The following is a 56984-nucleotide window of genomic DNA, read 5'->3' on the forward strand; positions in this document are numbered from 1 at the left end:
TGGCAGTTGTCGGCTTACTGGCAGCGCTAGTGCCACTAGGATTGGAAGTGAGTTGGAGCTACTGGTTAGCTAGCACTGTTGGCGGTCTACTAGGCGGCTTGATTGCGGGAAGATTGCGATCGCGGGAAGAACTCGCCCTCTTAGGTGGTGTGGTCGGTCTGACCCAAGGTGTCGCCTACCTGATTCTGACTTTAATTCTGAATGCAGCTTCTGGTCCTGTCTGGTACCTCGTACTTAGTGGAGCCATGCTGCATGGCTTAGCTGGGGTGGCTTGGAGTGTAGTGGCGCTAGGACTTAGCCCCTACTTGGAACACTTGTTTGATCTCGTTACTCCCATTCGTCTAGCTGAACTCTCTAACCCAAATCGTCCTTTGTTGAAACGGTTAGCTTCTGATGCGCCCGGAACCTTTCAGCACACCTTGTTTGTATCCACCTTAGCCGAAGCTGCGGCCAGAGCCTTGAGCTGCAATGTGGAACTGGTGCGGGCTGGAACCTTGTATCACGATATTGGCAAGATGCACGATCCCTTGGGTTTCATTGAAAACCAAATGGGTGGTCCGAATAAGCACGACACCATCAACGACCCTTGGAAAAGTGCTCAACTGATTAAGAAGCATGTGAGTGCGGGGTTGGTCATGGCGCGCAAATGCCGTCTTCCCAAAGCTATCCAAGCTTTTATTCCAGAACATCAAGGCACGATGTTAATCGCCTATTTCTATCACCAAGCGCAGCAGCAAGCCAAACAAGAATCTACTTGCACCGTCGATGAGTGCGACTTCCGCTACGACGGCCCTGTGCCCCAATCCCGCGAGACTGGGATTGTCATGCTAGCCGACTCTTGCGAAGCCGCCTTGCGATCGCTCAAAGATGCTAGCTCGGAAGAAGCCCTCTCCATGATCAACAAAATTCTGCGAGCCCGCTGGCAAGACAATCAGCTAGTGCACTCGGGTCTGAGCCGGGAAGAAATGAACCAAATCGCCGAAGTCTTTGTCCAGGTTTGGCAACAATTCAATCACCAACGCATCGCCTACCCCAAAGCCATTTTATCAGCAAAGTAGTATTGCGTCGGCACCCTACCCTTAGTCCTCTCTTCATCCCTCTTTGGTAGTTGCCCCAGTGGAGTCGATTTTCAGCGCTTTAACTAAAGGGGTGATGCCTTGCTCGATCCAGGTGTTGGCGATCGCGGCTTCTACATTGGCAGCTTCTTGGCTACTCGTGAGGGCCAGTAGGGTGGGACCTGCCCCGCTGATCACAAGGCCGTAAGCTCCCGCCGCGATCGCAGTGTCTTGAACAGCGGTGTATCCAGGAATGAGGGTTTGGCGATAGGGTTGGTGGATGCGGTCTTGCAAGGCGGCTCGCAACCATTTACCGTTGCCAGTTTCTAGGGCACGGACGAGTAAGCCGAGATGAGCGGTATTGAAGATGGCGTCGGCGCGGCTATAGTCGCTGGGCAAGACCCGGCGAGCTTCGGCAGTGGAAAGTTCAAAATTAGGAATGGCAACGACAGGCACGATATCGCTGTGCCAAGGAATTTCACAGATTTCCCATTTCCCTTCCGAGGTAGTAGCGGCAAGACGACAGCCACCGATCAGGGCAGGCACCACATTATCTGGGTGGCCTTCCATTGCGATCGCTAGTTGCATGACTTCGGCTGCGGAAAGAGGCGAACCTGCGAAAGCATTTGCTCCAACCAATCCACCTACAATCGCCGTTGCCGAACTGCCCAAACCACGAGCCAACGGTACTCCCAGTTGAATATTGATTTCCACAGGTGGTGGCGTTTGACCCAAGTGTTCGTAGAGTTTTACAAAAGCTTGGTAAGCCAAATTGCTTTCGTCTCGACTCACGCGATCGGCTTCTAAACCTTCCACCGTAATATCGACCTGCTGCTCTGTATTGGTTCGCAGTTGAGCAAATTGGAATTGGTTGTAAACCGTTAAAGCGGCACCCAAACAATCAAACCCTGGCCCAATGTTGGCAGTAGTAGCTGGAACCGTAACAGTAACCGTAGAACTCAACGACATTACAAATACCTATTAGCAGCGATCGCGAAACATTATTTCTCGCAAACCTGATCATAAAGCCGTTGAGGCACCTTAATTTCCAGGCAAAGGACTACACAAGCAATAAAACCCTTTTTGGAGGGGGTCTGGGGGACGCAACCGTCCCTCAGCGGGGGTTTGGGGGCAAGCGCCCCCAAGGGTTCGGTTTTAGAAGTTATCGTGATTCGCCAAAGCAACCTTCAACTTATCCAACACTTCAACCACCGGAATGGAACCCAACTCCCCATTGGTCCTTGTCCGAATACTGAGACTATTCGCCTCCACCTCCTTCGCTCCAATCACCGCCATCACCGGGATTTTCTCCTTCTCAGCATTGCGAATCAGCTTGCCCAGTCGCTCACCGCTCAGGTCCACCTCTGCCCGAATGCCGAGCGATCGCATCTGGTTGACTACATTCTGAGAAAACTCCACCTGATCTTGGCTCACAGGCAACAAGCGAACTTGCTCCGGTGCTAGCCACAGCGGGAAGTCCCCAGCATATTCCTCAATCAGAATCCCGATCAAACGCTCCAACGAACCAAATGGAGCCCGGTGGATCATCACTGGACGCTGACGAGTGCCGTCTTCTGCCACATATTCCAGGTCAAAGCGCTCAGGCAGGTTGTAGTCTACTTGGACCGTTCCGAGTTGCCATTCGCGATCGAGCGCATCTTGGAAGATGAAGTCGAGCTTCGGTCCATAGAACGCGGCTTCTCCGATTCCCTCGAAGTAGTTCATGCCCAAGGTTTCGACGGCTCTCCGAATTGCTCCTTCTGCCTTGTTCCAGACCTCATCCGAACCCATGTACTTGTCAGATGAGGGGTCACGGAAACTGAGGCGCGCTTTAAAGTTTTGTAGCTTCAAACTCTTGAACACAGACAAAATCAAATCCACCACGCTCAAGAATTCTGCATCCAATTGTTCGGGGGTGACGAATAGGTGCGAATCATCTACTGTAAAGCCGCGCACACGAGTCAATCCGCCTAACTCACCCGATTGCTCATAGCGGTAGACCGTGCCAAACTCGGCCAAGCGCATCGGTAAGGTGCGGTAGGAGCGCAATTCGCTTTTATAGAGTTGGATGTGGAAAGGACAGTTCATTGGCTTGAGCACGAAGCCTTGCTCTTCAGCTTCCGCTTGCTCATCGTCAGCCATCATCGGGAACATGTCTTCCTTGTATTTCTGCCAGTGCCCCGAAGTTTTGAACAAATCCACTCTAGCGATGTGCGGAGTAACAACGGGCAAATAGCCCCGTTTCAGTTGTTCCTGCTTCAGAAAATCTTCTAGGGTATAGCGCAAAAGCGTGCCCTTGGGAGTCCATAAAGGCAAACCAGGACCGACAATATCGGAGAAGATAAACAGACCGAGTTCTTTACCCAGCTTGCGGTGGTCGCGTCTGAGGGCTTCTTCTTTGCGGCGTTTGTACTCAGTTAACTGCTCTGGAGATTCCCAAGCAGTGCCATAAATGCGTTGCAATTGGGCCTTGGTTTCGTCACCGCGCCAATAAGCCCCCGCTACGCTTTCTAGTTCGATCGCGTCGGGCTTCAGTTCGCCAGTGTTTTCGAGGTGGGGACCCGCGCACAAATCCCACCAATGCTCACCCAAGTGGTAGATCGTGATTGGGGCTTCTAGACCTTCCAGAATTTCTAATTTGTAGGGTTCGTTAATTGCTTTGATGCGCTGCTCTGCTTCTTCGCGGCTGACTTCTTCGCGCACCACAGGCAATTTGCGATTAATGATTTTCACCATCTCTTTTTTGATGGCTTTGAGGTCTTTCTCAGTAAAAGGTTCGGGACTATCAAAGTCGTAATAGAACCCGTTGTCAATCCAAGGACCAATCGTGACTTGCGCTTTGGGAAACAGCTTCTGCACCGCCATTGCCATCACATGGGACGTGGTATGACGAATCTTCTTCAAGGCTTCAGATTCGCTGGTGCGAGGTAAATGTATTTTTTCGGCTAGTCCTGAAGAAGGAGCTTCTGAAGAAGGCATCTGCTGCTGAATCATTCGAGAAATATCTTGACTTGCAAGGGTTCGATTGGGATCAGAGGGAAATCATCCCCTATAGCCTCTATCTTACCGATCGCCCTTACCTCCTCGTCACCCCAAGCAAGCGAAAGAAATTCCGAAACTATTACAAAACGTAAATGAAATTAAGATTATTATGGTTAATAAGATAGAAATCTCTTTTCATACATGTTTAGTTCCAACTTGCCTGAACCGAATTTATTAAAAACTGTTCTACAACCGCTATTGGAAGACTTTCAATACTGGTTTGAGCGATCGCAAGTGCTGCTCGAAACAGAAGAAATTCGATTTTTAGGCGCAGAGAAGCAAGCTGATTTGCTAGCACGAGTCAAGCAGGCGCAACAGGAAGTTCGCACGACTCAAATGTTGCTTCAGGTGACAGGTGGTCAGGTGGGCGTAGAAACAACAGTCTTGATGCCCTGGCATCAGCTTGTCACCGAATGCTGGCAAACCACCATTCGTTTCCGTTTGGAACGCTCTGCTGGCTATGAAGGAGTAGATTAAGCCGCAAAAAATCTGAGAAACTATTGGCAATGAAGCTCAACATTGCCTGGGACCAACTGTTGTCTGCTCCACTTTTCAGCTTGGTTCCATTTCGAGCAAAATTTGTGAACTTGCTGGTGAGCTATTCGGCTGGGAGGACCAAAATTATGTTGCACCTGCTTTACGTTATTGCTTTTACCATTCTGGCGTTTTTGGCGATCGCGAATCTAATTCGCAACATGCTGACCTTAGGAATGGAATCTCAACGGAGTTATGCTCCTGCTGGATGGTCTGCTAGCAATGGTGCGGCGACTTCACGGCCGCGACCTGTACCACACCCAGAGTTTTTAGATGATGCGGGCAACGTGATCAACGAGCCGCTGCTGGTCATGCGTTCTATGTCTGTAGAAGATGCCCGTGAGCATTTAGATGCACTTTATGATTCTTCCCCCGGCAACAGCAATAGTGGCGACACTCGGGAAGAGAGTTAGAAACCAAGAACCACCCTACCTCAGCTTTTTTAGGCAACCCTAAAGCGGGGATGGGTTTTCAAAACGCTTGGTTCAAATCGTTGTACCCACTGCACAAAGGACTCTGTCATAGTGCTGGTGGGTTCTGCTTGCTGAATTAACAAAGCCATGTAGCGAGCTGGCTGCTTCACCACAACGGCACAACAGTCAGGCCCTTGAATAACTGCATGATGGAATCCTTCTAGCTGGAGCGAAGACATCAGCAGCGATCGCAAACCAAGGGCTTGAAAAATAGTCTGCACCCAACTCATATTGCTGCTCTCTCCAGCCGTAAAATATTCCTTGGGTAGACCGTTCAAGTCAAAAATTGCCGCCCCAACAATACTGTTACTGTAAGCAGCATATTCATCTTGATCCGGGGGGGTAGGCTTGGCTCCAGATGCAGGATTGGAAGACATAGTGAGCTCACTTGGGCGATCGGTGACTGAAACTGAAAGATAAAATTAACAGCAACAATTTCAGGATGCCCCTTAATTGAGTTGTAACGGTGGGCTTGGAAGCGCGGCGAACTACCTCTGCACTTCGCGCCTAAGCTTAGGTTACAAAATTTGGCTCTGTTGAGACGACCGTAAAATTGCTCACTTCCAATTCTGACACTGTAGCAGTTCGGTGAGCCTGCCTAAATTTTTAATCAATCAGTTGCCCTGCGTGGTTCAGTTACACTAAGAGCATCTAGCAATCCTTACATATCCTGCAATGGCGGCGAATTTACCTGATCCTACTGGTACTTCCCCAGCAAAGCCGAACTCCACAGTCGGTACCCGCATTCGAAATTTACTCATTGTTCTAGTCGCGATCGCCTTGAGCGTTGCTGTTTTCTTTGGGTTGCAAACTCAAACCACTTCAGTTTCGCTCAATAACTTGGCTGAGGAAGCAACTCCCCTAGAGGTAGCCCTCAAAAATGGCAAGCCAACCTTAATGGAGTTTTACGCCAACTGGTGCACGAGTTGCCAGGCGATGGCTCCAGAAATTAATGCTCTAGAGCAGCAGTATCAAGGCCAAATTAACTTTGTCATGCTCAATGTAGACAACACGAAGTGGCTACCAGAAGTCTTGCACTATCGGGTAGATGGCATTCCCCATTTCGTGTTCCTCAACCAGGATGGTCAAGCCATTGCCAACGCCATTGGAGAGCAACCTCGTACGATCATGGCCGCTAACTTAGAAGCCCTAGTTGCAGGATCTTCACTGCCTTATGCTCAAGCTAGCGGTCAAGTTTCAGCTTTTAGCACAGCAGTCAAACCAACTAAACCTGCTGGTGATGACCCTCGCAGTCATAGCAGTCAAGTTGTAAACTAGCTGATTTGGCTTATATTTCTCACATCTCGCGTGACAGTCTCTAATTGCAGTCGCTGAGCTTTTGCTTTTGGCTAAGTAACTGTTCTAGTAGACTGGCAGGCTGGGGTGGGTTTTGTATAGGCTCTGTAACAACCTCTGTTGGTTCATAGTCAGACCAATGGGATTGCAGAAAGCGGGAGGTTTCGTGTACTTCGGGTGGCAAAGGCTTTTCCCAGTTTTCTGAGTGAATCTTTGCTTCTGGTTCGGTCTTTGTAATCTTAGCTTCACCATCGTGAGTACAACGTGTCGCTAGCTGCTCTAGAACCTGCGGTGGCACAGGGCCTAAGGTCTGAGACGAATGACAGATAAAGAATGTAAACGTCAAACTGCCCAGACGGACACGATCGCCTTCTTTGAGCAAGGCACAGTGCCAGATGCGTTCACCATTGATGAAAGAACCGTTAGTACTATCAAGATCAATTAAATAAAATCCTTGGCCTGTCACGTATTGAATGACAGCATGACGCCGAGATAAGCGCTCATCCCGAATTGGTATTGCGGCATGGCGATCGCGTCCAATAATCCAAAGCTGTTGCGGCTGAAGTAAGGCTTGGGTATTTCCTTGAATTAAGTTTGTTACTAAATGAACCTGATCATCACTCACCACCCCCTGAACATATTGGAGCGTGACTTGATAGGGATGGCTCTTGCCAGAGTTCTCCAGTTCTAAAATCTCATTGAGCAAATCACGATGATGCTCATAAAGCTTGAGAAAAACCCGATATAAGCCTAAACGTTGTTCTAACTCTGCCTCGGTGAAATGGGACATCATTCCCAAGGATTGTGCAGCCCAAGAGCGTGGATCAATCATAGTTGGCTGTAGAAATTTAGACAGCGCACAACGTAACCTGTCGCCTTATAGAGTTACAAGGTGACGTTCGAAATATAACCAGCCGAAATGTAGGCAGGCTGCAAAATTCATGTCAGATTGGGTCTAACTATTTAGTGCTGATTCTCACAGCAGTAGAATTTTGCATCAAAGACGCGCTTAGTAAAATTGTCCTCGTGGCTGAATCAGCTCTTAGTAAAAATTACACCTTAGTCTCTAGATTAGAACGCCTAACAGCCCGAGATAACCGCAGTATTACTTAGTTCTCATTAGTCATGGCTTTAGAGAAAACTCTGGAAGACTTAGTTTTACGGAGACATCCTGCTTAAAAAGCTTAAGACTGTTGCAGAAAGCTTAAAAGCTCCCGGTTCACAGTTTGGGGTGCTTCTTGTTGAATCCAATGTCCACAGTGAGGAACGAACTTCAGCTTGAAGGCTCCTGCCATAAACGCCTCTAGCCCTTCAGTCAGCTTTGGACTCAATAATGCATCTTCTTCGCCCCACAAAACCAAAGTAGGCACCGTGATTAGCTCAGGTGATTGCCAACTACGCAACAAACTTTGCCAGGAAAAGAGCTGACGATGATAGTTCAGGGCCACTGCCAGCACGCCAGGTTTGCTTAAAGCTGCTTCATACATTTGGGTGTCTTCTGCTGTGAAAGCTCCCTTGCGGATGGCCTGCCCTCGGAAGAAATCCTGCACAAAATTTTTCAGATTTTGCTGAATTACCCACTCTGGTAAACCAGGCACTTGAAAGGCGAAAAAATACCAGCTCCGCCGCATTTGATCCAAGTTACTCGCTAACTCTTGGATAAAGCGTTGCGGATGAGGCGCATTCAAAATTGCTAGGCGATCGAGATAGTGAGGAAAACGTTGCGCCAAATGCCAAGCAATTACTCCACCCCAATCATGGCCCACAATATGAGCCCGGGTATAGCCTAAATTCTCTATCAACCCCCGGATGTCAGCGCTCAGGGTATCGAGGTCATAGCCATGCTCTGGCTTATCAGAATCGTTATAGCCTCTGAGATCAGGTACGACAACTTTAAAGTGACGGGCTAACACAGGAATTTGGTACCGCCAAGAGTACCAAAACTCTGGAAAGCCATGCAGCAAAACTACAAGGTCCCCTTCTCCTTGCGTCACACAATGGAGTCGAATGTGGTTTGTCTCTACAAATTGATGATGCCAACCAGAGTCTTCAACTGTCATGTCAAATCAGCACCTTTTCTGCATACCAGCATGGCTAACCTTGGGGTAGGAAGCCACTCTGAATTATGCCTCTAATTTGGCTTGGCAGTTGATTGATGGCTGCAAGGTTAAGGCTAGTGATTCCTGTGCTCAAGTCTCAAGCGATCGCTGAGTCCTATACTTCTTGAGCCACAGTCGGACGGTACTCTGCTGGCTTGATTTGATATTTCACTAGATTAGCCAACTCTTGCAACTGACTAATGGCTTCAGCACCCTCTAGCTTCATCAATTCCCGGTCGTCCCGCATTTCGGTCCAGGTAATCCCGTAGTCAGAAACCAAAAATCGGATTAAATGATTATCTCTCAAGCTCACCATGAAGGAGGCACTATTCATTTGCCCGCCGCAGGTGTAGCAAGAAGCTAGGTAGCCTCGATTTTCGAGTACAGTAGCCAGGGCTTGTAAGCTCATAACCAAGTCCTGGACAAATTGACGGTGTTGTTCTGCAAGTCTTAGAAACACGTTCGTCCTCCAATCACCACACCTCATTCTAGACCTTTTTATACTTTCTTAAGAATTTTGATTTTCCTAAGAAGTCAATCTTCAGGTGTTGGGATCTCTACTGTTCAGAATGCCCAGTTCTTTTAGTAAAGTTTGCGCTCCCAACATCACCTGCTCAGGTTAACGGACGGCTTCATTTGAGGAAGTATCCAGTACAACAGTTAGATGAACTCTTTCATAGTGAATCAAGCTCAAACAATAAGATTCCGCCTTTGGACTGACTTAAATTACAAGTAGCTTTAAGGCGGAATGTATACAAAGCTTGCAATTTGAACACAATCTCAATCATTGATTTGAGATTCATATAGTCCTGATTTGCAATCTGTATCAATGGACAAAGATTGTGCTTGAAAACACATTAATTAAGTGGTTTGAACTAACTAAGATTGCTTAGTTAACTTGCCACCACCCCAAGCTAGGCCCAATAAAACGAACCGTTATCCAGTAGGCAACTAGCAGTCCAATCCCTACCCAAGCGCCTTGAGAACTCCATTTGACGAATTGTTCGGATTGCTTTTTTGTGAATGAGAATTTAGAGAGGATACTCGGTTCTTGACCGTATTTTTCTCCCAATGCTTCTTTGCGACGCTTTGAATCACCCATGACTCTAGAGGTAAATATTGACGAATAATTCGATCGTAGTCTTTACACTCAGGATACGACCCAGTTGGCATTTCAAAGCTGAGGCATCTACAAATCTTCTTACCCCAAATGGGTAAAGAATTAGTCCAAAACCGAATAGTCAGATTGGTTAAACAAGCCTGGGTCGAGATAGTTAATCCGGGCTAAAGGGCTGAGGGCAGCAAGTACTTGATGACCATAGCTGCGATGTAAAACTCGGTTATCTAGCAGCGCAACTACCCCCTGACACTCCCTGACGGGCGCGATCGCTCGCTGCAACTCACTCAGCGCTGTAGGCAAGAGGTAGAGCCGAAACCAATCTTGCCGCAAGCGTTTGTAGTAAGCCACTCGGCCTGCCACCAGCGGGTGCTCTAGAGAGGGAATCGGTAGGGTTGCGATCGCCAAAAGATGCGGTGCAGGCAAAACATGCTGGTACTGCCGCCAAAATTCCCAGCCTGTGACTAAGATGCCGTTGTCATCCAGACAAGTCTTCTCCACCTGAACTCTGGAGCCAAACTCTCCTGCTAACACCGAGCCGATTTGGGCCTTTAAAGGTACATCCCCCACTAGCAGCACTGTTAAGCCTGGAGCAGTGAGGCTAATATTCAACAAAGCTCGCACTTCCTGGAGCAAAGCTGTCTGAAATTGAGGTGTGTTGGGCATCGGGAGCCCATCTGGTAAATAAAGCTGGACTAACTCACTCTGGCGATCGGGAGCAAATTTCAGACAGGTTAAATCTTTCAGACCCAGCCGTTGGCGGTAAATTGTTGCCTCTGCCTCTAAATCGAGCGCACCGCCAATTAAGACTACAGGCTGTTGAGGCCAAATTTTCTCTAAGACGGGGGCAACATCAACTGGGCCACAGTGCAAGGAAAATTGCCCATGCTGCCGTGCGATCGTCGCCCAAACGAGCTGATCAGGGCTCTGCAATCGCTGCCAAAAATAGCTCCAAGCGTCAGGCAGAGTCGGTGAAGGTAGAGAAGGATTCAGTTCGGTAACGAGACTAGACGGCTCACCAGATGCCTCTGTCTCCTGAACTGGAGCTTGCCCTGCATTGAGTTGCCTGAAGAGATCGTGCAATATTTCTCGTTCTTCTGACTCAACCAAGTAGCATTCGTAGGGATTGGCGGGATGCTGGAAGATCGCTCTCGTTAGTTGAACTCGCACATCTCGGATGGCTTCTGCTCGTTCAGGGCGGGCCAGCATTAGGTCGTTCCAGTGACTCGGCTCTAGGCGGGCTGTCAATTGGCTCTGCGCCCAAGCTTCCAAATCATCTACACCGTCCACGATGGTAGGAATGCCTTGAGGAAAGCGGCTTTGATCGGTTAAGCGATCGCTGAGCCACTCTTCGGGTGTCGTTAAGAGCAATCCTTGAAACTCTGGCCCAGGCCAGCGATCGCCCGTCAAAATTGGCTTATGGGTTTGAATCCACTGCCGAAGTCGCGGAATCTCGACCATGAGTAGGCGTTGCTGTACTTCTTCTGGCACCGCCAATACGGCTGAACCTGGCCAAATGAGTAAGGGCACCAAATAACTTAGGCGGTAGCGTCCGTGGCTACCGGAAGGAGCGCCTGCTTGAATCAAGGCGCTACGACCAAGTCTTAACGCTCGCGCCACCAAACGTCCCATCGTCAAGTGATGGGGCCAGTAGGGCTCACCTTGTTCTCGGAGGAAAGCACGGAGTTGCTGGTGGACTTCTACTTCAATCACAAGTCAGGAGCGTTTGATTACCGCGTGACCTTTATTCTGACATAGGCGCTAAAAATCCCTGCTGGTTCTAAAGTCACCGCAGGGATTTTTGCAACATGATGCTTGATCAATTATGACAACTGTTAGCCAAGACAGGGGCTTTTAGCCAGGCTTGTTTGAACCTGGATTAGCGCCGTCGGCCACTTGAGCGCGATCGCCGTACTCCAGTAGAGCGACTGCTGCCAAAACCACCAGAACCCCGGTTGACTCTAGGCTGCGATCGCCCAGATTGGCGGAGCGTACTGGAACCATATCCAGAACCAGTAGAACGATTGCCAGAGGTGGAAGGTCGCCGTACCGTACTGGGTTGACCAGAAGTAGGAGTTCTCAAACGGCCCGTAGTCCGCAAAGTTTGACGGTTGCGCACAGCGGGAGGTGGAGTTTGATAACGCGATTGGTAGCTGTTCACAGCTTGGCCGTAAGTATCGCCATATCCACCGAATCCCCTTAAACCGCCTGGTTGGTAGACAGGTGGCACGTAGTAACGTGGGGTGAACAAGAGATTACCAACGACCTGTCCTGCCAAAGCTCCCGCAAAAGGCGTCCAGAAACTCGATTGTTGACGCACAACCACTGTTTCTTGTCTGCCAGTCTGAGGATCGGTTTGATTCTCGACCACGTTGTGAACGTACTCAATTTTGAAATCTTCTGCCACATGGAGGGACGCTTTGCCCCCATCAACTTTTAGATAGTTTTGCTGTTTAGAGGAAACTTCAGCCTCGGTGAGGCGAGCCATCTGCAAATCGGGGGTCCGAAAAACGGCAGGCACTCCGGGCTGTGTATTGAGCAAGACCAAGCTATATTCGCCGTTAGCGTCATTATAGGTTGCCTGCTGTACAGGATACTGACCACTGGGTATGCGAGTGGGTGCGGTCGAAGCACTCACGCTAGGAGCTGGAGACTGAACTGATGGAGTTTCACCACAAGCTAGCGTGGTCCAACACAACGCCACAGCCGTAACTAAAATTACAAATCGACGAAACATAGGTGGGTGAATTACTGTATTCATTTCAAGATTGATTTTATGAACCATCCAGCATCGTGGCTAAATGGCATGGGATGGATTTAGCGGGTGAGGCTATCTCCTGCAACTGGCAGCTATTACTCATGGTCCCTAGAGGGGGACTAACTCTGCGAAGTTGAGTAATAGTTGATCTGAGGTCAGTTCATCACCAAGTTGAGCGGGTGAGAAGTGCACCTGGATGGCTCGCAGATTGCCCTGGTAATGTAGATTAATCAGCGCTTTTAAGGCTGCTGTCATTGCTTCCATACTAGCGAGATCGGTTTCCAATTCAGGGACTTCCCCGGTAAAAGCGACCGTGATCATCACCACCAAGTTGCGCGTGACAGGTAAGGTTAATGGCTCCACTTCTGGAGATTGGCTTAGATCTGGCTCGCTGAGGTACCGCTGGGCTGAATCTGTGAACAAGTCGGTGACAAAGTCTCCCGCTTCTCCTTCATTCCAAAACACATCCCCCTCATTAGCGGCAGTTTGCCAGTAGAGATCGTTTTGCAACAAAGTTTGGCAAACTTCAACCAACCCCTCTCCCAAGACTTGCAAATCACCATCCGATTCCATTGCCTGCCGAGCGGCACGATTGAGCACACCTAGGACCGGGGCAACTTCTTGCCCTGCTAAATGCAGCATGAGCCGACAAACAACAAACCGAGTGCGCCCACTCATTTGGCTAAAGCGATCGCGCCAAGAACTCATGGTTGACCTCGCTGCTAAAGACAACTAGTACAGGTTACCGCCTGCCTATCGCTTACTTTAGTAGTCATCGGTTTTCAGACTCTCTACCTTAGGGTAAACGTGGGCAGCATTCCTATTTTCTAGCAAGGTTTGGCCCCAAAGCTCTACCCCAGAAATCCGCCCCTACAGATGCACGCTCAGAGCTCCACCTCTAGCAGGTAGCTAGCGATCTAGGTAATAGAATCCCCGCAGGAAATCGATCACAACACTTACGGGCAGTAGAGTTGGCTTGTTGGCACTGGCACTCTGCAACCCAGCTTTAGCGAAGCTAGAAGGACTCATGAAGCGTTTGCCAAACATGGGGTGGTAGTAGGCGGTAAGGGTGCGATCGCTGGAATTAGTCAGAATGGTTTGAGTAGGCGCAGCAAAAAAGTTGGTTTCTCTCTCTAAGGCTGGCTTTTCGGCAGGCGTTGGTTCTTGGCTAGGTAAAGGTGGCGAAATCCGAATCTTTTCGGTTTGCTGGCTGATTTGGGTCAAGGCGGCGCTGAGCTGCTCTAGCCGCTCTAGTTCCTTGACGCTCAACTCTTGCGTGCCTTGCGATCGCACCATATTTAGCAGCCCTAGGATTTGCTGTCGCACTGTCTTGGCATCTTGAAACGGCAAAATTGCCACATAGGCGATCGCAAACAGTTGTTCATCACCGTTGAGGCCAAAGGTCAGCGTAGTGCGCCGTCGACCGACATCAATGCTGGGAGGAGAGCCTAACGTTTTGCAGTGTTGGGCAATTTGGTGATAGGCAGCGGCCAAGGCCAAGTGCCCTGCTGAGCTGAGCGGCGCGTCAATGACCACCTGCACCGTAGGCGGGGTCGATTTGAAAAATTTCTTGTGTTCTTCAGCGGCAAAGCGATGAATTTGGCTTTGGTCACCTGTTGGGCTCAGGTCAATCCACTCACAGGTAATTCCTTCGGTTTTAATGCCAAAACGGGATACTGCATGCACTCTGGCTCCGGTTAGAGTGGCACCTGTTAAGTCCGCGCCAATCCAATCAGCTCGAATTAAGTTCACTTGGCTCAGGTCTGCGTAGACCAAGCTGGTGTTCATCAAATTGGTGTTGCTCAGATCCGCCCGACTCAGATCAGCGCCACTGAGCTTGGCCCCGCTCAAGTCGGCTCCATGCAATTTAGCGCCACTGAGGTCAGCCCAGCGTAGATTTGCACCGCTGAGGTCAGCACCGCTGAGATTGGCCTGATTCAGGTTAGCCTGCCGCAGCTCCGCGCCGCTCAGATTGGCACCGCTGAGGTCTGCCTTGCTCAGATCTGCACCTTGTAAATTTGCTTGCTCTAAAGTAGCCCCTGTGAGAGAAGCACTTCTCAAATCAGCTGAGCTGAGGTTGGCCCGGAGCAATGTGGCCTGACGCAATTTAGCTTCGCGTAGATTCGCCTCACTCAGGTTTGCTCGACTTAAGTTCACACCACTTAGGTCTGCTAACACCAACTCCGCCCGCACCAGCGCTGCTTGTGTTAAGTTGGCCCCGCTTAAGTCAGCCCGAATTAAATTGGCCACATTGAGGTTAGCGCCGCTCAAGTCAGCCTTGGTCAAATTCGCGCCACTGAGCCTAGCCACATTCAGTTTGGTTCGACTCAGGTTAGCTTCACTCAAATTCGCGCCACTGAGATTTGATACACTCAAGTTCGCTTGACTCAAGTTCGCTTTGCTCAGGTTGACGCCACTGAGATTAGCCTCACGTAAGTCAGCCGCTATAAATTCTCTAGTTCCCGCTCCGTATTTTTTTAGGAGTTCCTCTGCGTTCATCAAGATTTCCTTTTAGAGATCCAAAAATGATGGAGATAGGCGGCATCTAGTCATGGTTGAGCTACGTGAGCCTAAGTAGCTGGTTGAGTCAGTAAGCACTGAATATTGGCAGGATAGCAGATGAATATTGGGATTGTTGGACTGGGCTTAATCGGGGGCTCGTTGGGGCTAGACTTGCGATCGCGCGGGTACCAGGTTTTGGGTGTAAGTCGTCAAGAGCACACTTGCCAGCGAGCCATCGCCAGGGGAGCCGTCGATGATGCCAGTGTCAACTTAACGCTCTTAGCTGCCGCTGACGTGGTCTTTATTTGTACTCCTCTCTCCGCGATCGAAGCAACCGTCATCCAGCTGATCCCACACCTGGCTGCGACCACGATTCTAACGGATGTTGGCTCGGTCAAAACCTCCGTGGTGGACAGTATTACTCCACGCTGGCCCAACTTTGTTGGTGGGCATCCAATGGCAGGGACCGCAGAGAATGGCATTGAGGCAGCCCAATCTGACTTGTTTGCTGGAAAACCCTACGTCCTGACACCGACAGCCAGCACCCCACCCGTGGCGATTGAAACACTGGAACTGCTAGTGCGATCGCTGGGTGCTCACCTCTACCACTGTCGGCCTGAGGATCATGATCGGGCTGTGGCTTGGATCTCTCATTTACCTGTGATGGTCAGCTCCAGCTTGATCGCAGCTTGCATGAGTGAGACAGACCCTACCACCCTAGAACTTGCCGAAGCTTTAGCCAGCTCTGGCTTCAAGGATACAAGCCGCGTTGGGGGAGGAAATCCAGAGCTGGGATTGATGATGGCCCGCTATAATCGCTCTGCTCTGTTGCGATCGCTAGCTGCCTACCGGAACCAACTCGATCAAATCATGGCGGCTGTGGAGCAAGAAAACTGGGACGGTTTGGTAGACCAACTAAAGCAAACTCAGCAAGGGCGATCGCGCTTTGTGAAGTGAGAAGTTAAGGCTTCGCTCGCATCACCTCTCGGCCCAGCATAAATAGCCCTGCCACTCCTAAGCCCACAAACCAGATGTAAGGCTGCCAATAGTAGGTCATTTGTTCAGCAGGGCCAAACTCTGGGCAAACCCACTTAATGTAGAGCCACAGCAATGCCAAGGATGTGGCCCCAGAGCCGACAAAAAATAGTCCTACCCGTAGACGAGCAGGTTGTAGCTCTGTTGCACTTGGTAAGCTCCACGGACGAGCCGTTGGTTCAGCAGTAATGGGGTCTGATGCGATCGCTGCGGGTGAGTCAGCGGCAATCTCTAAGCTGGGTGGGGCAGGAGATAGTTCTAGGGGGGGTAGCAGATCAATAGTTTGCGGTAGCGGTGGCTCAGCAAACTCTGGCGGCTCAGCAAAGTCCCAGGATTTTGGTGAAGAAGCGGAGGCAGGGTGAGATTCCAAGTTCATGGAGCAGCTTCCTGCATGAAACAAGATTGCTTTCTATGGTAGGACACTCCGCTAACCTCCCTGCCTGATTTAGGTTACGGATGAAACGGATGAAACCGTCGTGGCTTGCAGTTCATTCAGGCGAGCGAGCACTTCGCTGCTGTGGACAGCAGGATTCACACCTGTGAAACGCTCCCGCAAAACTCCTTCCGGATCAACGATGAAGGTATGCCGTGCCGAGAGGAAGCCTAACCAAGAACCGTAAGCTTTACTCACACTGCCATCTGCATCCGCCAAGAGCGGAAACTTTAAGCCTTCTGAGTCACAGAACTCTGCGTGAGAATCGACAGAATCAGCGCTCACCCCCAAAATTTCGGTATTTTTGGCTGAGTACTTTGGTAGATCCTGCTGGAAGCGACGAGCTTCCAAGGTGCAACCAGAGGTAAAGTCCTTGGGATAGAAGTAGACAACCACCCACTTACCTCGATAGTCGGCGAGCGAAATTGCTCCATCTCCCGTATTTGTCGGCAAGGTAAATTCTGGCGCGGATCGGTTGAGTTCTGGCAACTTGCCGCCGAGCGCATGGGCTGCTGGTACTAGATTAAAAACCGCCAATATGGCGAGAACGTAAGCGAAGAGAGCACCGAGCAACGTACGACGAGAGATCATGGTCAAGATGTAGGGCTGTACTTAACACAAGTTTACATATTTCTCAGGTATCTTAGCCTCTGTTTAGCGGTAGTCCCAGGATCTTCACAAAAAGTTCGCGATCGCCCGCTTATTACTGGATTGCTCTTTAAGATGCCTACATCCTGATTGATCTAAACGGATAACCCTCTATTCGTCCTGCTCGACACTTAACAGAACTGGCTACGATGAAATTAGGCGTTTATTGTCTTTAGAGAAAGCGCTGATTTCCCTGGAGGTTCACTTTGGATAGTTCTCGGCCTCAATTTGATCCTGATGCCAATTTAGTTGCCGCTGACCAAACCAGTGGGGATTGGCAGCAGACCAACTTGGACGCAGAACTGGAAAATGCCATTTTTAGCTTTGAAGACATTCAGGCAGAACTCAATTACAAGCAAGCCCAAGATGCCCTACGCGAGATTGTGGATCATCTAGATTTAACACCGCAGGAACGTGCTGGACTGGAGCCAGAAATTCAAGGTCTAGAGCGCATGCTGGATAAGCTAGACCGTTCTGTGGTGCATATTGCTGTGTTTGGTATGGTGGGGCGAGGCAAGTCTTCTTTACTCAATGCCTTACTCGGCCAAGACCTCTTTGAGGTTGGCCCTATTCATGGGGTGACCCAGATGATTCAGAGCGCAGATTGGAGCCTGAGAAGAGAGGCTGTGGCGGGAAGCGATCGCGACATTATTCGGGTAGCGTTACCAGGAGTAGGCGATTCTCGGATTGAGCTGATTGATACGCCTGGTATTGATGAAGTGGATGGTGAAAAGCGCGAAGCTTTGGCGCGTCAAGTGGCAAAACAAGCAGATTTAATTCTGTTTTTAGTCGCGGGTGACATGACCAAAGTAGAGTACGAAGCGCTTTCAGAATTGCGGGAAGCCAGCAAGCCAATTCTGTTGGTATTTAACAAGATTGACCAATATCCTGATGCCGATCGCACGGCAATCTATCAAAAAATTCGAGACGAACGAGTTAAAGAATTGCTCTCTCCAGAAGAGATTGTGATGGCAGCGGCTTCTCCCCTAATTGCTAAGGCTGTACGTCACCCAGATGGCAAAATGACCGCTCAACTGAGCCGAGGCATTCCGGAAGTTGGCGAGTTGAAACTCAAAATTTTGGAGATTCTGCACCGAGAAGGCAAATCTCTGGTGGCCCTGAACACCATGCTCTATGCCGATGATGTCAACGAGCAACTGGTGCAGCGGAAGATGGAAATCCGCGATCGCAGTGCCAACCAAATTATTTGGAATGGAGTCATGACCAAAGCGGTGGCGATCGCTCTCAACCCCATCACAGTGATCGATGTGTTGGGGAGTGCGGCCATTGATGTAGCGTTGATTCTGACGCTATCGAAGCTTTACGGCATCTCTATGACTCAAAAAAACGCCATTAATTTGTTGCAAAAAATTGCGCTGACAATGGGTGGCATCAGTGCCAGTGAGCTTCTAGTGACGTTTGGATTGAGCTCTCTGAAAGGGTTGTTGGGTGCTTCGGTTCCAGCCAGCGGAGGACTAGCGATCGCGCCCTATCTCTCTGTTGCCATTACTCAGGCGGGCGTAGCAGGCGTTTCCACCTACGGAATTGGTCACATCACCAAAGCCTACCTCGCCAACGGAGCCACCTGGGGACCAGAAGGCCCCAAAGCAGTCGTGACCCGGATCTTGGCTTCGCTGGACGAAGAATCAATTTTGGGTCGCATTAAAGATGAACTGCGGGCCAAGCTGGATCTATCTACCAAGCGGGCGCAAGCTAAGGCCAATTCTTCAGAAGAGCAAGTTTAAATCGCTAAAACGTCACGACAGTCCGAATTGCCTCACCTTTGTGCATCAGATCGAAGGCTTCGTTGATTTGCTCGACTGGCACCACATTAGTGATCAGATCATCAATGTTGATTTTGCCGTCCATGTACCAATCCACAATTTTGGGTACATCAGTACGGCCTCTCGCTCCCCCAAACGCAGAGCCTTTCCAGACGCGGCCCGTCACTAGTTGAAATGGACGAGTGCTGATTTCTTGGCCTGCTCCCGCCACCCCGATGATGACGCTGACACCCCAACCTTTATGGCAGCACTCTAGAGCTTGGCGCATGACGTTGACGTTGCCGATGCACTCAAAGCTGTAATCTGCTCCGCCTTTGGTCAGCTCTACTAGGTGAGCTACCAGATCGCCCTCCACTTCTTTAGGGTTGACGAAGTGGGTCATGCCTAATTTTTCGGCTAAGGCGCGTTTCTGGGGGTTGAGGTCCACACCCACAATCATGTTGGCTCCTACCATCCGGGCACCCTGGATTACATTGAGGCCAATACCACCCAAGCCAAACACCACGACATTGGCTCCTGGTTCTACCCTAGCGGTGTAGAGCACGGCACCAATTCCAGTCGTGACACCACAGCCGATATAGCAGACTTTGTCGAAGGGGGCATCTTCACGAATTTTGGCGACGGCGATTTCGGGTAGCACCGTGTAGTTGGCAAAGGTAGAGGTACCCATGTAGTGATGGATCATCTTGCCGCCGATCGAGAAGCGGCTGGTGCCATTGGGCATCAAACCTCGGCCTTGCGTGCCTCGAATCGCTTGGCACAGGTTGGTTTTGAAGCTGAGGCAATACTCGCAATTGCGGCATTCAGGAGTGTAGAGCGGAATCACATGATCGCCAGGTTTTACCGAAGTGACTCCTGGGCCAACTTCCACTACCACACCAGCACCTTCATGCCCCAAAATGGCCGGAAACAAGCCTTCTGGGTCAGCACCAGAAAGCGTAAAGGCATCAGTGTGGCAAACTCCTGTCGCTTTGATTTCGACTAGCACTTCCCCTGCTTGGGGGCCTTCTAGCTGCACCGTCTCAATAGTCAACGGCTTCCCAGCTTCAAAGGCAACTGCAGCTTTTACATCCATGACACGGCTCCTAGCATCACTCTCTCAGACATACTCTGGCTTAATAGACGGTTTCGTCTTCTCTGCGCCATGCGGGATCGACAATGCAGATAAACACAAGCGGTTCGCTGCCAGTGTTGCGAATAAACTGCTTAGCGTCGGGTGGAATATAAACGGCATCCCCCGGTTCCACCATTTGGGTTTCGTCTCCAATGTGCATCTGTCCTCGACCGCTGAGAATGTAGTAGACCTCAGAGGTAGTCAGAGAATGAGGCGTGGAGGTTTCCCCGACCGGAACGATCGCGTGGGCTAGACTGTAGCGCAAATCTATCGCTTGCTTGTCGGGATGTAGGAGTTCTCGCAGTAGGGTACTGTCGCCAGCTACAAATTCTTCGCAGTCAAAAAGTTTTCGTACTAACATTCTTAGGCTTCACCCGATCGCTGGCAACGATTGTAGAGTACCAGAGCTATGATCGAACGCTCAGACAATGAGGAGCGATCGCTCTCAGAACCTTTAGAAGCAATCCTTAGTAGTGAGAAACGGGTAGGGGCTGGGAGGTAGGTTCGTAGTCAGGGCAGTAGATCGCATCTTCAGAGAGGGCTGTGGCGGGATGCACAGTGCATTTGAGGTGATAGTCCCCGGTGAAAAACTCACAGTTGGCACAAGGGATTTGGTGCATGCGCTTGGCACTCGTTACACTATCTCGCACGGCTGACCAAGTGTTCCAACTCACTAAAACAACTAGACTCCAAGCCGTAATAAAGCAAACAGGAATCAGAATTGGCTGAATAACCTGAATCAGGAAATACAGCAGTTGCAATAGGCTAATCAAGAGGGTGTCAAACATAAGAAGTACTGATGTCACCGATTAGTTTTAATTACCAATCGATCTCAGGAAATGCAAGTGGTTTGTAAAAGTTTTTGAGACATCTCCCCTTCTGGCCGTGTCGGTTGATGGGGTTGTCTTAATTCCAAAATTAGCAATCGCTAGACTAGAAAGCCTGTGCCGTTGGAGGCATCTGTTTTTATCTGCTTTTTATCTGGGGGTTTATGCCACTGCACCATAGTTCGGGGCGTTGGCGATTGGGCTTAGCGTTGTCCCTGCTGACCGTATTGCTTTGGGGAGTGCTGCCAGTAGCGCTAATGGTGACGTTGCAGGTGTTGGATGTATACACCGTCACTTGGTTTCGTTTCCTGATTTCCTTTGGGCTGCTGGCGCTATATTTGGCAAGCCGCAAACAATTACCCACTCTAGAAAAGCTGCGATCGCCCGGATTATGGAAGCTGTTGGCGATCGCGACTGTATTTCTGGCGATCAACTATTTGCTGTTTCTACAAGGACTGGCTCAAACTTCACCCGCTAATGCTCAAGTGCTGATTCAGTTGGCTCCCGTTTCGATGGGTTTAGGGGCTTTGTGGGTGTTTAAGGAGCGTTACAGCTTGCGCCAGTGGACAGGTTTAGCTCTGCTGACACTGGGATTTTCCTTGTTTTTTCATGAGCAACTGCAAGCACTCGTGACTAGCTCGGCTCAATACTTGGGTGGGAGTGGTTTGTTGGTTTTGGCTGCGATCGCTTGGGCAGTTTATGCCTTAGCTCAGAAGCAACTGCTCCAAACCTTGCCGTCAGCCACAATCATGATGGCGATTTATGGTGGGGCGATGCTTCTGTTTACTCCAACTGCTGCCCCACAGAAACTTCTCAGTTTGGATACATTTCATTGGATTGCCTTGCTCTTTTGCGCTTTAAATACTTTGATTGCTTATGGTGCCTTTGCAGAAGCGCTGGATCATTGGGAGGCCTCTAGAGTTAGTGCGGTTCTCTCGCTCACTCCAGTTGTGACCATTGGCACTATGTTAGGATTGCCTGTCTTCTGGCCGACCCTAATTGCCCCGGAGCAATTGACTATTTTAGGGATTGTGGGGGCGATTTTTGTGGTGTCAGGGTCTTTTGCGATCGCCCTAGGTCAAAGACCAAAGACAGACCCATCCGCAGTAAAATCATAAAAAGATCTAAACTCCGAGCGGAAAACCGGAGTTTTATGTCATGATCACAAGTTAGAATATTTGCTTCTGACTCGCATACTTAGACCACAGGAAATCTCGGTTATGGTTCTCCAACTTGGTGACGTAGTTCCCAACTTTACGCAGCAATCCAGCGAAGGCGAAATCAATTTTTATGACTGGGCTGGCGATAGCTGGGTTGTTTTCTTCTCTCACCCTGCTGACTACACGCCAGTTTGCACCACCGAACTTGGCGAAGTTGCTAAGCTCAAGCCTGAATTCGACAAGCGCAACGCTAAAGTGATCGCGCTAAGTGTTGATGATGCTGAGTCCCACAAAGGCTGGATCGGTGACATCAACGAAATTCAGAACACCACGGTTAACTACCCAATCTTGGCAGATGACGACAAGAAGGTGTCTGATCTGTACGGCATGATTCACCCCAATGCCAATGCCAAGTTGACAGTTCGCACCGTATTCGTGATCGATCCTCAAAGAAAACTGCGTTTGACGATCACCTATCCCCCCAGCACTGGTCGTAACTTCCAAGAAATTTTGCGGGTCATCGACTCTCTGCAACTGACCGACAACTACAGCGTTGCCACTCCTGTGAACTGGAAAGATGGCGATGATGTTGTAGTCGTACCTTCTATCCCCACCGAAGAAGCGAAGCAGAAGTTCCCCAAAGGTGTGACCGAAATCAGACCTTACCTCCGCATGACCCCCCAACCCGACAAATAAGCGGCTCGCGGTCAAATTAATTTCTGTAGGGTGGGCAATGCCCACCTTATTTTTTGGGGAATTTTGGCTGAGGCGATCGCCCCCTAAAACCGCAATCCTGCCACGTCTATGAGTCAAAATTTTTAAAGGGAAGCAATAGGTAAATTGAGCATGGATATTAAAAACGGATTTGTCGGCAGCGTCGGCAACACCCCCTTAATTCGGTTGCACAGCTTCAGCGAAGAAACAGGGTGCGAAATTTTGGGTAAGGCCGAGTTCCTTAACCCAGGTGGCTCTGTGAAAGACCGGGCCGCGCTATACATGATTGAAGATGCCGAACGCAAAGGGTTGCTGAAGCCCGGTGGCACCGTAGTAGAAGGCACCGCAGGTAACACCGGAATTGGTTTGGCGCATATTTGCAATGCCAAGGGCTACAAATGCCTGATCATCATCCCTGACACCCAATCCCAAGAAAAAATTGACACGCTACGAACTTTAGGGGCTGAAGTGCGTCCTGTTCCTGCCGTACCTTACAAAGACCCCAACAACTACGTTAGGCTTTCTGGCCGCATTGCCGAAGAGATGGAGAATGCCATCTGGGCGAACCAGTTCGATAACTTAGCGAATCGGTTGGCTCATTACCACACGACTGGGCCAGAAATCTGGGCGCAAACTGAGGGCAAAGTTGATGCTTGGATTACCTCGACTGGCACAGGTGGAACCTACGCTGGGGTGGCAATGTTTCTCAAGGAAAAGAACCCCAACATCAGAGCAGTATTGGCTGACCCAATGGGTAGCGGTCTCTACAGCTATGTCAAGACAGGCGAAATCAGCTCGGAAGGGAGTTCCATTACTGAAGGTATTGGCAACAGCCGCGTTACAGCCAATATGGAAGGCGCACCCGCCGATGATGCCATTCGCATCCATGACCAAGAGTGTGTAGAGGTTGTATATCGCCTGCTGCGAGAAGAAGGCTTATTTTTGGGCGGCTCCAGTGGGATTAACGTCGCTGCGTCAGTGGCACTGGCAAAACAAATGGGGCCCGGACATACCATTGTGACCATTTTGTGTGATAGCGGCTCCCGGTATCAATCGCGGTTGTTCAATCTGGATTGGTTAGCTGAGAAGGGGCTATCTCCAGAAGCGATCGCCACTGCTTAAACGATCTCCTATCAACCTCCCTCTAAGAGTTCGATGCGCCACCCGCTCTCAAGCTATGGCAACAGCCATATTGGCTAGAGATAATATTCGCTACGGATATTTATGGGTGGTATGTGCCATCAGGTTCCCACCCACGACTGAGTAAGCTTCCGCTTGAACTTGCCACCATAAACATAAGCTGACTGATTGAGTCAGTGGAGCGGGTCAGGATAGGAGGCAAAGACATGGTGGAATCTTGGATGATTATTGGTGGCATCACCTTTTTGGTGGCTTTAGGGGCAGCTTGGATCAGACCCCGCGATACCGTCTGGGCCGTAGAGCTACAGCGTCCTTTGTGGCTCTTCTTTGAGCCTCTAATTCCGGTGATTTGGACTTTTGTGTTTAGTTGTGGGGCTGCTTCTGCCTATTTGGTATGGGAAAAGAATCCAGGTAGCTTGCAAATGTGGCTCCTCATGGCGCTGTACCTACTACTAGAAGTAATTACTGTTGCTTACATTCCGCTTACTCTCAGGCTGCGAAATATTAAAGTCGGGGTGGTGTTAGGCGGTATTGGTGTGGTTTTAGGAGTTTTCCTCGCTAGCTCGATTTTGTCAATTTCTGGTTTGGCAGTGCTTTTGCTCTTGCCGTACTTGATTTGGAGCCCTATTGGTACCTATGCCACATTGGAGATGATGCGACTCAACCCTGAGGCAGCACACTAATCTTTCCGCTGGTCGATTACGGCTGACCTAATGCCCTGACAAAATCGCTTCATAACTTATCTTTGCTCAGAACTGTCAGATCTGATTTGAGCCAAGTGCAGCCTGTGGCCCAGAGGAAGCTAAAAGCATGATCAAGTCTTGGATGGTAATTGCAGCCGTAACCTTTTTAGTGGCGATCGGTGGTAGTGTGATTCGGCCCCGTGATGTGAAATGGTTTCGGCGCTTACGTCGTCCAAGATGGCTCACCTTTGAACCTGCCATTCCAGTGATTTGGGCGGTGGTTTTTGTCTGTGGCGCATGGTCTGCCTACAACATTTGGGAACGAGACCCCGGCAGCTCAAAAACCTGGTTTCTCATGGGTTTCTATCTGCTATTAGAAATTGTGACAATTGTCTATCAACCTCTGACGTTGTGGCTGCGTAACCTCACCATCGGCACATTCATTGGTGGTACTGGAGCGGTTCTAGGTTGGATTCTGGCAGCGGTAGTTGCACCCGTCTCCGCTACTGCCGCCGCCCTCCTCATCCCTTATCTAATCTGGAGCCCGATTGGTACCTATGCGACTTGGGAGTTGGCAAAGCTGAATCCAGAATCTGCTTAAACTTGTGCTTAGATAACCCAGTCAAGGGACAGTTGGGGCCACGGCTGGTGGAGCGAAATGTAGCGATCGCGACTTTTGTTCTAAGCTGGATGAGATGAATTGGCTGGTAGACGCAATCAGCCATCTCGGCTTATTTAAGGAGAGACCATGACTCGCGCCATAATGGAAACTGCCAAAGGCACGATTAACCTGGAGCTATTTGACCAGGATGCGCCTAACACGGTGAAGAACTTTACCGATCTTGCCAATAAAGGGTTTTACGACGGTCTGACCTTCCACCGCGTGATTTCTGACTTCATGATTCAGGGTGGCTGTCCTCAAGGCACAGGCACCGGAGGCCCAGGTTACAAAATCAAATGCGAAACGGCTGGCAACCCCAACAAGCACTTGGCGGGTAGCCTGTCGATGGCTCACGCTGGTAAAGATACAGGCGGTAGCCAGTTCTTTATTTGCCACTCACCGCAGCCCCACCTCGATGGCAAGCATACCGTGTTTGGCAAAACGGAAGATATAGATGTCGTGAACGCAATTCGGAAAGACGACAAAATCCTCTCCGTCAAGATCGAATCCTAGGTAAATCTTAGGTAGAAGTAGTGTCGCGATCGCCTCATGGCTCATCCAAGGAGCGATCGCCCAAGTTCCAAGCAATTCGCGAATACCTAAGCTCCCATCTAATAGCCACTCTAATAGTCAAACCCAACCGTGCCCTAAAACCAACTTCTGGAGGAGGTCTGGAGGACGCAGCCGTCCTTCAGCGGGGGTTTGGGGGCAAGCGCCCCCAAGGGTTCGGTTCTAGTAAATGTACCTGCACGCCAACCAAAAGATCAGAGAGCGATCGCCCTCAACCCCCTCCCCCGCATACAGTCCCAAGAACAGATGGGATAAGATAACGAAGCACACGTGAACAGTAGCCAGATAGGGAAAATCCGGTGCGAGTCCGGTGCTGTGCCGCAGCTGTCAATGGAGCTGAAAATTCGGATTTGGTAGAGTATCAGCTCTCCTCAGCCAGAACGCCTATCTGTTACCACTTCACTCACTTCCTGCGTCGCACGGGAAAGAGGATTTGACTCATGTTAACTACCAATTCAACCCTGTTGAATACAATCGATGCTGCTGCCCCGGTGGCACAACTACCGCCTCTGCCCATGCAGCGACCTTTACTGCTGATTGGGCATGGCAGTCGGGATGAAGATGGACGGCGGAGCTTTCTCGAATTTGCCGCAGCGTACCAAGCTCTAGATACCTCCCGCCCCGCAGTTCCTTGCTTCCTCGAACTCACCGCTCCCTCCATTCAAGAAGGTGTTGATCAGTGCGTCGAGCAAGGCTACACCGAATTTTCCGTTTTGCCAATCTTGCTCTTTGCCGCCCGCCACAACAAATTTGATGTCACCAACGAACTCGATCGCGCTCGACAGCGGCATCCCCAGGTCAAGTTCCACTACGGTCGGCACTTTGGCATTACTCCCGGCATTTTGGAGTTGTGGCGATCGCGCCTAGCCGAACTCGACCAACCCCAATGGAACCCCCAAGGCATTGAGCGCAAAGATACCGTCCTGCTGTTTGTTGGTCGCGGAGCCAGCGACCCAGATGCCAACGGTGATGTTTACAAAATGGCTCGGATTCTCTGGGAAGGCAGCGGCTATAGCACCGTCGAAACCTGCTTTATTGGCATCACCCATCCCCGCTTAGAAGAAGGCTTCCGTCGCGCCCGCCTATACGAACCCAAGCGAATTATCGTCCTGCCTTACTTCTTGTTTACTGGGTTGCTGATGAAGAAGATCTTTGACATCACCACACAGCAACAAGAACTGCATCCCGACATCTCCATGACCTGCTTGCCAGAAATGGGCTTGCATCCGCAACTCTTCTCCATTTTGCGGGAGCGAGAAATTGAAACCCAACTGGGCCAAGTGCAGATGAACTGCGAGATGTGTAAGTTTCGTTTAGCGGCTGTCGCTAATGGTGGCGGTCATGGGCACGGTCATGATCATGGGCATGGTCACGATCACGATCATAATCATGATCAGGCTCACGGGCACGATCACGGCCACGGGCATGGTCACGGGCACGACCATCCTGCTGTTGATCCCTACGCTGAACCTGCTCAATACCACGAGAGAATTTGGCAAGTTCCCTAAAGACCTAGACCCACTAAAGCGATCGCCAGCTAGACTCTAGAAGGTTGGTTAATGCAATAGGATGGGCAAGAAGTTTCAGACTGGGCTAGTCTGCTTACTCTCTTTGATGTTGGTGGTTGTGCTTTTGGTTGTGCCAGCACAGCGACCTAAGCCACCAGCGGCCCCAGCATTAACCGAGTTACGCGGAGTCTGGCTGACCAACGTCGCAAGTGCGGTCCTGTTTCGGCCTGGGGGAGTTAAGCAAGCCTTCAAGCAGCTATCTCAGCTCCACTTCAATACGGTTTACCCCGTCGTCTGGAATCGGGGACATACCCTGTATCCCAGCTTTGTGCTCAAGCGGAGCATTGGGCGATCGCAAGACCCCATGCTAACGAGTTTGCGTTTAGGCAAAGACGTTTTAGCGGAGATGGTTCAGCAGGGCCATCAACAGGGACTCAGGATCATTCCTTGGTTTGAATACGGCTTTATGGCTCCCGCTGGCTCGGCGTTGGTGCAGCAGCATCCCGATTGGCTCACTAGCCGTCAAGATGGCACCACAGCCATTCGCTCAGATTGGGAGCAATTAGCTTTACCCAATGCTACAAAGTCGCGATCGCCCTCCTGGCTAGAATTAGCTCAGCAGAAACTGCGGCAGCCGTTTGGCATCAGTCGAGTTTGGCTGAACCCACTGCACCCAGAGGTGCAAACCCTGATGGTTGATCTGATTGTAGAAGTCGTGACTCGCTACGATGTCGCTGGGATTCAATTAGATGACCACTTTGGGTTGCCAGTAGATTTTGGTTACGACGCTTTTACAGTCAAGCTTTATCAGCAAGAACATGGGGGTAAACCGCCTCCTGATGACCCGCTAGACGCGGAATGGATGCGCTGGCGAGCGAATAAAATTACCGCTTTGATGGAGCAAATTTTTCGCACTGTGAAGGTGGTGCGGCCCTACTGCTTAATCACGCTATCCCCCAACTCTCAAGGATTTTCCTACAGAACCTACCTGCAAGATTGGCAAACCTGGGTGCGGCAGGGCTGGATTGAAGAACTGGTTTTACAGGTCTATCGCCAAAGGTTGTCTACTTTTGTGGCGGAACTAAAGCAACCTGCAGTGCAGTTCGCGCGTCAACGGATTCCAGTCGCGATTGGCATTCACACAGGCTCTTGGGGGCAGCCCGTCAACATGCAGCAGATTCAAGAACAAGTCCAGGCTGCGCGTGAGCAAGGGTTTGATGGTGTCTCCTTTTTTTACTGGGAGAGCTTGTGGAGCTATATTGCGCCTGAATCGCCTCAGATACGGCGGCAAGGATTCAAAACTTTGTTTGTTGCGCCCGCTCAACCCCCCAGGACAAATCGCTAGATGGGTCATTCAACTTCCGCTCTATTTTTAGCCCAGCCTGGACAAAGGTTAGCCTACCGCTTTTGCCTGCAATGGATAGGCGGCAATATTTTAGGATTTTTGATTAGCCTTTATTGGTTAGAAGTGGGCGAAAGAGCCGCTTTGCAAGGCTTGGAAGGCGCGATCGGCGGTACTGTAATTGGTTTAGCGCAGTGGCTAGTGTTGCAACGCTGGTGTCCTCAAGCAGGCTGGTGGATCTTGTCTAGTACCCTCTGCTGGACTGTTTTAGGAGCTAGCAAGTTAGGGGCTTTGGGCTGGGTCGTGCCGCAAACCCACTCAGATTTGTTGCGATTGTTCTACGGGTTGGTGGATGGCATGAAGATGGGAGCCATACTCGGAGTGAGTCAATGGCTGGTGTTGCGGCAATGTTTTGCGGATGCAAAAGCCTGGATATTCGTCAGTGTCTTAGCTTGGGCGATCGCGCTTGGCAGTGGTTGGGTGATCGGTGGCTGGCTGCACACGATCACAGGTTTGTTTCTAGGGGAGGTGATTGGGTTAGCCTTAGTTTGGCTACTGATGGCGCTGATGACTGGAGTGGGCTTGGCTCAGTTGCTCCGAGATGCGGCAATCAAGTAACCTAACCCATTGGGGAATCACCAGGACTAGAAGAAGTTATGTCTAAAGAATTTGCTGTTGGCGATCGCGTCCGGGTAGTGACGATGCCACCCTATGTCAAGACAGCCGACCCCATGCCGATGTTGCGACCCCCCAATGTAATTCAGCTTGGGGAAGAAGGCACGATTTTGGATCGTCGCCCCGGCGGCTACTGGAGCATCCACTTTAGCAGCGGCAAGTTTCTGCTCGATAGCCAGTACCTTGAATCCGCTGATGCAACTGCTAACAACGCTGAAGCACTAGAAGCCGAAGTGATTGAGTCATCGCACACAGAAACCCTGCCTCCCACTATTGAATAAACCAGCAGGAAAGCTTTGAATCTAGCTCCCCTTCCCTCTAGGGAAGGGGATGGGGGTTAGGTTTTAAAGTGTCACCGGAACCGCGATCGCATTGACTGACGCGGCTGGCCCCACTAACGAAACGTAAGGCTGAGTGAAGTGACGGCAGGCGGCTTGTTGCGCAGCTGCTGGTGTGACTGCGACGATCGCTTTCTGGAACTGAGCATCAAACTCTACACCCAGCCCTAAGGTTTCGTACCAACCTAAAACCTGAGCAATTTGGGAATTGGTTTGCTTACCGAGGGCGTATTGCCCCAACAATTTATTTTTAGCAGTTTGCAATTCTGCTTCACTCAGCGGAGCGTCGCAAAGGCGCTGAACTTCGTACTGCAATCCCTCTAGGGCAGTAGCCGTATTGTCGGGAGCGGTGCCCATGTAAGTGACAAACTGGGATTGGCCTAGACGTGTGGGGTAGAAGGCAGACACCTCATAAGCTAAACCGCGTTTTTCCCGTAGCTCCACAAACAGGCGACTGGAGAGACCGTTGCCCAAATAAGTATTGAGCAGCTTCAAGGCAATGTAGTCGAGGGCGGCTTCTTCTGTGCTGGCTTGGCTCTTGGCTGCGGGAGCGAGGTAGCCCAGCATAATAATCGATTGCTGGGTTTCTTGGGCCGTAACCACCTGCTGCGGCTCTACGGGCACCACAGGTAGCGTCAGGGCAGGAATAGAACTGTCTGGCGCTTGCCAATCTCCAAAGACTTCCTGAATCTGAGCGATCGCGGCTTCTGGTGTGATGCGTCCCACCAAGCTAATCACGATATTGTCAGGGCGAAAATAAGTTTGGTGATATTGCTGCAAGTCGCTACGACTAAGTTGCGCGACGCTCGCTGCGGTACCAATGGCGGACAAGGCGTAGGGGTGGTCTTGATACATCGCTTGCCGCAGTTGCTCCATTGCCACAGCAAAAGGCTGTTCTTGCTGAGAGCGAATGCTTTGCAAGGTGAGGCGACGCTCCAGCTCTACTTCAGATTCTGGGAAGGTGGGCGATCGCAACAGTTGCCCTGCCAACTCCAATATTTCCACGAAGTCACTGGAAACGGTCTTCAAGCTCATCAAGAAGTAGTCAGTGGCTGCATCCGTGCTGAGGCCTGCACCCACCGACTCCACGCGCTCGGCAATTTCCAAAGAAGACAGCTGATCAGTGCCTTTCGTCAGGACTGAAGCGACCAAGTGAGATAACCCAGCTTGCTCAGGACGCTCCCAAATACTTCCGGCTCGAATGAAGATCCGAGCAGCAATAATGTCGGCGGCAGGGTTCTCTACAGCGAGGACAACCATGCCATTCTCTAGCACTGTGCGATGAACTTGGCGGTTTTGCAGGAAAGGGGTCACACTTTGATCCACGAGCAAACTGATCCTTACTATGCTGGTTTGACTAAGTTTTGGCTGTTTTGATTCTGGCTAAACCGCGTAAATCGCCCCATCTAGTATCTCAACAAAACGTTACGGATTTGCTTCTGCTAGTCTAGCGGTCGCAGGATAGTGGCTGCATAGTGATAAGGAGAGAGATATTGGCTGGCAAGATGTTGCAACTCTTCTGGCTGAAAGGCTTGAATCCTTTGAGGATAAGTGACCGCAACTTGAGCTTTAGCGATCGTGTTGTAGTAGCCGTAAAGCCCTGCTAATTGCCCTGGCGTTTCGGTAGAGAAGGCATAGTCATTACACAGTAAACGCTTACAGCGAGCCAGTTCCTGATCCCGAACCGGAGTGGTTAATAGTTCAGAGAGGCGATCGCAAATAATCGCTTCCACTCGCTCCAAATTTTCTGTGTCTAACCAGACGTTAATCGTAAATAAGCTGGACTCTCGTTGCAGCGAAAAACCGCTTTGAATGGCTTGCACTAAATTACGTTCTTCGCGTAGCTCCCGCACTAAACGCGAGGATCGACCATCAGCGAGCAAAACCGACAATAAATCCAAGCCGTAGGCATGCTGGAGTTGATCGACACCGGGGCCAATCCAAGCCATCATCAAGCGGCTTTGCTCTAGGCGAGGTAAGCCCAACTCTTGACGACGAATTCCTACAATCGGCGGTTCTGCTTCAATTTCACCAATGGGGCATTCGGTGCGATCGCTAAATTGACCAAAGGCTTGGCCAACCAGTTCCGTGGCGGCAGTTACATCCAAACCCCCAACGATCGCCACCGTCATCTTTTCGGGTTGATAGTGGTTGCGGTGAAAGCGGCGCATCGCTTCGGGCGAGTTTTGCAACAGATGGTCTTCTGTCCCCAAAACCGAGCGGCCATAAGGATGGCGTTGATACACGCTCTCCATCAGGGCTTGGAAACCAATCCAATCAGGGTCGTCGTAGGCTTGGCGAATTTCTTCTAGCACCACATCGCGTTCGCGGTCGAACTCCTCGTCGGGAATGGCGGCATGCAGCACCAATTCAGCTAGGTGGGGCAGTGTATCAGGCAGATGTTCGGCAGCGGTAGTAATGAAATAGTGAGCGTAATCATGGCTGGTCGCGGCATTACTCACCCCACCTCGACTTTCTATTGCGTGGTCAAAGTGACCGGGAGCGAGGCGATCGGTGCCCTTAAAAATCATGTGTTCTAGAAAATGTGCCATCCCAGACCAGGGCTCTGGCTCCGCGATCGCACCTGCTTGGACCCAGACATCTACGACGGCAACAGGCGTGGCAGCAATTTCTTGGTGAATTACCGTCAACCCGTTGTCCAGCTGAAAAACATTGGCGGGAAAGTTTGAACCGACCAAAAGCTGTGACAACCTTGCTTACTTAAATCAAACTCGAAGTGAATTCGAATTAGACCATCGTAGCGCTTCATGCTCCCTAGTTTCGAAAAGCTTGATACAAATTTGATTTGCCCCTATGGTAACGAGGCGCACTAAATAAAAATTCCCCCGCCTATAGAGACAAGGGAATTTTTATTAAATATTTGGTTGGGTTCCCCGCAACGCCGTCTTACCTCAGTTTTTGACCTGGAATAAATCCAGGTGGGTACCTTAGCTCTAGTTTTAAGTTTCCGAGTACATGCTCGGTCTACTGCCACTAGACGCTTAAATCAGTTCCCGTATTAGCGAAGCATAGATCATAAAACATTATTGGCAGTCACCAACGCCGCAGTAGAACCTCTCACCTATTTTAGCTGCCTTGGGCGAGAACGACCAAGTTTTAACAAACGTGTCTGGAAACCTTAACGCTGATACCAAATGGCTTCAACTTCTTGAGCGATCGCCAGAGCCTGCTCTCTAGGTGCCGTCTGAGCGGATAACAACACGGTGACATGACCTAATTTGCGGCCCGGACGAGATTCAGTTTTGCCGTACCAATGTACGTGGGCCTGAGGAATTTTCTCGATTTGCTGACGTTTCTCTAAATAATCGCTATGGGACTGTTCGTATCCCAATAAATTCACCATCACAGCCCCATCACTGCTTAAGCTAGGGTTGCCCAGTGCTAGACCACAAACGGCTCGTAGATGTTGCTCAAACTGGGAAGTAGCGCAGGCATCCAAGCTGAAATGACCAGAGTTATGAGTGCGAGGAGCAATTTCGTTCACCAATACTTTGCCGTCAGCGGTGAGAAACAGCTCGATACCAAAAACTCCAATCGCTTGCAAACTGTTGAGTAAGGTACGGGCGATCGCTTCAGCCTCAACTTGCACACTCTCAGGAATATCGGCAGGAGCCAGGACGCGCCGACAGACTTGGTTTTCTTGCTGAGTTTCCACCACCGGATAAACCGCGACTTCACCGCTGGTGCCACGCGCCGCAATCACTGCTAGTTCTCGCTCAAAGGGTACGAAGGCTTCAAGTAAAACGGGAGAGCGATCGAGTTTTTGCCAGATATCTTCTAACTCAGCTTGATCGTGAATGATAAACGTCCCCTGACCGTCGTACCCGTGGCGACGCGCTTTCAGAACCAGCGGAAAGCCCAACTGTTCTAGAGCAGTGTCATCGATTTGGTGTTCTAAAGCCACAAACTTAGGAGTCGGCAAGCCCAAGTCGCGTAGGTAAGAGCGCTGATGATATTTGTCTAGCAGCGGCACCAAAGTCGTCAACCGAGGCCGAAAGCGGGTTCCTTGGGCTTCCAACTGGGCCAATGCTTCTAAATCGACAAACTCGTTCTCAAAGGTAATTACATCGCAACGAGTTGCTAACTCTCCGGTGGCATTTGCATCGGCCACCGCAGCCAAAACGGTATCAGCCGCGATCGCTACAGCAGGGTCAGTGTCATGAGGGGTTTGGACCACTAACTGCACCCCTAATTTCTTGGCGGCTCCTGCCATCATCCAAGCCAGTTGGCCCCCACCAATCACGCCCACTCGTTGCACTGGCTGAGATCCCGACTGATAAGCAGACATTGTTTCTGAAGCGTTAGAAGATAAGGAGTCAGGGGTGGGCGGTGAAACCATGAGCGTGCCGAGTTTAAGGTAGCAATCCGCTATATTACGCTAAAATCAGCCACTCTTAGCGTCAACTACAGTCACTCAATTCAAGATAGTTAAACCTGGCTTTCTCGGTTCTATAACGCAACGATGTCTCATGTCACAAATTCTGGTTCTTCTCTACAGTCAATCACTCCAAATATTGGTCAAATTATTTGTCAAGTTGACGGGTAGAGGTGGCGGAAAATTCGTTCGATTTCTACCGAAATCTCAGCAGCATTTAGTCAAAAACTACGCGGGAAATTTCCAGTTGCAGGTAGATACGACCTACCCCATTGAGGCATCGGTTTGGTTAGCAAGTACTTATGATCCTACTACCACTCGATTCCTACAACAAGTACTCCGAGCAGATGATGTTTTTCTCGATATTGGCGCGAACTGTGGTGCTATTACGTTAGTCGCCGCTAGCATCATTCAAACAGGGAAAATTTATGCTTTTGAACCAGGTCCAATCATTCGATCGCGCCTCCAATCCAATCTGGATCTGAACTCTAGCCTGAAGGATATCGTGCAGGTTGTCCCGTTAGGTTTAGGCCAGCAGCGATGCCAGCTTTCCTATTTTGAAGACCAAACTTATCGGGGCAATGGTGGGTTATTTCAGAACGACCAAGGAATCACTGTAGAAGTTTTGCCTTTGGATGAATGGGTGACGCAAGAGAAACTAAAAAAAATAGATGTGATCAAGCTAGATGTTGAAGGGATGGAATACGAAGTTCTTTCGGGCAGCAAAACGGTTTTAACGACTTACCACCCAACCATTTACTTTGAAACTCTACCTGGTTTCTTCGTCAACAAGCCCTATAGTATTCACACAATTTATGAGTTTTTAACCAGCTTGGGTTATGTGATTGTTGGCCCTAGAAAGCCTTATGCTTCTATTTCCTTAGATGGGCCTTACCCTGCAAATTCAGTTGCGATTCATCCTACCCAAATGCACCGCCTAGAGCGATCGAATTAGATATCTTGTAGGGCGCTGTGAGCGCTAGTCTCACCTACCGTATTGAGCAAAAATTTGTGCGATTGATGCCTGTGAGTTCATGCGTTACGGCTACGCCTAACACATGCTACCGATTTATTGGCAACCTAAAGAATCGCGAGTGGCTGTGCCTGTGGTTGGGTTCACACCACTAGCTTGTTCACACAATTTTTTGACCTGAGCGCCATCTAGCAAAGCATCACTAAAATCGGCTCCAGTAATGTCGGTGTCCTCAAAAGTAGAGCGGAACAAAATGGCATCTGTCAAAACTGCATCTTTGAGGCTAGCCCGCTTAAAAGTGACTTGATCCATCATGGCGCTGCTCAAGTTAGCATTTTGCAAATTAGTTTCAGTCATCACCGAGGCACTAAATACCGCACCCCGCAAGTTGGCATTCACAAAGTTAGCAGTCGCAAGATTGGTGTTGGAGAATTCGGCCACCTGCAAGTTTTGGCCCGAAAAATCTCGTCCACGCAACTCCGCATTGCTGTAGGACGGAGGTGGGGCATATTGGCTGAGGGCGATCGCGCTTAGCTGCCCGCTCCAAACCAGAAACGCCAATACAAATGCAGCAAGATACCGAAAGATCATAAAAATTTCGATGTCAAATCGATCTCAAACCTATAGTTAGTAGAGTAGTCGCATTCAGGCAAGTTTATGCCCCAATTTCTCTTAACTTGGTTGGTGACAGCCTTAGCGCTGCTAGTGACAGCTTATTTCGTCCCCGGTTTTGTGTTGACAGGGTTTGTGGCAGCGGCGATCGCGGCGGTGGTTTTGGGCTTAGTCAATGCGATCGTGCGACCGATTTTGCTGTTCTTCACATTGCCATTGACGATTTTGACGCTGGGTTTATTTCTGTTTGTGGTCAATGCCCTCTCTATTTGGATTGTGGCTGCTTTGACTCCCGGTTTTGACATCACTGGTTTTATTCCCGCACTGTTCGGCTCCATTGTCCTGACGATCGCCACCACTGTATTGGGTTGGTTTGCTAGAGCGATTGATTAGGTTCTGCATCGGGTGTAAACCCTAAGTAACCACGTGGGGTAATCATCCAGTCGGCATAGGTGCGAGTGCTGGCATTGCCGATTAAAACCGTCGTCAGCATATCAATGGGCGCTTCTAGCAGTTCGCCTAAAGTCGTAAGCGTAATTTGCTCATCTTCGCGGTAGGCCGATCGCACCAAAGCGACTGGGGTACTGGGAGCACGGTGCTGCAAGAAAATTTGTTGGGCGATCGCGATCTGCTCGGTACGGGTTTTTGAGCGCGGGTTATAGAGAGCGGTAACAAAATCCGCTTGGGCCGCAGCATTTAAGCGCTTTTCAATCATGACCCAAGGCGTCAGCAAGTCGCTAAGGCTGATGGCGCAAAAATCGTGCATTAAGGGTGTGCCCACCCGCGAGGCAGCAGCTTGGAGAGCGGTAATCCCCGGAAACACTCGCACCGCTGGCGTTTTACCGTCCCAATCTTGGTCGCGCAGTTCCTCTAAAACCAGGCCTGCCATGCCATAAATGCCAGAATCTCCCGACGAAATTACAGCGACGGTTAAGCCCCAGTTCGCCAATTCGATCGCCCGCTGTGCCCGTTGACGTTCCTGAGTAATCGGCAAAGCTTCTACAATTTGCCCCGGACGTAGCAACGGCTTGACAAGGTCTACATAGAGCGAATAACCAATCACCACGTCAGCTTGAGCGATCGCAGTTTGGGCAGCCGGAGTAATTTGTTCTAGTTGTCCGGGACCAGTCCCGACTAGCCACAATTTTCCGCTGCGGCCTGTGTATTCTTGCTCGGCCTGAGCGATCGCGATCGTCACTGCTCCCGGTTGACCTTCTAAGCGAACAATTTGTTTGGTCACTAGGAGGGGCATTTGTAAATGCCCGATTTTCTGTGTTGGGGCAAGCACAAGACTCGCTCCCACTAAGGCGGCGGCTTCGGCTACGCTGGGGGTGCCCACTTCAGCGGCAACTACTTCTGAGGGAGTCGGCACTGGCACTGATTTTAGTTGCTCGGCAGAGAAACAACGCAGAGGCCACTGGCGATCGCGACACAACTCGACCAAACCCACTTCATCGGCTTTGAGGTCTAGCGTTGCGATTCCAGCGATCGCGGCTTCGGCCAACTGATGAGCTTGGCAGGCTTGCTGAATCGCCCTTTCGATCAACTGACGAGAGGTGCCTCGTTCACAGCCAATCCCGACCCATAAAACTTTCGGATGCCATTGAACTTCTGGAATGCCGGAGTCTGGAGATAATCGTCGTGCCAGCGGACTAATCCAAACCCTAGCTTTCGGAGTAGCTGGTTGAATTGGAGCCGTCCCAGTCTCTTCCGACTCATTGAATTGAAATGGATGCTCCGAGGGTAGGTGATGTTGCCAGAGCGTTGTTCCTGCTTCTTGAATCACTTGCACCGAGTCTTGACGAGCGATCGCGGCACTCACGCCTGTCCAATCTCCTTCGCCTCTCTGCCAACCAAACAGCACGCCTAAAACATCGATTCCCGGTAGCTGTAAACGGTTGGCGGCACCTGTCAAGACTGGAGTGGCGTTGATTTGTAAGGCGATCGCTTGGGTCAGGCGATCGGCTCCTCCTTGATGCCCACTGCATAAGCTAAGGACAAATTGCCCCGCTTCGTCTACCACCACCACGGCTGGATCAGTAGACTTGTGCTGCAACAAGGGCGCAATCAAGCGCACCACCGCACCTGTAGCTAGACAAAACACAAACCCTTGGTACTGCGGCCACAACTGAGCCACCTGTTCTTTGAGCGAACCAGAATAAATCTTCGAGTCCAGGTTTTGGGCTTGAGCTAATTCGGCTAAAGATTCTGGCACCCAGAGGGTGATGGGATGAGCTTGGCACAGGGCCGCTAGTTTTTTGAGGCCAGCGGGAGTCGTGGCGATCGCAGCCAACGATTGAAAGTCTTGAAACAGTGAAGAACTCAAAGTGTTGTTAGTCGTAGTCAAAATCAAGAAGGAAATGGCAAAAATTAAGGGAATAAAAACCGCCCAACGACAAAGTCAGGCGGTGATTGAAACAAACTGAAGCACTGTCTAGCGCCAGTCTGTCAAGTTAAAAACCAGTGCTAGTTTTTGCGACGGGCACCTGACTTGACAGGACAGGTTTGATGTAGCCTGTCACACCCTGGGTGCTGCCAGGAGTATTAGAAATGGCCGATTGCAGAATTTGAGAATGGGTGACCGAGTCATTAGCTAGCGTAAACAAAGGATTGGAGAGGATTCCAGCTAAAGAAGTAGCAACCAAGGACAGCACCAAACCTACTTGCAGAGGCCGCATTCCAGGCAAGTTCCAGGTAATTGCAGGATAGTTCTTCACCACATCCGACATTTCCTGAGGTTCTTTTACCACCATCATCCGCACCACGCGAATGTAGTAGTAGATCGAGATTACGGTCGTAACCAAGCCTGCCAAAACTAATCCGTAAGCCCCAGCGCGCCAGCCTGCCCAGAACAGGTAGAGCTTACCGAAGAAGCCAGCCAAGGGAGGAATGCCACCCAACGATAGCAGGCAGACACTCAGCCCCAAAGTGAGTAACGGATCTTTTTGGTACAAACCAGAGTATTCGCTGATTTGGTCGGTGCCCGTACGGAGGGAGAACAGAATCACGCAGGTGAAGGCTCCCAAGTTCATGAACAGGTAGACTAGCAGGTAGAACACCATACTGGCGTAGCCCGCATCAGTTCCAGAAACCAAGCCGATCATGACGAAGCCTGCTTGCCCAATGGAGGAGTAGGCGAGCATCCGCTTCATGCTGGTTTGGGCCAAGGCTACGACGTTGCCTAAGACCATACTAAGGATGGCGAGCGCGGTAAAGACAAACTTCCACTCGTGGGTCAGCATTGGGAAAGCCGTTACCAAGAGCCGAATTGCCAAGGCAAAGCCAGCCGCCTTAGAGCCTACCGACAGAAAGGCCACCACTGGAGTGGGTGAACCTTCGTAAACGTCGGGAGTCCATTGGTGGAAGGGCACCGCCGCAATTTTGAAGGCGATCCCGGCGATCGCAAACACCAAAGCAATCACCAGACCAATCGATTGGCCTGTGGGATCAGTCACAATATGGGACGCGATCTCAGTTAGGCGAGTTTCACCCCCCGACAATCCATACAGCAATGACACGCCGTAGAGGAAAATTGCCGAGCTAGAAGCACCAATCAGCAAATATTTTAGGGCCGCTTCGTTAGAGCGGGGATCGCGCTTCATGTACCCAGTGAGTAGATAGGAAGCGATACTGAGCGTTTCTAGGGAGACAAATACCATCACCAACTCGTCTGCACCAGAGAGGAACATGCCCCCTACTGTTGCGGTGAGCAGAATGGTAATAAATTCTGCTAGAGAGGTGCCCGATTGCTCCACGTAGCGGATCGACATCAGGATGGTCACGGCGGCAGACAGTGCAATGATGCCCCGGAAGACGACACTCAGGGCATCACCGTTAAAACCGCCCAAGAAAGAAATCGGATCGCTGATTTCCCATTGAAAATAGAGAGCAGCCGTAGCACTGAGCAGCCCCGCGATCGCTAAATAAGGAGTCCAGCGGGAGGCAGCACGTCCAGCAATCAAGTCACCGACCAGCACCGAGAGCAGCGTCACGATGACGATACCCTCTGGTACGATCGTCCCCGCATTCAACTGGGCTGCAAGATTAGCAAAATCCATAGGGGTTCGACAGACTAAACAGCACTAAAGAACAATAAAAAGTCAGGCCAGTGAGTCATCCATTGATGCTTTCCAGCAGTTGAACCACCCTCAAGCAGTAATTTGGGCCTTTAATCTGTGATCTTATCGCGCTATCTTAACGCTTACGCTTATTTTGAATCAGTATTTGTTCCTAGACCAACTGCTACCAGCTCAAAGCGATCGCAGTTAAAGTTTTAACATTTGTTTATAAACTAAAAAGACACCAGAATTTTTGCCCTTAGCTGGCCCTGTTGACAAAGGGTGAATGTAAGACTAGGTTGGCTTTCTAGCTCGTCTGCTTTCTGATCCGGCTAACTTCCCGACTCAACTTTGCTTGTGTCTGGCTCAGAGGGATAACTGCAAAAAATTTTGTCAAAACTGAGGATTCCACCCATATTGGTTATAAGTAGAGATCAAGGCATGCTGAATGTCTCCTCTCCTTGATTTTCTTTTTAAGGGAGTCTTCTTTTAGGATGAAGCGATCGCAGTGCAGTTACGTTAATTTGTCTAGCTAGTCTTCCAGTTTTCGCCATCAGTTTTTGCTACCTAGTCTTGACATCCCTGTCAAAATCTTCCATGTCTAAGACTGCCTAGCTCGCTACCACTTTGCCTGAAGTTAAACGATCCCATGTCAACCCTGGTCATTGTCGAATCTCCTACCAAAGCACGCACCATTCGCAACTACCTGCCCGCAGGCTATCGAGTGGAGGCGTCAATGGGACATGTGCGCGATCTGCCGCAATCGGCGAGCGAAATCCCTGCGAACGTCAAGGACGAAAAATGGGCAAAGCTAGGGGTGAATATTGAGTCAGAATTTGAGCCGCTTTATGTAGTGCCCAAAGACAAGAAAAAAATAGTCAAGGCGCTCAAAGATGCGCTCAAAGATGCTGACGAGCTGATACTGGCGACAGACGAAGACCGCGAAGGGGAAAGCATTAGCTGGCATCTGCTGCAACTTTTGCAGCCTAAAGTTCCGATCAAGCGCATGGTGTTCCACGAGATCACCCAAGAAGCGATCAAAGAAGCGCTGAAAAACTGCCGTACTGTAGATGAGAAGCTAGTTCGGGCGCAAGAAACACGACGTATTTTAGACCGCTTGGTGGGCTATACCCTCTCGCCGCTGCTGTGGAAGAAAATTGCCTGGGGCTTGTCAGCTGGACGGGTTCAGTCTGTAGCAGTGCGGCTACTCGTACGACGGGAGCGGCAGCGTCGGGCTTTCCATCAAGGTACTTACTGGGATCTCAAAGCCACCCTAGAAAAAGATAAAAGTGCGTTTGAAGCCCGCCTGGTAACGCTGCGAGGTCAGCGTTTGGCGACAGGCAGTGACTTTGACGAGGCAACGGGGCAAATTGCGGCGGGTCGCAATGTCCTCCTGCTCAATGAAGCGGAAGCCAGAGCGCTGCAAGAGCAAATCACTAATAAGGCTTGGACCGTTTCTAATATCGAAGAACGGCCTGTCACTCGCAAACCTGCACCACCTTTTACCACCTCGACGCTGCAACAAGAATCCAACCGCAAACTTCGCCTCTCAGCGAGAGATACAATGCGCGTGGCCCAAAGCCTTTACGAGCAAGGCTTTATCACTTACATGCGAACCGACTCGGTGAACTTGTCGCAACAGGCGATCGAGGCAGCTCGGACTTGTGTAGAGAACATGTATGGTGCAGCCTATCTCAGCCCTGAACCTCGCAAGTACTCCACCAAGAGCAAAGGTGCCCAGGAAGCCCACGAAGCCATTCGTCCCGCTGGCAGCAGCTTCCGCACTCCTCAAGAAACAGGGTTAAAAGGAGCAGAATTTCAGCTGTATGACTTGATCTGGAAGCGTACCGTTGCCACCCAAATGGCTGAAGCGCGGCAGACCCATATCACGGTGCAAATCCAAGTCGAAGAAGCAGGATTTCGAGCTAGCGGTAAGCGCATTGACTTTCCTGGTTTCTTCCGCGCTTATGTGGAAGGGTCTGATGACCCCGATGCGGCGATCGAGGATCGGGAAGTGATTCTGCCTGCGCTCAAGGTGGGTGACAAGCCAGCGTGCAACGCTTTAGAGGCGATCGGTCACGAAACTCAGCCTCCTGCTCGCTATACCGAAGCTTCTTTGGTGAAAACATTAGAAAGCGAAGGGATCGGGCGACCCAGTACCTACGCCAGCATCATCGGCACCATTATTGACCGAGGCTATGCCCAAATGGTAAGCAATGCCCTGGTGCCGACATTTACCGCCTTCGCTGTGACCACTTTATTGGAAAATCACTTCCCCGATTTGGTTGATACCAGCTTCACGGCTCGCATGGAGCAAACCTTAGATGAAATTTCTACAGGTGAGGTGAAGTGGTTGCCCTACCTCAAGGAGTTTTATTTAGGGAAAGCGGGTTTAGAGACCCAAGTCAAGGAACGGGAAAGCCAAATTGATCCCACTGAGGCGCGCACGATTGAGCTAGAAGATCTAGCTGCCAAAATTCGCATTGGTCGTTACGGAGCTTATTTAGAAACTGAGAAAGACGATGCCATCGTTAAAGCCACGATTCCACAGGATTTGACTCCAGCGGATCTTGACCCTGCCCAGGTGGAAGTACTGCTGCGCCAAAAAACTGAAGGCCCCGATAAGTTAGGGCTGCACCCAGACACGGGAGAACCGATTTATTTACGGATTGGTCCTTTTGGCCCCTATGTCCAACTGGGAGATTTAGGGGAGACCAATGTCGAGCCGAAGCGGGCTTCGTTGCCTAAAGGTGTAGGCATGGATGATGTCACGCTAGAAATGGCCGTGGGTCTGCTGTCTCTGCCCCGGACCTTGGGAGTTCACCCTGAAACAAATGGCAAAATTCAGGCAGGACTAGGACGCTTTGGCCCCTATGTACTGCATGACCAAGGTAAGGAAGGCAAAGAGTATCGCTCCTTGAAAGCGGGAGACGATGTGCTGGCTATTGAGCTAGACCGCGCTTTGGAGTTGCTGGCAGAACCAAAGGCAGGTCGTCGAGGCGCTCGGAGCAAATCGAAAGAACCGTTGCGATCGCTCGGTGCCCACCCTGCTGATGAAGAGCCAATCAATATTTACGATGGCCCCTACGGTCCTTACATCAAGCATGGCAAAATCAATGTCTCGGTGCCCGAAGACCAAGCGGTGGAGTCCATCACGCTAGAGGCGGCTCTAGAGTTATTGGGCACAAAAGAGTCAACCAGCAAATCGGGTCGCAAATCCGCCAAGTCCACCAGTGGCACGAAGAAGTCAACGACCAAGGCGACAGCTGCTAAGAGCGAGGCCACCACGAGTAAAACAAAAACTCGCAAGACCACTACGAAAAAATCAGGTACCAGTAGCACTAAGAAGAAAACCTCAACTCTCGAGAGTTAGGAGACTGGACCGTAGACGGGAATTGAGGAAGCAGGAAAGCGATTGCCCTCCTATTCCTCGTCAATTTTTCAGTGAGCTAAATCAGGAAATACTTCCTGTACAGCGGGATGTACTAACCGCTGATTTTGCACACTAACTCCCTTGGCTAAAACTGCATCGGAGTCCAAAGCAGATAGACCGTAATTGGCTAGCTTCAGGACGTAGGGTAAGGTGCTGTTATTGAGAGCTTGGGTCGCTGTCCAGGGCACTGCTCCAGGCATATTCGGCACGCCGTAATGTACCACACCTGCCTCGACATAGGTAGGGTGACTATGGGATGTGGGTCGCATCGTTTCAATACAGCCACCTTGATCGACCGCCACATCCACGATCACTGAACCAGGCCGCATTTTGGCGGCTAAAGACTGACCCACCAAAATCGGGGCTCGGCGACCAGGTACTAGCACGGCCCCGATCAGCAGGTCGGCTTCTGGTACGACTGTCTCGATTTGTAAGGAGTTGCTGTAGAGCAGTTCCACGCGGGAACCAAATAAAGTTTCTAAATAAGCTAAACGGTCTACATTTAAATCCAAAATTTGGACTTGAGCCCCCATCCCGACGGCAATCCGGGCTGCTTCTGTGCCTACCACTCCACCGCCTAATATCACCACTTTGCCAGGTTGCACTCCAGGCACGCCACCTAAAAGTACGCCCCGTCCCCCTTGTTGACGCTCTAAAAATCGAGAGCCAAACTGCACCGATAGCCGCCCAGCAATAATGCTCATGGGAGTCAGCAAAGGCAATTTTCTATCTGGAGTCTCTACGGTTTCGTAGGCGATCGCAGTTACCCCAGAACTAATCAGATGCTCAGTTAGTTCGCGATCGGCAGCCAAATGCAGGTAAGTAAACAGGAGTTGGCCTTTTTGCAAAAACTGATATTCCGGTGCCAAGGGTTCTTTCACCTTAATCACCAACTCTCGATTCCAAGCAGTCTCAGCATTGGGAACAATTTTTGCTCCTACTTGAACATAATCAGCATCGCTAAAGCCTGCGCCAATGCCAGCCTCAGTCTCGACAAAAACGGTATGCCCGTTGTCTACTAGAACGCGAGCACTGCTCGGGCTCAACCCCACTCGAAACTCTTGGTCTTTTGTTTCCTTGGGAACGCCGATTTCCATACGAAACCTCTGAATGCCCTATGCTTCTAGCTTAAGCTGGTTGTAAAAGTAGCTAGAGAGCAAAGCCCTAGGGAAGTTGGGCGATCGCCCTTAGCTGGCCATCCAAAAGGATGAGTTGACGAAGAGACAGTCCTCCTTAAAATAGATGAAAGAGATAAAGAATTGTAAACGCCATCAATAGAACCCAAAAGTTCTAACTTAAGACGTACCTCTTGAGTGGGATTTTCTTAGTGCTGCTTTACCCTTTGTCTGAATTAATAGAACTGTCGTCAATTTTTCTAAAGCAATGACTCAACTACAACCCACCACAACACCTAAATTAGCTGAACCTAAAGTCGGCTTTACAGAATATGCCGAGCGTTTGAATGGCCGAGCTGCCATGCTGGGGTTCGCGATCGCCGTTGCCATCGAGTACGTGACTGGACAAGGCGTTTTAACTTGGCTAGGGCTGAGATAAAACCAAAACTTTGCCAGTTCTTCCGGGGCGCTTGCCGCTGACTGAATAGACAACGCCACAGAGATCAAAAAATGTTCGCTCGGATGAGGAAGAACTGGAGAGTTTAGCGTGAAGAGATGATGAAGGGTAGTGTAAGTACCTAAGGCCTAGATGTGTTTTTTCTATAATTCTCCATAATTTGTGGGATGAGTTTAAATTAGAAATAAGCAGTCCCATTAAACCGATACGGATTACGTAACTTTCTAAGTGTTTTGTTTCTTTAAAACTCTAAAATTCTTGATACGTTGAGCCAGAGAGATACTGTGATGAATGCTGTGTGGCCTCGGTTTTTAAGGGCAGCTTATCGTAAGGAGCCCATCTCTAGCTTTGTAATTACGGTTGGCGCTGTAGATGCAGCGATTGGCGGACTCGATAGCCGCTGGTCTCTATTTAGCTTTGGTCTAGGAACCGTGGGGCTTGCGATCGCCCTGCGGTGGTGGTTGATGCACCGCCAACAAGAAGACCAACCAGAACAAGTACCGCAATATTACTTACCCCCTCGCTCCTCACGACCGCAGATGCCCGTGCTATCGGTTTCTAAGAAGAATCCACCACCTCACTAAATTGATTTCTTAACTAGGTCTCAATTAGAGCTATTCCATACCATTTAGCTTACTCATGCTAACTGCGGAACGTTCTGAGGCGAGTTACCGTCTTTTTGACCGTTCAGTGCTTCATCGCTTGGCTTTCATTAAGCGAGCTCAACCCTAAAGTTCGAGCTGAATTGAAATCCAAGAAATTTCGAGCGTGCCTGAGCAAGAGCAACTGCCTTACGTTGAAGTCAAGCAGTGCTTGCAGACTGGGTTGGCTGCGATCGCTCAACAAATGGAAACTCTCAAAACCTTGAAAGTTGAAGCGCCAGGAATTCTTTCCGTTTGGGAAGACACCCTCCAGCTCATTGCCTCACTCAAACAATCTGCCCCAATATTCAGTCGAACTATGAAATATCCATCTCCTAGCTTTCCTCTGCGTGTATTTCTTCATAAGCGGTTGGCATTTTGGGGAGCAGTGGGTATTGGAGTAGTTTGCTCTCTACAAATCGCTCATGTGAGCCAAGCGCTGCCTACACCCCCTGTAACCAAGGTAGACGTAGCCGCTACTGTGACAGGCTCTTCCACCCCAGGCAGTTGGAAGCAGCCCCAGCTAGTCCGCACCTTGAAAGGGCATAAAGGAGCTGTGGATTCTCTGCTGTTTGCTTCTGATGGTCGAACCCTGTTTAGTGGCGGTAGTTACAACGACGCCAGAATTAAAGTGTGGAATCTCCAGCGCGGTCGAGAAGCGATGACGTTGCGAGTCCATCAAACGATGGTGGCAGCGCTAGCTATGACGCCAGACGGTCAAACGCTGGTTAGTGGTGGCACTGACTACATTCTGAATCTCTGGAATCTAAAGACGAAACAATCGAGCCGAATTTTCCTAGATCACACGAGCCATGTTCTGGCACTAGCGATTAGCCCCGATGGTAAAACTTTAGTCAGCGGCGGTTTAGATGGCATTAAACTTTGGGATTTACAAAGACAACGCCCACTGTCCACGCTCGAAGACGAGCGACATGAAGTGCATGCCCTAGCGATTAGCCCTTCTGGGCAATACCTAGCTAGTGGGGAAGACAACGGCGTTGTGAAGCTGTGGGACTTAGCTAGTGGGCAGCTCCTACAAACTCTCCCAGGTCATACAGGGGTTGTTAATTCTCTAACCTTTACACCTGATGGCACCTCGCTAGTTAGCGCTAGCCGAGATGCCACGATTAAAGTGTGGAATTCCGAAACGGGAGAGTTGCTCCAAACGTTGGCAGGTCATACTAATTGGGTCATGGATGTTGAAGTAAACCCAAATGGTAAAGTTTTAGCCAGTGCAGGGCGAGATGCTGTCAGACTTTGGAATCTAGAGACGGGGGAATTGATTAATACCTTGACTGAGCATGCAGATTGGGTGCAGTCTGTTGCCTTCAGTCCGGATGGTCAAACTCTAGCTAGTGGTGGCTCTGATACGTTGATTCAAGTGTGGCAAGATGGAGTTTTACCACCTGTTAAGTAGGCAGAACGAGCCATTAAGCTAGTCCTTAGGCACATAAAAAACAGGGAAGAGAGTTGATGTCTCTTCCCTGTTTTTTTTGGTTAGTTTGCTCTTTGGCATCATTTTGCTCTTTGAGCTTTCGCCGCAGCACTTGCATCTGCTTTTTGCGTTGTCTCTAACGAGCCGAACCGCCTTTACCCTTGGAGTTCCGACCTTCACGACGCGGTGACTCTCATCGTTTCAAACGTTGAGGCTATTTGGTACTTAGTGAAATGATATGGGCGGGGAGAGACTCGAACTCTCACGGCCGAAGCCGCCACATTTTGAGTGTGGTGCGTCTACCAATTCCGCCATCCGCCCTTGGATGAATCTTCACTATTATACTCATTTTTTCCGTTTTGCAACAGGGTTTGGTAAGTTTTACTTCCAGCCCAGCGATCGATCTCCCGCGCACGAATCACGGGGACTGGATGCGTGAGGGGTGCAACTTGAGCCTGCTTTAGTAATTCACCCAGATCACTGTTACTAACGTCATCGTAAGAACGCGCTTGAGCTAGAAAAGCCTCTAGGTTTAACTTAGATGCCAGCGTCGGCGATCCCCCAGTCAGTTTCATCAGCAGGGAAGCCACCACCTTCGGGTCTTGCGTGACTAAGAGAGCAGCGCGATCGCAAGTAAATTCAGCACAACGGACCCACTCTAAGATTTGGGACTGCAAGGTTTGGGCAATCATCCCGCCCAAAGTAGGCAGTTGTCCTGCTGCCAGCACCATAATGTTGGCTAAGGTTAAGTAAACCCCATGGTCACATTTTAAGTGCCCTAGTTCGTGAGCGATCACCGCTTGAATTTCTTCGGGGTTTAGTAGTTCTAGCAAAGAGGTATGAACTACGATGAAAGGCTGTCTCCCGCGAATCGCAAACGTGTAAGCATTGGGGACAGGGTGTTGCCGAATGTAGAGCTGAGGCAACTCCAGATCAAGAATTTTGCAAGCTTCGATCAGCAGTTGGTGTAAGTGCGGCAGTTGTTGATCGCTAACCAAAATGCTGGAGGCAATATTGTCAAGGTAAAAAACTTGTTCGGCTAGTGGCCCTAGCAAACTCCGAATCATCAAGTCCAGCCCAGGCAACTGCTTGAGGGCTCGGGTTGCTTCTAAATCGAGAGGATGACGGAATTGATCCGCCTTCAAGCCAATTAAAGGAGTCTTTGCAGGAGACATGCTGGGCAGCCACAAAAAAGTGAGGTTAAGGCAAGCGTCTAAGCAAGCCACACCACAAATACGAGTTGCATGGCGATCGCTTTACCACCGATGCTTCGCACCGATACATAGCTAGTATAACGAGATTGCTCCTAGCCTGCGGGTACAAGCTAGGAGCAATCAAGATCAACCTTCACTCAGTGCAACGGTAGTGCAACTATGGCTAGGAGTTAATTGGGCGCGATCGGTGTCAGTGGAGCTACCTCAGCCTCTGTAGTCGAGTCTCCTTGAAGACGCTGCAACTTCACCCCCAGTTTTTGGAGCTTCGTGTCGAGGTTTTCATAGCCGCGATCCAAGTGGTGTAATCCTTGAATCGTGGTTTTACCTTCTGCGGCCAAAGCAGCCACAACCAAAGCAGCTGATGCTCTTAAATCGGTTGCGACCACAGGAGCCCCAGAGAGCGTCGGGACTCCCCGAATCACGGCGTGATTGCCCTTCACCCGAATATCAGCTCCCATCCGATTCAGCTCAGCCACATGGCGCAGGCGGTTTTCAAACACCGTTTCTGTGACGATGCTATCGCCCTCACTGACGGTCAGCAAAGCCATAAATTGAGCTTGCATATCCGTAGGGAAACCTGGATAAGGCAGGGTCTCAATATCAGTAGCGGTCAAGCCATGGCCCGGACTGATCCGCAAACAGTTAAGTGACTCTGGAGTGATCAAAGCACCGATCGCCCGCAACTTGGCAATGGCAGCCGTCAAATGGTCAGGAATAACCGGAGAGAGGCTAATTTCAGATTGTGTGATAGCTCCTGCTACTAGAAAAGTAGCCGCCTCAACGCGATCTGGAATAATGGCATAGTCGGCTGAGTGCAGACTTGGTACCCCTGAGATCACGATAGTTTTCGTACCTGCGCCTTGGATCTTGGCTCCCATAGCGCGGCAGAAGTTGGCCAAGTCGATCACTTCAGGTTCTTGAGCAGCATTCTCCAGAATGGTTTCGCCATCCGCTAGGGTAGCAGCCATCATCAGCGTTTCAGTTGCGCCAACGCTGGGATAATCTAAATAGATTTTGGCTCCCTTGAGGCGGCGGCTGGGACCTTTAACGTAAGCATTGACTGTGCCATGCTCGATGTGGACATCAGCTCCCATCGCTTGCAGACCTCGGACATGCAGGTCTACCGGACGAGCACCGATCGCGCAGCCACCGGGCAAAGGAACACGGGCCACGCCTAAGCGAGCTAGAACGGGGCCAATAACAAAGAAGCTAGCTCTCAGTTGGCTAACCAGCTCATAAGGAGCAGTTGATTGGCCAATGTAGCTCGCATTGATATCGAGAACATCGCCCTGTCTTGTCAGTTTGACACCTAAGGATGCCAAAATCTCCCCCATCCGAGAGACATCTGCCAGAGAGGGAACGTTACGAAGACGGCAGTCTTGGGGACAGAGCAGGGCACCCGCCATCACAACGAGGGCGGAGTTTTTGGCACCGCTAATAGTGACATGTCCTTTGAGCGAAGATTTACCCCAAATCTGAAGTACTGACTTATCTTCTTCAGGTGAAGAATGGGTTTCTGGCAGTCCGTGAGAGGGAGTTATGGGCCTATCCTCCGAGTCAATTTATACTTTTAGAACTTACAAATTTGGTTTCGATTCTACCGGAAAGATTCCAGATGTCCAGAACTCCGATCTCAAGCGATGAAACAGTTTAGCTTGAACGAGCACTTTAACCTAAAAGAGATTGGCTCTGAGAAAGTTGACAAAGCTTCTGGATTTCACTACATTGGTAAATCGCAGTCCGTAGCTGCACCATAAGCGGAACTGGCGGAATTGGTAGACGCGCTAGATTCAGGTTCTAGTGTCTGCAAAGACTTCCGGGTTCAAGTCCCGGGTTCCGCATCTAAAAGCCAGTTATCTCGGCCCGAAAGGGTTACTTCAATCTGCATAATTTTTAAGAGCAAACCTCGTGAGAAATCAAGCGGTTTGCTTTTTTATTCTTCCCCAAAGCTGCTTTGCGTAACTGAGGCTTTGGTCAGATCTACTTATGGCTCCTTTACTGATTGTAAGAATATTTAAATGACCGGAGAATTATAGATTCTAATTCAAGGTTCAGAATCTAGGCGCGAAACAAGAAAGCAGTCCTGAAAACAGTGCGGGATCTTGGAGTTTTGCGCGCTCAGCAGTAGAGTGAAGCTGCTTCAACGCTACGTTATTCTGTGGCACAGAATTATGTTGACCAGTCTGCAAAATCCTCTCGTTAAGCAACTTCGTAAGTTACACCGGGCTAGAGATCGCCGGGAGCAGCAATTGTTTTTGCTGGAAGGCACGCACTTACTAGAAGAGGCTTGTGCCGTGAATTATCCGCTAGCGACCCTTTGTTGCACTCCAGAGTGGCAAGCCAATCATGAGCAGTTATGGCGGCACGTTAGTCAAACCGCCCAGCGCATAGAACTGGTTAGTCCTGAGGTACTGAAGGCGATCGCGACGACCGTAGAGCCTGACGGCGTAATTGCGACAGCCCAGCGTAAGCTAGAGCAGACTCAACTAAGCGAAATTACCAGCCTGGGTCTAGTGCTAGAAACCATTCAAGATCCAGGAAATTTGGGCACCATGATTCGGGCTGCCGCTGCCGCTGGGGCAGAAGGGTTGTGGCTCAGCGCTGACAGTGTGGATCTCGACCATCCTAAGGTATTGCGAGCTTCTGCGGGGCAATGGTTCCGGCTGCCAATGGCTGTCAGTACAGACTTGAAAACAGTCATTGCTGACCACCAAGCCCAAGGCATGCAAGTGGTAGCCACCTTACCAGATGCCCCATTAACTTACTGGGCAGCCGACTTGCGACAACCTACATTAATTTTGCTTGGTAATGAAGGCGCAGGACTCTCTGAGGAAGTAGCAGCTTTGGCAGATCAACAAGTCAAGATTCCTCTGAGTTCCGGTGTTGAATCATTAAACGTGGCGATCGCTGCGGCCTTAATGCTGTATGAAGCCCAACGACAACGAGGCTTCAATCCTAAAGCTCTTTCCAGTTAAGTAGATGAGAGGCAAGCTCAATGAGCTGCTTTAGCTTGAGCGTCGGGCCTCGATAAATTGTTCGATATCAGCGACTGCGGCTTCCCAATCAGCCAGAGCGGGCCGAGTTGGAGCCGCCTTAGAGTTGCTATTAGACACCGGAGCCACCTTTTCTGGCTGAGGCTGAGCCGTTGTGGCTGGTCTGCCCTCGGCTTGCAAGGTTTTTTGCAACTGATCAAGTGATTCAGCAAAGGCTTGGGCGGCGGCGCGACGAAGCTCGTTCTGATGCTGCTCCATTAGCTGGACTCCAAAAATTCAGAATCTAGGACTCAGACTGCTTGCCATCCTGGCCTTTAAAACGGCAGGGGGTCAAGCGTTAAAAGACGTAGAAAAGATATTAAATATGGCTGAGCCAGCGTTCTATTTGTAATTTAACTGAGGTCAAGCGACCGAGACTCTAGAAGTTGGCTGCTATCAGGGTGCCCAATTTCGTCGCGATCGCAGCATTATCCTGATTTATGGTTGAGCCTGCTGTGCGGCTTTGAGTAGGTGTTGTCTAATCAACCAAATCTAGTTGAAAATTGAATTAAGGATAAAGACAAAACGCTAAAACCAAGCCTTTAACTTTTTGGGCTTCGGGCATTGCGGTATGGTAGGAAGGTTTGCCTTTCCAGGAGAGCAAAGTGAGTCAGGGATTTGATTACGATTTAGTTATTCTCGGCGCAGGAGTTGGAGGACATGGAGCGGCACTGCATGCAGTGAGCTGTGGCTTGAAGACTGCCATCGTCGAAGCGGCTGATATGGGCGGTACCTGTGTCAATCGTGGTTGCATCCCCTCCAAAGCTCTTCTGGCAGCTTCGGGGCGGGTACGGGAATTGCGCAATGCTCATCACCTCAAGGCAATGGGGATTCAAGTCGGTGAGGTTGAGTTTGATCGCCAAGCGATCGCCGACCATGCCAACAACTTGGTCAGCAAAATTCGAGGCGACCTCACCAACAGCCTGAAGCGCTTGGGTGTGGATGTGATTCAAGGCTGGGGTAAAGTAGCAGGCCCACAGAAAGTCTCGATTGAAACTCCGACTGGTGAAAGAGTAGTCACGGCCCAAGATGTGATTTTGGCTCCTGGCTCTGTGCCTTGGGTTCCGCCTGGGGTAGAAGTGGATGGCAAGACCGTGTTTACCAGCGATGACGCGGTCAGACTCGAATCGTTGCCACCTTGGGTCGCCATTATTGGTAGCGGCTACATTGGTTTAGAGTTTTCTGATGTTTACTCAGCTCTAGGCGCAGAAATTACTCTAATTGAGGCGTTGGATCAGCTGATGCCTGGGTTTGATCCAGATATCGCCAAGTTAGCGCAACGGGTGCTGATTGCTCCCCGCGACATTGAAACCAAAGTTGGCATGCTGGCGAAGCGAGTGATTCCTGGTTCGCCAGTGGTGATTGAGCTGGCCGATGCCAAAACCAAGGAAGTGGTTGAAGTGCTGGAAGTGGATGCTTGCTTGGTGGCAACTGGGCGCATTCCCGCCACGCAGAATTTAGGTTTAGAGGCAGTTGGTGTAGAAATCGATCGCCGTGGCTTTATTCCCGTGGATGACCGGATGGCAGTGTTGGTAGATGGTCAACCTGTCGCTCATTTATGGGCGATCGGAGATGCCACAGGCAAGATGCAACTCGCTCATGCAGCTTCGGCTCAGGGAGTTGTCGCGGTTGAAAATATTTGTGGTCGCGATCGTCAAGTGGACTACCACAGCATTCCTGCGGCTGCCTTTACCCATCCTGAAATCAGTTTTGTTGGCATGACCGAACCCGCAGCAAAAGCCTTGGGAGAAGCAGAAGGGTTCAAAGTAGCAACTTCTAAGACCTACTTTAAGGGCAACTCCAAAGCCCTGGCAGAAGGCGAAACAGAAGGTGTTGCCAAAGTGATTTATCGCGAAGATACAGGCGAAGTTCTAGGTGTACATATCTTTGGCCTGCATGCTTCTGACCTGATCCAAGAAGCCGCCAACGCGATCGCTCAACGGCACTCCGTCAACGATCTGGCTCACATGGTGCATACTCATCCCACACTTTCCGAAGTGTTAGATGAAGCCTTCAAGCGAGCGGTAGCAGCTCACTAAAAGGTGACCTAACCCCAACCCCTTCCCTACTAGGGAAGGGGAGCTAGATTCAAAGTTGTATTTCTCGTGTTTGGCTGTTCTTAAATTAATTTCCAATGCAAATTCGTCGTCGTTCTCCAAATCCCGCAATTGCAGTTCAAGAATTGCGCTATCAGGTTGCTGTACCGAATGCAGCTCCGCGCCACATTTTGGAGGAAATTGTTTGGCATAAGGAAGTTGAAGTAGACCAGATGCGGGAGAAGCAGCCTTTGTTGGAGCTGCAAAAACAGGTTCTAAGCGTTGCTCCGCCGCTCAACTTTGTGGAAGCAATACGCCAAAGCCAAACTCACCCTGCGGTGATTGCGGAGGTCAAGAAAGCATCTCCGAGTAAGGGCGTGTTGCGGGAAGATTTCGATCCAGTCGCGATCGCCCAAGCCTACAAAGCAGGCGGAGCTACTTGTGTCTCAGTTCTAACCGACCAGAAATTTTTCCAAGGTAGTTTTGCCAATCTTGCCAAGGTCCGGGCTGCAATTGACCTGCCTCTACTCTGCAAAGACTTTATTATCTACCCGTACCAAATCTACCTAGCTCGGTGCCACGGCGCAGATGCGGTGCTACTAATTGCCTCAATTCTCTCGGACAAAGACTTACAGTACTTTGTCAAAATTACAAATGCCTTGAATATGACCGCTTTAATTGAGGTGCATACCTTAGAGGAGTTGAATCGAGTTCTGGCATTAACAGGTGTCACCCTAGTTGGCATTAACAACCGCAACTTAGAAAACTTCTCCGTTGACTTGCAAACCACTTGTCAACTCCTTACAGCTCGCAAACAGCAACTTCAAGAGCGAGGTATTCTATTGGTGAGTGAGTCAGGACTGCATCAGCCTGCTGATCTAAGCTTGGTTGCTGAAGCGGGGGCAAAAGCAGTTCTAATTGGCGAATCTTTAGTTAAGCAAAGCGATCCAGCACAGGCTTTACGGCAGATGCTAGCATCATCCGCAGCTGTGCCAACCCCAGAAGCAGCTGTATAAATAAATCATTGGCTAAATCAGGAGAATGGCTTCGGTCTGGAATCGATGACAAAAACTTCTGATTTAGTGGCTGAATCTAAGAAGAGTGTTCTCACAGTATTCTCCAGCCCTATTTGCCTGACTAGGTAAGTAGAGTAACCCATTACTTTAAGGTAGATCAGCCTACATGGAGCCGATTCCTCTTCCTTCCCACGTTCATTATGAGTTGCTACTACAGCTGCTAGAAAGGCAAACGATGTTTGCTGTAAAACAAAGGTCACTTCAAAGTGATCAAGTCCACGAACTCATTAGCACTCTGCGTAAAGCACTGTCCCAGCAAAAGCGATTGGAAGAAAACTGTCAACGTGCTAACCAGCCGATTGAATATCGCTGGTCTCTCAATAATATAGAAGCAGAAAAAACGGCTCCATCTGAATAGCCTTCCTGAAAAGCCTTCAGCGATTGCCAAGGAATGTAATCCATTGCTGACGCGAAACAGAGTTCCTCAAAACCGATCCTGCTTTGTTTCTGAAGACCTATGGTGCCTTGTTGCTGTAAAGGTTATTCTATTGGCTAGTTTGTCTTGCTGAGTCTGTGGGGCAGTTATTAATGCTGGGGGGGTCCTGAGTGTCGGAACCGGACTTAGCTGCTGGTCATGAGTCAACTCCTGAAGAACTTCAACCCAAGTGGGAGCACGAGCGCCAAACCTTACTGGCTGAGCTGGAGCAACTACGATCGATAGAACACAACCGCTTAGAACGGATTTCGCTCCTAGAGCAAGCGCTTGACCAAGCGCTAACGTCTTTGAACGACCTCACGTTGCAAATGAGGGACCAACAAGTCTTAGAAGACCAGTTAGCAACTACAGAAGAATTTTCCCATGTGCAGCAACAGGCGATTACTAAGCTCAAGCTCCAGCTAACGCAGCAAGAGCAAATCCTGGAAGCTCGTATTGCTGAGGCTCAGGAGCAAAATCAAACGTTTCAAGAGCTTTTAACCGCCACTGAGGCGATCGCCCAAGCTCAGCAAGCGGAATTAGAGCGATTGCGAGTCCAAATTGTGCAAGACCGCTCTGAGATGCAGGTACAGCAAAAACGTTTAGAGAAGCAACTCTGCGATTTGCAAGGAGCCTCACAAGGCCAACAGCAGCATGTTTTAGAAATGGAAACTCAGGCATTAGCGGCCCGCACTCTGGCAGCGAGTCTAGAGGTGAAACTAGCTGAAGCGCAACAGCAAATCGAAAGCCTATATGCCAACCTAAGTCAGCGTCAGACAGCTTTTTCTGAGTTAGAGATGCAGTTAGATCAAGCGCATTTAGCTTTGGAGGAGCATCAACTATTGCTGCATCAGATGCAGCAGGCTCAAGCCCTCTTGGCCGAGCAGCACACAACCATTGCCACATTACAACAAGATTTAGTCACAGCTCACGGCAAGATCGAAGAACTAGAAACTCAGATGGCTAAACAGGTTATGCTGCAAGCTAAGCTGCAACAGGCAGGCCAAGAGCGGGAGGCAGAGCGCGATCGCTATCAATCACGGGTCTTAGGCTTAGAGCAACAAGCTGCCGAAATGCAAGAACAAATTCTCAAGCAGGCTCGGCAAGCCAATGAATACGAGACTGCTGTTCAGCATTGGAAAGATCGGTGTGCCGAGAGCCAACGCCAGGCGCTACAACTAAAAGAACAGCTAGCAAAGCGCTCAGAAGATTGCCCAGAGGATTTATCAGAGCTACACACGGCAGAGCCAGAGCCAGAATTAGCTGAAACGTCAGAGCCGATGATTTCTAACCCGACCACTTCCTCTCAATTTGGTCGCGGTTTGAAGGTGGACCTACCTGCCTTCTTGGCTCGACGGCAGAGCTAAAAAACTTTTTGATCCAAGTTTTCGTAAGCCTTCATTTCGTAATATCGATTAAAAAAGCGAGTTCGTGAACCCGCTTTTTTAGTGTTATTCAAAGTAGAAATTATCACTTGGGCTAAACAGTCTCGCCAGGAAGTTGGTTGATACAGCATCATTTCAGGAGTAGGGGATTTTTGCTGAACCTTCACTCACACAACCTACAGGGGTGGTGTTGCGGCAAGACTTCAAGCAGCCTCCATCCAATCGAAAATGCGCTCCAGTTGTTCTAGGGTGACTAAGCCATACTGCCAAAGAATCATCGGCAAAGGCCCTGGATCTTGCTCTCGGTGACGGAGGGCGATCGCGATCGAAGCAGCAGAAATCGACAAATCTTCTTGGAGGAAGCGAATAAAGCGTGAATACGTTGCGGGTGCCATAGTGACCTCAATTTGTTAAATCCAATTTTGTATGGTGAGAAATAAAGTTTTTGAAAACGAGTAGGCACTCTTTAATCTGTCCATTCCCTAAGCAGGGACTTTCTAGAAAGGAGACCAAATTGCTCCACGAGCCAAATTAGCTCCAAGGGTTGCTGTACCTTGAAACCAATCTTTGCTGGGTGAAGTTACCTTTACGATCCCCAGCCAGGGTGAATAGCTAACTAAGCTGATCAACAGCTTGGCTCGATAGGATTACTGAAATCTCCAGCAATCTAAAGGAGCAGGAAGGTTTCTGACTTTAAGCTTCTTAGCCTAAACGATTAGCCCTTAAACAGCTTCAACTTGCTTCTCTCACACCTACATTGCCCTCTGAGAGAGTACCTAAAAAATACTTGATTGTTGCTAGGTAAAGAGTAAAGAACTCGTATAGAACCTATGAACTTTGAGACAAGTATTTTTTACTTCATTAGGCTAGAAGAGCAAAAATAACAAATTCCTCAAACTTTGTATAGCGTATTATCTCTTGATGTAATGAAACTTCAATGATGATTGAATTGAGAGAATTTTTGTAACAATCCTGATCTAGGATTGCGTGGTTGGACGGGTATACCCAGGCAGAAATTGTAGGTTGATGCGATCGCCTACCTTCAGACCCAGTTGAGCCGCTCGACCACCCCGTAGCTCAATCACTTGGTCAATGATGATGTTAGGGCCAGGACCATAGGAAGGGCAAGGATCAGCCTTGCAGGGTGGGACTTGAGCTTGAATTGCTTTTATCTCACCCTTATGCAAAAAAACCATAT

The 56984-nt window shown here is 50.0% G+C and carries 55 protein-coding genes, 2 tRNA genes, 1 other RNA gene and 1 riboswitch (2 of these 59 only partly in view); of the genes, 28 read left to right on the forward strand and 30 right to left on the reverse strand.

All coding sequences use genetic code 11. From position 1 onward, the window contains the following. Positions 1-1058: the end of an HD family phosphohydrolase gene (locus H6F68_RS18810; protein ID WP_190561320.1), read on the forward strand. The gene continues 1435 nt to the left of window position 1, outside the view; the window shows 1058 of its 2493 coding nt (coding positions 1436-2493); its start codon lies beyond the left edge, outside the window; it ends in the stop codon at positions 1056-1058. A gap of 33 nt (positions 1059-1091) precedes the next feature. Here the strand turns inward: H6F68_RS18810 and thrB are convergent, their stop codons facing one another. Then, positions 1092-2024: a homoserine kinase gene (gene thrB / locus H6F68_RS18815; RefSeq protein WP_190561323.1), complete on the reverse strand. Its 933-nt coding sequence runs from the start codon at positions 2022-2024 to the stop codon at positions 1092-1094. Between the two features lie 186 nt (positions 2025-2210). Then, on the reverse strand, positions 2211-4034 hold the full coding sequence (thrS, locus tag H6F68_RS18820; RefSeq protein WP_199300165.1) for a threonine--tRNA ligase: 1824 nt from the start codon (positions 4032-4034) through the stop codon (positions 2211-2213). A gap of 204 nt (positions 4035-4238) precedes the next feature. On the opposite strand from thrS, the gene H6F68_RS18825 reads away from it, so the two are divergent. Then, the gene (locus H6F68_RS18825; RefSeq protein ID WP_190434141.1) at positions 4239-4574 is read left to right on the forward strand and encodes a DUF2605 domain-containing protein; all 336 of its coding nucleotides are present in this window, start codon (positions 4239-4241) and stop codon (positions 4572-4574) included. Positions 4575-4720: 146 nt separating this feature from the next. Further along, on the forward strand, positions 4721-5044 hold the full coding sequence (locus H6F68_RS18830; protein ID WP_190561327.1) for a DUF2973 domain-containing protein: 324 nt from the start codon (positions 4721-4723) through the stop codon (positions 5042-5044). A gap of 29 nt (positions 5045-5073) precedes the next feature. Here H6F68_RS18830 and H6F68_RS18835 read toward each other — a convergent pair whose 3' ends face one another. After that, positions 5074-5481 carry a hypothetical protein gene (locus H6F68_RS18835; protein WP_190561329.1) on the reverse strand — a complete coding sequence of 136 codons (408 nt, stop codon included), beginning with the start codon at positions 5479-5481 and terminating at the stop codon, positions 5074-5076. A gap of 298 nt (positions 5482-5779) precedes the next feature. On the opposite strand from H6F68_RS18835, the gene H6F68_RS18840 reads away from it, so the two are divergent. Then, the gene (locus tag H6F68_RS18840; RefSeq protein WP_190561331.1) at positions 5780-6382 is read left to right on the forward strand and encodes a thioredoxin family protein; all 603 of its coding nucleotides are present in this window, start codon (positions 5780-5782) and stop codon (positions 6380-6382) included. A 40-nt stretch (positions 6383-6422) separates the two neighbouring features. On the opposite strand, the gene H6F68_RS18845 is transcribed toward H6F68_RS18840, so the two are convergent. From H6F68_RS18845 to H6F68_RS18880, 8 genes are all read right to left on the reverse strand, one after another. Next, positions 6423-7232 carry an FHA domain-containing protein gene (locus H6F68_RS18845; protein ID WP_190561333.1) on the reverse strand — a complete coding sequence of 270 codons (810 nt, stop codon included), beginning with the start codon at positions 7230-7232 and terminating at the stop codon, positions 6423-6425. A 352-nt stretch (positions 7233-7584) separates the two neighbouring features. Beyond that, the gene (locus tag H6F68_RS18850; protein ID WP_190434132.1) at positions 7585-8460 is read right to left on the reverse strand and encodes an alpha/beta fold hydrolase; all 876 of its coding nucleotides are present in this window, start codon (positions 8458-8460) and stop codon (positions 7585-7587) included. Between the two features lie 154 nt (positions 8461-8614). Beyond that, the gene (locus tag H6F68_RS18855; protein ID WP_190434131.1) at positions 8615-8959 is read right to left on the reverse strand and encodes a DUF1815 family protein; all 345 of its coding nucleotides are present in this window, start codon (positions 8957-8959) and stop codon (positions 8615-8617) included. Between the two features lie 429 nt (positions 8960-9388). After that, positions 9389-9601 (reverse strand): DUF2839 domain-containing protein, encoded by a 213-nt coding sequence (locus H6F68_RS18860; protein WP_190434128.1) that lies wholly within the window; start codon positions 9599-9601, stop codon positions 9389-9391. Between the two features lie 120 nt (positions 9602-9721). Beyond that, the gene (locus H6F68_RS18865) at positions 9722-11329 is read right to left on the reverse strand and encodes an ATP-dependent DNA helicase (RefSeq protein ID WP_190561335.1); all 1608 of its coding nucleotides are present in this window, start codon (positions 11327-11329) and stop codon (positions 9722-9724) included. Positions 11330-11495: 166 nt separating this feature from the next. Next, positions 11496-12353 carry a hypothetical protein gene (locus H6F68_RS18870; protein WP_190561743.1) on the reverse strand — a complete coding sequence of 286 codons (858 nt, stop codon included), beginning with the start codon at positions 12351-12353 and terminating at the stop codon, positions 11496-11498. A 129-nt stretch (positions 12354-12482) separates the two neighbouring features. Then, a complete protein-coding gene (locus H6F68_RS18875) occupies positions 12483-13082 on the reverse strand; it encodes a DUF1517 domain-containing protein (RefSeq protein WP_190561337.1) in 600 nt (199 codons plus the stop codon). 201 nt (positions 13083-13283) lie between these two features. Beyond that, on the reverse strand, positions 13284-14873 hold the full coding sequence (locus tag H6F68_RS18880; protein ID WP_190561339.1) for a pentapeptide repeat-containing protein: 1590 nt from the start codon (positions 14871-14873) through the stop codon (positions 13284-13286). 120 nt (positions 14874-14993) lie between these two features. On the opposite strand from H6F68_RS18880, the gene H6F68_RS18885 reads away from it, so the two are divergent. Next, a complete protein-coding gene (locus H6F68_RS18885) occupies positions 14994-15833 on the forward strand; it encodes a prephenate/arogenate dehydrogenase (protein WP_190561341.1) in 840 nt (279 codons plus the stop codon). Between the two features lie 4 nt (positions 15834-15837). Here H6F68_RS18885 and H6F68_RS18890 read toward each other — a convergent pair whose 3' ends face one another. Continuing rightward, the gene (locus tag H6F68_RS18890; protein ID WP_190561344.1) at positions 15838-16287 is read right to left on the reverse strand and encodes a hypothetical protein; all 450 of its coding nucleotides are present in this window, start codon (positions 16285-16287) and stop codon (positions 15838-15840) included. Between the two features lie 69 nt (positions 16288-16356). Next, entirely contained in the window at positions 16357-16935 is a 579-nt protein-coding gene (locus H6F68_RS18895; RefSeq protein WP_190561346.1) for a peroxiredoxin, read from the reverse strand. A gap of 263 nt (positions 16936-17198) precedes the next feature. Between H6F68_RS18895 and H6F68_RS18900 the strand changes: the two genes are divergently transcribed. Further along, positions 17199-18737 carry a DUF697 domain-containing protein gene (locus H6F68_RS18900; protein ID WP_190561348.1) on the forward strand — a complete coding sequence of 513 codons (1539 nt, stop codon included), beginning with the start codon at positions 17199-17201 and terminating at the stop codon, positions 18735-18737. 4 nt (positions 18738-18741) lie between these two features. Here the strand turns inward: H6F68_RS18900 and H6F68_RS18905 are convergent, their stop codons facing one another. The 3 genes from H6F68_RS18905 to H6F68_RS18915 all read right to left on the reverse strand — a co-directional run bounded on the left by H6F68_RS18905 (position 18742) and on the right by H6F68_RS18915 (position 20678). Further along, on the reverse strand, positions 18742-19851 hold the full coding sequence (locus H6F68_RS18905; RefSeq protein WP_190561350.1) for an S-(hydroxymethyl)glutathione dehydrogenase/class III alcohol dehydrogenase: 1110 nt from the start codon (positions 19849-19851) through the stop codon (positions 18742-18744). 40 nt (positions 19852-19891) lie between these two features. Beyond that, a complete protein-coding gene (locus H6F68_RS18910) occupies positions 19892-20251 on the reverse strand; it encodes a cupin domain-containing protein (protein ID WP_190561352.1) in 360 nt (119 codons plus the stop codon). Between the two features lie 106 nt (positions 20252-20357). Further along, complete coding sequence (locus tag H6F68_RS18915) at positions 20358-20678, reverse strand: hypothetical protein (protein WP_190561354.1); 321 nt, start codon at positions 20676-20678, stop codon at positions 20358-20360. A 203-nt stretch (positions 20679-20881) separates the two neighbouring features. On the opposite strand from H6F68_RS18915, the gene H6F68_RS18920 reads away from it, so the two are divergent. The 10 genes from H6F68_RS18920 (at position 20882) to sipA (ending at position 29451) form a co-directional block, all read left to right on the forward strand. After that, a complete protein-coding gene (locus H6F68_RS18920) occupies positions 20882-21835 on the forward strand; it encodes a DMT family transporter (protein ID WP_190561356.1) in 954 nt (317 codons plus the stop codon). A 102-nt stretch (positions 21836-21937) separates the two neighbouring features. Continuing rightward, on the forward strand, positions 21938-22573 hold the full coding sequence (locus H6F68_RS18925) for a peroxiredoxin (protein ID WP_190434103.1): 636 nt from the start codon (positions 21938-21940) through the stop codon (positions 22571-22573). A gap of 150 nt (positions 22574-22723) precedes the next feature. After that, entirely contained in the window at positions 22724-23713 is a 990-nt protein-coding gene (locus H6F68_RS18930; RefSeq protein WP_190561358.1) for a cysteine synthase A, read from the forward strand. Between the two features lie 224 nt (positions 23714-23937). After that, entirely contained in the window at positions 23938-24414 is a 477-nt protein-coding gene (locus H6F68_RS18935; protein ID WP_190434098.1) for a tryptophan-rich sensory protein, read from the forward strand. A gap of 127 nt (positions 24415-24541) precedes the next feature. Beyond that, positions 24542-25015 carry a TspO/MBR family protein gene (locus H6F68_RS18940; RefSeq protein WP_190561360.1) on the forward strand — a complete coding sequence of 158 codons (474 nt, stop codon included), beginning with the start codon at positions 24542-24544 and terminating at the stop codon, positions 25013-25015. 147 nt (positions 25016-25162) lie between these two features. Next, positions 25163-25588 (forward strand): peptidylprolyl isomerase, encoded by a 426-nt coding sequence (locus H6F68_RS18945; RefSeq protein ID WP_190561362.1) that lies wholly within the window; start codon positions 25163-25165, stop codon positions 25586-25588. 300 nt (positions 25589-25888) lie between these two features. Then, positions 25889-26052, forward strand: a riboswitch (cobalamin riboswitch). Between the two features lie 33 nt (positions 26053-26085). Next, positions 26086-27153: a sirohydrochlorin chelatase gene (locus tag H6F68_RS18950; protein WP_190561364.1), complete on the forward strand. Its 1068-nt coding sequence runs from the start codon at positions 26086-26088 to the stop codon at positions 27151-27153. Positions 27154-27214: 61 nt separating this feature from the next. Next, positions 27215-28498, forward strand: a complete 1284-nt coding sequence (locus H6F68_RS18955) for a glycoside hydrolase family 10 protein (RefSeq protein ID WP_190561366.1) — start codon at positions 27215-27217, stop codon at positions 28496-28498. Continuing rightward, the gene (locus tag H6F68_RS18960) at positions 28499-29113 is read left to right on the forward strand and encodes a hypothetical protein (RefSeq protein WP_190561368.1); all 615 of its coding nucleotides are present in this window, start codon (positions 28499-28501) and stop codon (positions 29111-29113) included. 38 nt (positions 29114-29151) lie between these two features. Continuing rightward, positions 29152-29451, forward strand: a complete 300-nt coding sequence (gene sipA / locus H6F68_RS18965; protein ID WP_190561370.1) for a regulatory protein SipA — start codon at positions 29152-29154, stop codon at positions 29449-29451. Positions 29452-29514: 63 nt separating this feature from the next. Here sipA and H6F68_RS18970 read toward each other — a convergent pair whose 3' ends face one another. The 4 genes from H6F68_RS18970 to H6F68_RS18985 all read right to left on the reverse strand — a co-directional run bounded on the left by H6F68_RS18970 (position 29515) and on the right by H6F68_RS18985 (position 33868). After that, positions 29515-30834 (reverse strand): pitrilysin family protein, encoded by a 1320-nt coding sequence (locus tag H6F68_RS18970; RefSeq protein WP_313930192.1) that lies wholly within the window; start codon positions 30832-30834, stop codon positions 29515-29517. Positions 30835-30950: 116 nt separating this feature from the next. Beyond that, complete coding sequence (locus H6F68_RS18975) at positions 30951-32219, reverse strand: pitrilysin family protein (protein WP_190561372.1); 1269 nt, start codon at positions 32217-32219, stop codon at positions 30951-30953. Positions 32220-32395: 176 nt separating this feature from the next. After that, positions 32396-32583, reverse strand: a non-coding RNA gene (ssrS, locus tag H6F68_RS18980) — 6S RNA. A 64-nt stretch (positions 32584-32647) separates the two neighbouring features. Then, positions 32648-33868, reverse strand: a complete 1221-nt coding sequence (locus tag H6F68_RS18985; RefSeq protein ID WP_399314519.1) for a 5-(carboxyamino)imidazole ribonucleotide synthase — start codon at positions 33866-33868, stop codon at positions 32648-32650. A 130-nt stretch (positions 33869-33998) separates the two neighbouring features. Between H6F68_RS18985 and H6F68_RS18990 the strand changes: the two genes are divergently transcribed. Continuing rightward, positions 33999-34859: an FkbM family methyltransferase gene (locus H6F68_RS18990; protein WP_190561374.1), complete on the forward strand. Its 861-nt coding sequence runs from the start codon at positions 33999-34001 to the stop codon at positions 34857-34859. A 114-nt stretch (positions 34860-34973) separates the two neighbouring features. Here H6F68_RS18990 and H6F68_RS18995 read toward each other — a convergent pair whose 3' ends face one another. Beyond that, complete coding sequence (locus H6F68_RS18995) at positions 34974-35468, reverse strand: pentapeptide repeat-containing protein (protein ID WP_190554557.1); 495 nt, start codon at positions 35466-35468, stop codon at positions 34974-34976. A gap of 66 nt (positions 35469-35534) precedes the next feature. Between H6F68_RS18995 and H6F68_RS19000 the strand changes: the two genes are divergently transcribed. Next, positions 35535-35882 (forward strand): phage holin family protein, encoded by a 348-nt coding sequence (locus H6F68_RS19000; RefSeq protein WP_190434076.1) that lies wholly within the window; start codon positions 35535-35537, stop codon positions 35880-35882. On the opposite strand, the gene cobJ is transcribed toward H6F68_RS19000, so the two are convergent. Continuing rightward, positions 35866-37815, reverse strand: coding sequence for a precorrin-3B C(17)-methyltransferase (cobJ, locus tag H6F68_RS19005; RefSeq protein ID WP_199300168.1), 1950 nt, complete (start codon positions 37813-37815; stop codon positions 35866-35868). The two genes, H6F68_RS19000 and cobJ, sit on opposite strands and share 17 nt — an antisense overlap. Positions 37816-37942: 127 nt before the next feature. After that, on the reverse strand, positions 37943-39547 hold the full coding sequence (locus tag H6F68_RS19010; protein ID WP_190561376.1) for an NAD(P)H-quinone oxidoreductase subunit N: 1605 nt from the start codon (positions 39545-39547) through the stop codon (positions 37943-37945). A 649-nt stretch (positions 39548-40196) separates the two neighbouring features. Here H6F68_RS19010 and topA point away from each other — a divergent pair. Then, positions 40197-42920, forward strand: a complete 2724-nt coding sequence (gene topA / locus H6F68_RS19015; protein ID WP_190561378.1) for a type I DNA topoisomerase — start codon at positions 40197-40199, stop codon at positions 42918-42920. Positions 42921-42988: 68 nt separating this feature from the next. Here the strand turns inward: topA and ald are convergent, their stop codons facing one another. Continuing rightward, entirely contained in the window at positions 42989-44077 is a 1089-nt protein-coding gene (gene ald / locus H6F68_RS19020; RefSeq protein WP_190561380.1) for an alanine dehydrogenase, read from the reverse strand. Positions 44078-44363: 286 nt separating this feature from the next. On the opposite strand from ald, the gene H6F68_RS19025 reads away from it, so the two are divergent. From H6F68_RS19025 to H6F68_RS19035, 3 genes are all read left to right on the forward strand, one after another. Continuing rightward, positions 44364-44534, forward strand: a complete 171-nt coding sequence (locus H6F68_RS19025; protein WP_190434067.1) for a chlorophyll a/b-binding protein — start codon at positions 44364-44366, stop codon at positions 44532-44534. Positions 44535-44839: 305 nt separating this feature from the next. Then, entirely contained in the window at positions 44840-45136 is a 297-nt protein-coding gene (locus H6F68_RS19030; RefSeq protein WP_190554561.1) for a hypothetical protein, read from the forward strand. 184 nt (positions 45137-45320) lie between these two features. Further along, positions 45321-46610 carry a WD40 repeat domain-containing protein gene (locus tag H6F68_RS19035; protein ID WP_199300169.1) on the forward strand — a complete coding sequence of 430 codons (1290 nt, stop codon included), beginning with the start codon at positions 45321-45323 and terminating at the stop codon, positions 46608-46610. A gap of 257 nt (positions 46611-46867) precedes the next feature. On the opposite strand, the gene H6F68_RS19045 is transcribed toward H6F68_RS19035, so the two are convergent. The 3 genes from H6F68_RS19045 to murA form a co-directional block, all read right to left on the reverse strand. After that, a tRNA-Leu gene (locus H6F68_RS19045) sits at positions 46868-46949 on the reverse strand. After that, positions 46928-47803, reverse strand: coding sequence for a M48 family metallopeptidase (locus tag H6F68_RS19050; protein WP_190561381.1), 876 nt, complete (start codon positions 47801-47803; stop codon positions 46928-46930). Before H6F68_RS19050 ends, H6F68_RS19045 begins: the two co-directional genes overlap by 22 nt. Before the next feature lie 209 nt (positions 47804-48012). Further along, positions 48013-49365 carry a UDP-N-acetylglucosamine 1-carboxyvinyltransferase gene (murA, locus tag H6F68_RS19055; protein WP_199300197.1) on the reverse strand — a complete coding sequence of 451 codons (1353 nt, stop codon included), beginning with the start codon at positions 49363-49365 and terminating at the stop codon, positions 48013-48015. Between the two features lie 234 nt (positions 49366-49599). Between murA and H6F68_RS19060 the strand changes: the two genes are divergently transcribed. Further along, positions 49600-49683, forward strand: a tRNA-Leu gene (locus H6F68_RS19060). A gap of 330 nt (positions 49684-50013) precedes the next feature. Then, the gene (locus tag H6F68_RS19065) at positions 50014-50817 is read left to right on the forward strand and encodes an RNA methyltransferase (RefSeq protein WP_190561383.1); all 804 of its coding nucleotides are present in this window, start codon (positions 50014-50016) and stop codon (positions 50815-50817) included. A 30-nt stretch (positions 50818-50847) separates the two neighbouring features. Here the strand turns inward: H6F68_RS19065 and H6F68_RS19070 are convergent, their stop codons facing one another. Further along, positions 50848-51093: a hypothetical protein gene (locus tag H6F68_RS19070; protein ID WP_190561385.1), complete on the reverse strand. Its 246-nt coding sequence runs from the start codon at positions 51091-51093 to the stop codon at positions 50848-50850. 386 nt (positions 51094-51479) lie between these two features. Here H6F68_RS19070 and lpdA point away from each other — a divergent pair, with 386 nt between their 5' ends. From lpdA to H6F68_RS19090, 4 genes are all read left to right on the forward strand, one after another. Then, positions 51480-52913: a dihydrolipoyl dehydrogenase gene (gene lpdA / locus H6F68_RS19075; RefSeq protein WP_190561387.1), complete on the forward strand. Its 1434-nt coding sequence runs from the start codon at positions 51480-51482 to the stop codon at positions 52911-52913. A 95-nt stretch (positions 52914-53008) separates the two neighbouring features. After that, the gene (gene trpC / locus H6F68_RS19080; RefSeq protein ID WP_190561389.1) at positions 53009-53926 is read left to right on the forward strand and encodes an indole-3-glycerol phosphate synthase TrpC; all 918 of its coding nucleotides are present in this window, start codon (positions 53009-53011) and stop codon (positions 53924-53926) included. Between the two features lie 166 nt (positions 53927-54092). Then, positions 54093-54344, forward strand: a complete 252-nt coding sequence (locus H6F68_RS19085; protein ID WP_190434051.1) for a DUF5340 domain-containing protein — start codon at positions 54093-54095, stop codon at positions 54342-54344. A 188-nt stretch (positions 54345-54532) separates the two neighbouring features. Continuing rightward, entirely contained in the window at positions 54533-55768 is a 1236-nt protein-coding gene (locus H6F68_RS19090; protein ID WP_190561391.1) for a hypothetical protein, read from the forward strand. Positions 55769-55989: 221 nt separating this feature from the next. Here H6F68_RS19090 and H6F68_RS19095 read toward each other — a convergent pair whose 3' ends face one another. After that, complete coding sequence (locus H6F68_RS19095) at positions 55990-56181, reverse strand: DUF2949 domain-containing protein (RefSeq protein WP_190434047.1); 192 nt, start codon at positions 56179-56181, stop codon at positions 55990-55992. A 582-nt stretch (positions 56182-56763) separates the two neighbouring features. Continuing rightward, positions 56764-56984, reverse strand: the end of a protein-coding gene (locus H6F68_RS28570) for a DUF192 domain-containing protein (RefSeq protein WP_313930193.1). 343 nt of this gene lie beyond the right edge of the window; only the last 221 of its 564 coding nucleotides appear in the window; its start codon lies off the right edge, out of view — the gene reads right to left on this strand; the stop codon is at positions 56764-56766.

Origin of the sequence: Trichocoleus sp. FACHB-262 (assembly GCF_014696035.1) — a bacterium.
Classification (GTDB): domain Bacteria; phylum Cyanobacteriota; class Cyanobacteriia; order FACHB-46; family FACHB-46; genus Trichocoleus.

Coding starts and splice junctions, on each gene's coding strand:
- thrB (WP_190561323.1), bottom strand. CDS start 2,024: ATGTCGTTGAGTTCTACGGTTACTGTTACGGTTCCAGCTACTACTGCC.
- thrS (WP_199300165.1), bottom strand. CDS start 4,034: ATGCCTTCTTCAGAAGCTCCTTCTTCAGGACTAGCCGAAAAAATACAT.
- H6F68_RS18825 (WP_190434141.1), top strand. CDS start 4,239: ATGTTTAGTTCCAACTTGCCTGAACCGAATTTATTAAAAACTGTTCTA.
- H6F68_RS18830 (WP_190561327.1), top strand. CDS start 4,721: ATGTTGCACCTGCTTTACGTTATTGCTTTTACCATTCTGGCGTTTTTG.
- H6F68_RS18835 (WP_190561329.1), bottom strand. CDS start 5,481: ATGTCTTCCAATCCTGCATCTGGAGCCAAGCCTACCCCCCCGGATCAA.
- H6F68_RS18840 (WP_190561331.1), top strand. CDS start 5,780: ATGGCGGCGAATTTACCTGATCCTACTGGTACTTCCCCAGCAAAGCCG.
- H6F68_RS18845 (WP_190561333.1), bottom strand. CDS start 7,232: ATGATTGATCCACGCTCTTGGGCTGCACAATCCTTGGGAATGATGTCC.
- H6F68_RS18850 (WP_190434132.1), bottom strand. CDS start 8,460: ATGACAGTTGAAGACTCTGGTTGGCATCATCAATTTGTAGAGACAAAC.
- H6F68_RS18860 (WP_190434128.1), bottom strand. CDS start 9,601: ATGGGTGATTCAAAGCGTCGCAAAGAAGCATTGGGAGAAAAATACGGT.
- H6F68_RS18870 (WP_190561743.1), bottom strand. CDS start 12,353: ATGTTTCGTCGATTTGTAATTTTAGTTACGGCTGTGGCGTTGTGTTGG.
- H6F68_RS18875 (WP_190561337.1), bottom strand. CDS start 13,082: ATGAGTTCTTGGCGCGATCGCTTTAGCCAAATGAGTGGGCGCACTCGG.
- H6F68_RS18880 (WP_190561339.1), bottom strand. CDS start 14,873: ATGAACGCAGAGGAACTCCTAAAAAAATACGGAGCGGGAACTAGAGAA.
- H6F68_RS18885 (WP_190561341.1), top strand. CDS start 14,994: ATGAATATTGGGATTGTTGGACTGGGCTTAATCGGGGGCTCGTTGGGG.
- H6F68_RS18890 (WP_190561344.1), bottom strand. CDS start 16,287: ATGAACTTGGAATCTCACCCTGCCTCCGCTTCTTCACCAAAATCCTGG.
- H6F68_RS18895 (WP_190561346.1), bottom strand. CDS start 16,935: ATGATCTCTCGTCGTACGTTGCTCGGTGCTCTCTTCGCTTACGTTCTC.
- H6F68_RS18905 (WP_190561350.1), bottom strand. CDS start 19,851: ATGGATGTAAAAGCTGCAGTTGCCTTTGAAGCTGGGAAGCCGTTGACT.
- H6F68_RS18910 (WP_190561352.1), bottom strand. CDS start 20,251: ATGTTAGTACGAAAACTTTTTGACTGCGAAGAATTTGTAGCTGGCGAC.
- H6F68_RS18915 (WP_190561354.1), bottom strand. CDS start 20,678: ATGTTTGACACCCTCTTGATTAGCCTATTGCAACTGCTGTATTTCCTG.
- H6F68_RS18920 (WP_190561356.1), top strand. CDS start 20,882: ATGCCACTGCACCATAGTTCGGGGCGTTGGCGATTGGGCTTAGCGTTG.
- H6F68_RS18925 (WP_190434103.1), top strand. CDS start 21,938: ATGGTTCTCCAACTTGGTGACGTAGTTCCCAACTTTACGCAGCAATCC.
- H6F68_RS18930 (WP_190561358.1), top strand. CDS start 22,724: ATGGATATTAAAAACGGATTTGTCGGCAGCGTCGGCAACACCCCCTTA.
- H6F68_RS18935 (WP_190434098.1), top strand. CDS start 23,938: ATGGTGGAATCTTGGATGATTATTGGTGGCATCACCTTTTTGGTGGCT.
- H6F68_RS18940 (WP_190561360.1), top strand. CDS start 24,542: ATGATCAAGTCTTGGATGGTAATTGCAGCCGTAACCTTTTTAGTGGCG.
- H6F68_RS18945 (WP_190561362.1), top strand. CDS start 25,163: ATGACTCGCGCCATAATGGAAACTGCCAAAGGCACGATTAACCTGGAG.
- H6F68_RS18950 (WP_190561364.1), top strand. CDS start 26,086: ATGTTAACTACCAATTCAACCCTGTTGAATACAATCGATGCTGCTGCC.
- H6F68_RS18955 (WP_190561366.1), top strand. CDS start 27,215: ATGGGCAAGAAGTTTCAGACTGGGCTAGTCTGCTTACTCTCTTTGATG.
- H6F68_RS18960 (WP_190561368.1), top strand. CDS start 28,499: ATGGGTCATTCAACTTCCGCTCTATTTTTAGCCCAGCCTGGACAAAGG.
- sipA (WP_190561370.1), top strand. CDS start 29,152: ATGTCTAAAGAATTTGCTGTTGGCGATCGCGTCCGGGTAGTGACGATG.
- H6F68_RS18985 (WP_399314519.1), bottom strand. CDS start 33,868: ATGGTTTCACCGCCCACCCCTGACTCCTTATCTTCTAACGCTTCAGAA.
- H6F68_RS18990 (WP_190561374.1), top strand. CDS start 33,999: ATGTCACAAATTCTGGTTCTTCTCTACAGTCAATCACTCCAAATATTG.
- H6F68_RS18995 (WP_190554557.1), bottom strand. CDS start 35,468: ATGATCTTTCGGTATCTTGCTGCATTTGTATTGGCGTTTCTGGTTTGG.
- H6F68_RS19000 (WP_190434076.1), top strand. CDS start 35,535: ATGCCCCAATTTCTCTTAACTTGGTTGGTGACAGCCTTAGCGCTGCTA.
- H6F68_RS19010 (WP_190561376.1), bottom strand. CDS start 39,547: ATGGATTTTGCTAATCTTGCAGCCCAGTTGAATGCGGGGACGATCGTA.
- topA (WP_190561378.1), top strand. CDS start 40,197: ATGTCAACCCTGGTCATTGTCGAATCTCCTACCAAAGCACGCACCATT.
- ald (WP_190561380.1), bottom strand. CDS start 44,077: ATGGAAATCGGCGTTCCCAAGGAAACAAAAGACCAAGAGTTTCGAGTG.
- H6F68_RS19025 (WP_190434067.1), top strand. CDS start 44,364: ATGACTCAACTACAACCCACCACAACACCTAAATTAGCTGAACCTAAA.
- H6F68_RS19030 (WP_190554561.1), top strand. CDS start 44,840: ATGAATGCTGTGTGGCCTCGGTTTTTAAGGGCAGCTTATCGTAAGGAG.
- H6F68_RS19050 (WP_190561381.1), bottom strand. CDS start 47,803: ATGTCTCCTGCAAAGACTCCTTTAATTGGCTTGAAGGCGGATCAATTC.
- H6F68_RS19065 (WP_190561383.1), top strand. CDS start 50,014: ATGTTGACCAGTCTGCAAAATCCTCTCGTTAAGCAACTTCGTAAGTTA.
- H6F68_RS19070 (WP_190561385.1), bottom strand. CDS start 51,093: ATGGAGCAGCATCAGAACGAGCTTCGTCGCGCCGCCGCCCAAGCCTTT.
- trpC (WP_190561389.1), top strand. CDS start 53,009: ATGCAAATTCGTCGTCGTTCTCCAAATCCCGCAATTGCAGTTCAAGAA.
- H6F68_RS19085 (WP_190434051.1), top strand. CDS start 54,093: ATGGAGCCGATTCCTCTTCCTTCCCACGTTCATTATGAGTTGCTACTA.
- H6F68_RS19095 (WP_190434047.1), bottom strand. CDS start 56,181: ATGGCACCCGCAACGTATTCACGCTTTATTCGCTTCCTCCAAGAAGAT.